This window comes from Algoriphagus ornithinivorans (assembly GCF_900115305.1).
GTDB lineage: Bacteria > Bacteroidota > Bacteroidia > Cytophagales > Cyclobacteriaceae > Algoriphagus > Algoriphagus ornithinivorans.
Window position 1 is genome coordinate 288,358 of sequence record NZ_FOVW01000003.1, and the last position, 57,671, is coordinate 346,028.

Here is a 57,671-nt window from a genome sequence, read left to right on the forward strand (position 1 = left end):
AGAAATTGAGGCAAATGATCAGAACAATTGTGGAATATGACATGGCAGAAATAAAAGGCTTTGACATCAGAAACGGTAAAAAATTGCTTCAACTGCTTTATATTATTTCACAACAGGTACCCTTCAAACCTAACTTAAGTTCGCTTGCCGAGAAGACCGCCATACATCGAAATTCACTTTCACTATATCTTAGCTATTTAGCAGAAGCACGCCTAATTGATCTCCAATATCCCGCAGGAATCAGTATATCAACGCTTCAGAAGCCTGAAAAAATTTTTTTAAACAACACCAACTATCTCTATGCCTTGGCTGAAATTAAACCTGAAAAAGGGACAGTTAGGGAAATATTTTTTCAAAGTCAGGTAAAAGTAAATCATCGATTAAATTATTCACCTTCAGTTGATTTTTTGGTAAATCAAGAATATCATTTTGAAGTCGGTGGAAAAAGTAAAACTCGAAATCAACTGCTCAGTGATAAACATTTTCTGGTAAAAGACGATTTGGAATTCCCGGCAGGAAAAAGTCTACCTCTCTGGATTTTTGGCTTTATGTATTGATTTTCAATTTCTTTTTCTATTTTGTCATAATGAAACAATAAACCATAAATTCCCTTACCTATGAAAACCAACAGAAGAGATTTTTTTAAGAAAGTTGGCGCCGGAACACTCGCTGCTTCCATCCCATTCGCTTCACAAGCACATGCACTTTCTTCCGCCCCGAAAGCGGCTTCGGATGATCAGTTTCTCCAAATTGGAGATAATATAGCAATCGCCAATACCGACTCAGGAAAAGTACGAGGCTATATCCTGAAGGGAGTATTTACCTACTTGGGGATACCCTATGGAGCAGACACTGCTGGAAAAAACCGATTTATGGCTCCCAAAAAACCTGAGCCCTGGACTGATGTCAAACCTACTATTTGGTGGGGAAACACCGCTCCTCAGATTATGGATAATCGCTATGCAAATGTCCACTACTCTTTTGCGGATCATTGGAACTATGACGATGTCAGCGAAGACTGTTTGCGCCTAAATGTATGGTCCAATGGAATCGCTGATGGGAAAAAGCGCCCAGTGATGGTTTGGCTTCACGGAGGTGGATTTACCAATGGAAATGGAATTGAGCAGGATGGCTACCATGGGGAAAATTTCGCCAAAAACGGAGATATCGTCTTCGTATCTATTAATCACCGGTTGGGACCAATTGGGTTCACAGATTTATCCAGTGTAGGAGGCGATAAATATAAAGACTCAGGAAATGTTGGCATGTTGGATATCATTGCGGCTTTGAACTGGGTAAAAACAAATATTTCCAATTTTGGTGGGGACCCTGGAAATGTCACCATCATGGGGCAATCCGGAGGAGGTGCGAAAGTAACCTGCACCATGGCCATGCCAGCTTCCGAAGGTATGGTACATAAAGGCGTTGCGCTCAGTGGCAGCATGCTTCAAGCTAATGACAAAGAATATGCGCAGACTTTGGGTCGCTATGTCATGGAGGAGGCAAAACTAACGCCTGCTACGCTGGATCAAATTCAGGAAATCTCGTGGAGAGAATATTTAGATATCGCAAATCGTGCTTTAGTTCGAATGCGGAAAGATAACCCTCAGCCCGGCTTCCGAGGCGGCTTTGGTCCTGTTGCTGACGGAGTGCATATTCCGAAAGGTGAGTTCTTTTCAGAAACTTCAGGCCATGCAGCCAACATGCCTTTGATGGTTTGTACCACATTCCATGAATGGAACCCAACCCGAACCAATGCCGAACTGGAAAAAATAGATAAAGCCGGGGTAGTGGAGCAGCTAAAAGGTAGATTTGGTGAACAATCTGATGCTATTTATGCTGCTTATGCAAAGGATTTTCCAAATGCATCTCCGGCAGATCTTTGGGCCATGATCCTATCCAACCGTCAGGGTGCTATCAACACTTCTACTGCGAAATCCTCCCAATCTGCGCCTGTCTATTTAGCCTGGTTTGGCTGGGAACCCAATCTTTATGATGGACGCATGAAGGCATTTCACTGCATAGATATCTGTTTCTGGTATCAGAATACCGACCGCATGTACACGCATACTGGAGGAGGAGCCAGACCAAGAGCCTTGTCTGATAAGATGTCTTCTGCTTTGCTAGCCTTTATGAAAACAGGGAACCCAAATGGAGGAGGCCTTCCAAATTGGCCGGCATATCAGGTTGCAAATGGAGAAACCATGATTCTTGATGATACCTGTCAAGTGAAAAATAAGCCGGATGCCAATGGATTAGCAGCTTTTATGGCCTAATTTAAATTTGCTCCAATACCAACCCGAACTGGACTTGGATTTCGTTCTGAACCTTCACAGTACCAAAAAACTTAACAGGCGGATTAATTGAGAAGTCTGAAAAAGTAACTGTTTGCTTTCCGCTGAGTGTGGTTTTTCCGTTTTGCTTGATTTGTAATTGACAGGAAATCGGAAATCTTCTACACACACCTGCAAGAGTAATTTCAACATTCCCTTTGAGACTTTCAGAGGGGGTGTTGGGATTAGTTCGAACAAGATCTAAAAACCTTACTCTTATTTCAGGATGTTCTTCTGCTCTGACAGTTTCATGAAAATCTTTGGTCATCAACTTGTTGTAGCAATTGAAATTGGTTGAATTCAACACAATTTCTCCAGACCAGTGAGCAATGTGCTTTTCGGGAGAAAGCGTTTCAATTAATATATCATTCCCCTGATAACCTAAAGCTGCACATTCGAATTGATTGACATTGGTTTTACCTAAAATTTCAACCACACTTTCCTTAGATACCTTCCAATGTGTGATATCTTCTTTTTCTTTTAGGCTGAAACCAAAAGAAATGAATAAAATAAGAAGGGAAGTGAATATCTTTTTCATCTGTTTACAATTTGTTTTTTAAAGGTCAGATGGAATCTCGCGTACTTGAAAGTCATACCAGTGTGTGAGGGCTCCGACTTGCTCAATTTCATAGCTGTAAAACTTTAAAATCGGCCCCGTTTCCAGGGCCGATTGGGGTGGTTTAGTTTCTGGATTAGAAACTAATAGCAGCTTCCAAGTTCACACCTTTGAAGCGACCTTCAAAGTATTTGCTATCCGGAGCAAAACCGTCCTTATACTCTTGATTTACATATTCTAATTTTAGAAGCACATTCTTAGTCATAAACCAACCTCCACCTAAATTCAATCTAGTAATCTTGGTATCAGGAGCAGTGCTATTTGCATTACCATTCACTGAGTTCCATCTGAGCCCAAGGTAAAACTGCTCAGTGGTTCCAAATCTGTAGAGTGTTTCTGCAGCTACTTGAGTGAATTGACCATCTCCTTGGTCTGGAGAGTTGTTAACCACTTCATAGATCCCGAAGAATTCCAAGCCTCTATACTTGATGAAAGGGTTGAACTGCATTGCGGTCATTTGCTTGAATCTTGGATTAAATCTTCCCTCGAAATCACTTGCATTTCCCTCTAAAGCCTGCATAACTCCGTAGTATCTAGAACCGGCTCTGTCCCCACCGTACAGCCAAGTACCTGTGGTAGTACCATTATTCAAGTACCAAGAACCTGTTAATCTTAGTCGTAAATCATCACTCAATTGCTTATCAAAACCCAATTTTCCGTAGAAAGAAGCCTTATTGTCAGAGTTATCATTGACAATCACATTTTGATTGAGTTTACCATTGGTAAGACCAATGACTCCGATAAACCCATTATTTTGAATGGTTATTTCTCCGAAAGCCTCAGTGGAAAATGAGTCCATTATATAGTTTCCGATGAAAGGATTGTAAATCACTCGGGCATTATCAGATCTTCTAAAGTGAGCATCCCCATAGTTGAACTCATCCAGACCAACAGTTATGGTTGCGACACTCATAAAACCTTCCATAAAACCAGGTCTGATGAAATCCAATTTATCGATTTGAAGATGACCACCTTTTACCCAAGCTTCGTTATGGTGCTTAGAAGAAAGATAGGTTCTCAAATGTAATCTCATACCATCAGCTAATTGGGTGTTGATGTTTAGGTTGGCAGAAGGAAGGTTGAAATTAGAACCCAATTCCACCAAATTATTGAGATTGTTGTAGTTATTAATGGTCTGAAATTGGAGTGCAAAATCACCTCCAACGAAAACTCTTACCTTATCAAAGGTACCTTTCGCTTCTTTTGGAGTTTCAAATACATTTAGACCTTCTTTATCATTGGATCTAAAATATTGTAACTCGGTTTTTTCTTGTGCATTTGTTGCCAAAGGGCTCAGCGCCATGAGAACTATCGCCAATGTGCCAAACCAGGTTAAGTGCTTTTTCATAATCAATTGAGATAAGGGTTAATTTTTTTGTTCGTAAATCGCTTTGTAAGAAATCTGTAAATCGTTACCGGTTTTGATGGTGTTGAATACAGCAGTCGGTGGACTAAGTTTGAATTGAGTAAAGGTGATCGGAAGATTACCGGAGAAAAGGACAGAATTTCCATTTACCTGGTAATTGACCTTCATTTTTACAGTCTGACTAACTCCTGCTATACTGAGTTTTCCGGTGGCCATCAGGTAGTTGCTCTGAATTTCGTCCAGACTGATTAATTGAAAATCAACTGACTGAAACTGCTCTGCTTTAAGAGCTTCATAAGCATTTTTATCCATAGAGCTCTTTCCGCTTTTCAGGGATTTCACAGGAACTTTTATCGTCAAACTTTGAATTCCTTCCAGCTTTCCACTCAATAGGTTTATGGATGCCTGGCCTTGTAAAGGACCTTCGGTTACCATATCCCAATCATGAATTGTAGAAGTGCCGGAAACTTTTACCTCTGCTGAATTTTTGATTGTAAACAACTGTTGCTGAGCGTATCCAACTTGTATTTGGAGTACTCCCACGATCAGCGTCAACAGTATGTATTTTGTAAGCCTTTCCATCGCATTAAAGGGTTAGTGAACTTGTTTGTTGATCCAAAAGTAGGTTCAGCGATTGGATTAAAACTTGACGAGAATTGGCTAAAAAGATGACTTTTATCAGCTTTTAAAGAATCTATAATAAAATAGCTAAGTTATTCTTTATACTGTTTGAGATATATTTTGTGTCTATAACGGTATTTTATTTTAAAAAAATCAGCAGGACAGTATTTTTATCTTACTTCAACGATTTCTCCTCTTAATAATTTCGTGAACTCAGCTAAAAGTTTTTGGCTTTAGAATGATGAAAATAATATCGGCTTTCAATTAAGAGCAAACCAACTTCTCGGTTAAAATCAAGGAAATGATCAGAGAATCTTGCTTTACATAACAACTAGGCCCATGATAATCCACTTGATTTTTTAATATCACCTTCAAGCTCGATTTCAACCGGTTGCATTAAATTTTCCTGATACATTCCTCAAAATTCTGCTTAAAAGCGATTTCTTTTCCCATAAATTAGGCGCTCTTATTCAGACAACTATGACAGATTTTAAAAACTATAAAGTACCCTATTCGATATCCTCAGATTATTCTGAAAAAGTGGCCTATTTCTCCATGGAATTTGCCATTCACCAACCTTTAAAAATCTATTCAGGTGGCTTGGGATTCCTTTCAGGCTCACATCTCAGAAGTGCCTATGAACTGGGGCAAAACTTAATCGGGATCGGAATCCTTTGGAAATACGGCTATTACGATCAGACGAGGCATCATGACCAAACACTTAAGCCGGAGTGGTACGAGAAGACCTACAGCTTCTTGGAGGATACAGGGATCAAGTTTCAGGTAACGGTTCATGATGTGCCAGTTTGGGTCAAGGCTTTCTACTTGGCTCCGGATACTTTCAAGTCTGCCCCATTATTTCTTTTGAGCACAGATCTTCCTGAAAATGACTATCTCAGTCAGACCATCACTCATAAATTATATGACTCCGACACGGCTGCCAAGATTGCGCAGTGTTTGCTATTAGGTATAGGCGGAGCCAAATTGTTGGATATTCTCAATTTCAATCCGGATGTATACCATTTGAATGAAGCCCACGGGGTAAGTGCAGTTTTTCATCTTATGAGAAAATTTGGCAGCAAAAAGGAAGTTCAAAAACGTCTGGTCTTCACCACACATACCCCAGAGGAGGCCGGAAATGAAAAACACGATATTCATCTACTGAATAAAATGAGCTTTTTCAACGGATACTCTGTGGATGAAGTGAAAAAGCTGACCGGGATGGAAGGTGATGTTTTCAATCACTCCTTGGCAGCGCTTCGATTCGCCAGAAAAGCCAATGGAGTCTCCGAACTCCATGGAAAAGTCAGTAGGCAAATGTGGAAATCCTACAAAAACATTCCGGAAATCACCCACATCACCAATTCCCAAAACTTCAAATACTGGGCGGATAAGCAACTCTATCATTACATGGAGCAGGATGATGTGGCTCTTTTTGAAGACAGAAAACAGTTTTTGAAGAAAAGAGCATTCGATATCGTAGCGGATCAGACGGGTAAACTCATGAACCCGAAAGTACTGACTATCGTTTGGGCCAGAAGATTTGCAAGCTATAAGAGAGCCGAATTGATCACCAGAGATATCCGCCGATTTGATGCATTGATGCGCAATTCGAAATATCCAATTCAGATAATCTGGGCAGGTAAACCTTATCCATTAGATTACAATGCCATTTCTGTCTTCAACCAACTGGTTCATTTGAGCAAGCAATATTCTAATATGGCGGTGTGCACAGGCTATGAGTTGACTCTGAGCAAGCGTCTCAAGCAGGCATCTGATATTTGGCTGAACAATCCACGAGTGCCGAGAGAAGCTTCCGGCACTTCCGGAATGACCGCATCCATGAATGGAGGGGTAAATCTTTCCACTTTTGACGGATGGATATGTGAATTTGCAGAGCATGGAAAAAACAGCTTCATCGTTCCTCCATCTAACTATGCATCCATGCATGTGGAAGAACAAGACGAATACGATTTGAATAAGCTCTATGAGGTGCTGGAAAAAGAAATTCTTCCGCTTTATTACGATAATCCAGAAGGCTGGAGAGCTTTAGTTCAAAAAGGCATGAAAGATGTCATCGGCTTTTTTGAAAGTAATAGAATGGCGAAAGAATACTATGATTTAATGTACAAATCCTGATTCAAAAGATATTTAGACCATTCTGTAAAGCTCAAATCGGATAATTCGATTTGAGCTTTTATTTTGCCTCTATATTGTATGTAATGATGAAAAAAGCCCTACTCCTTCTGATCCTTTTACCAATTTTCACTTACGCTCAAGATGTAATGCCTCCACTTTTGCCCTGGAAAGGAAAATCGGAAGCCCTCATGGTAGCAAAAGGTCATCCTTGGATCACACCGGGGGAAGCAAGCGACTTGAAAGAATCTCCAACTTATGAGGAAACCTACCTTTGGATCAAAAAAATAGCTGACTCCAGTCCTTATATCCAACTCAAAAGCCTGGGCAAAAGTGAACAGGGAAGAGATATTTGGATACTCATCGCTTCCAAAAATCAATTTTTTGACGGAGAAAGGTTAAAAAAGGAAGAGAAACCACTGATATTTTTCCACGGGGGAATCCATGCCGGAGAGATCGATGGAAAAGATGCCGGCATGATGTTGCTTCGGGATATCATCCACGGTGAAAAAGGTCACTTATTGGATCAGGCCAATATTCTTTTTATCCCCATTCTCAATGTGGATGGGCATGAAAGAAGAAGCCCCTATGGCCGTGTCAATCAAAGAGGGCCGGTAGAAATGGGATGGAGAACCAATGCCAAAAACCTCAACCTCAATCGGGATTTTACCAAAATCGAAACTGCTGGAGTTAAGGCCGTCATAGAAGTGATCAATGAATATGAGCCGGATTTATATGTGGACGTGCATGTCACTGATGGAGCAGACTATCAATATGACATCACTTACGGTTTCGTAAAGACAGGAGGATATTCTCCTGCTATCAGTCAGTTTTTAGCTAATACATTTCAGAAAGAAGTCGATGCTGCTTTGAGTAGCAAGGGGCATATTCCAGGTCCTCTTCTATTCGCTGCCAATGGGGATGATTTTTCCTCCGGAAATGTAGCCTTTTCCTTTAGCCCCAGATTTTCTCATACCTATGGAGATGCTCGTCATCTTCCTTCTATATTAATAGAAAATCATTCTCTGAAGCCATTCAGACAACGGGTTTTGGGAACATATGTATTTATGGAACAAGCGATTTTGACCATGGCTAAGCATTTTGACGCAGTTAAAAAAGCGGTTGCATTAGATCAAAATCAAGCAAAGGAATCCCTTGATGTGAAATTCAAATTTAGGGAGAACCCAGCCGACACCATGCAATTCAAAGGGATAGCATCCAGAAAAGAAAAATCTACCCTAACTGGATCCGAATATGTGGTATGGGAGGGTAAGGCTATCACTCAGGAAGTCCCTACCCTTTTGATGGACGTACCTGTGCAAACCGTCCCTATTCCCAAAGCTTATTGGATTTCCTCAGAGTGGTCAGAGGTCATTGAAAAATTGCAGCTACACGGGATTGAAATGGAAATCTTGAGTGAGCCAAAAGATATCAGGCTAGAATACTCCAAAGTAATGGACTTTAAAATGGGCAGCCAGCCCTATGAAGGCTTAATGAGAGTACAGGAATTTTCTTCAGAAAAAATCTACCGAACGCAAACTTTCCTTCCAGGCTCCATAAGAGTCAAAACTGACCAAGCTTTGGGAGAACTGGCAGTAATTTTATTGGAAGAGGAATCCGTGGACAGCTTTTTTCAATGGGGATATTTCAATTCCGTATTCAGCCAAACTGAATATATAGAATCCTACATCATGGAGCCTTTGATTATTCAAATGCTAGCAAAAGATCCAAAGCTCAAAACTGAATTTGAGACAAAAAAATCAGAAGACCCTGACTTCGCTAAAAATGCGAGAAGAATCTATCGCTGGTTTTATGAAAAGACCCCTTATTTTGATCAAAACTGGAAAGTGATTCCAGTGGGAAGAGAATGGTAAATGATATGAAATGCCAATTAGGAAAAAACTCACACAACTTGTCCCGAACTTGTTTCGGGAGGGGGATAATTATTCTGGGCATTCCTCCCGAAAGTCATCGGGATGACCTCTAAAAAACAAATTTTAACCAGATGAAAATAGAGCATATAGCCATTTGGGTAGAGAATCTGGAGAGTATGAAAAATTGGTATTGCCATTACCTGAGCCTTGAAGCAGGAGAGCTTTATATCAATCCAAAAAAAGGTTTCAGTTCATATTTTCTGAAATTCCCCAATGGTGCAAGACTGGAGCTGATGAATAGACAAGATCTGGAAAGCAGAGCAGAAGGATCAAAAATATATTCAGGCTATGCCCATATAGCAATTTCTTTGGGCTCCAAAGAAAAGGTGGATGAAATGACCCGATTCTTCAAATCTGAGGGCATTCCGATTTTGGATGGACCCAGAACTACAGGCGATGGATATTATGAGTCTGTAATATCAGATCCTGAAGGAAATTTATTGGAATTGACAGTTTAATTCAGGAAAATATCCAATTCTGGAAACCAGACAGGGAGTCCTCAGGTTATTGGAGTAGTTCTGGTACTTCAGGCTATAATTGAGTACCTTCGCCGTTTAAAATTGCCCATCGATTTATGAGTCAATCCACTGCTTCTCAGGAAGAATTTATTGAAATTTTTGGTGCCCGAGAGCATAATCTGAAAAATCTGGATGTCAGAATTCCCCGCAACCAACTGGTGGTGGTGACAGGTCTGAGCGGAAGCGGAAAAAGCTCCCTCGCTTTTGACACCATTTATTCGGAAGGACAAAGAAGATATTTGGAGAGCTTTTCAGCTTATGCCCGCTCTTTTTTGGGTGGGATGGAAAGACCGGATGTGGATAAGATTAATGGGCTTTCACCGGTAATTGCCATTGAGCAAAAAACCACCTCAAAAAATCCTCGATCCACAGTAGGTACTGTTACTGAAATCTATGACTTCATGCGATTGCTTTTTGCAAGAGCAGGAGAAGCTTTTTCCTATGAAACCGGGAAAAAGATGGTGAGACAAACCGAAGACCAGATTATCGAGCAACTTTTTTCAAAGTTTGGAGGAAAAAAACTCTACATCCTTGCTCCGGTAGTCAAAGGAAGGAAAGGGCATTACAGAGAGCTTTTCGAGCAAATCAGAAAAATGGGATTCTCCAAAGTTCGGGTTGATGGCGTGGTGATGGAGATGGTTCCCAAAATGCAGGTGGACCGTTATAAAATTCACGACATAGAAATTGTCATCGACCGTATTGTAGCTGATGAGTCCGATAGATTTAGAATCACTCAATCCCTCAAATCTGCCTTGCAACATGGCAAAGGGGTGATCATGATTCGGGATGAGGAGGGAGAAATCCATCATTTCTCCAAGTACTTGATGGATCCGGAAACAGGCCTTTCTTACGATGAGCCTGCCCCTAACACTTTTTCATTCAATAGTCCATATGGAGCCTGTCCTACCTGTAATGGATTGGGGATTACTGAGGAAATTACCAAAGAAAGCATCATTCCCGATCCCAGTCTGAGTATTACCAGAGGGGGAATTGCTCCTTTGGGCGAATACAGAGACATCTGGATATTTAAGAAAATTGAGGCGATCCTGAAGCATTACAAATGCAGCATGAGTACGCCTATAAATAAGCTGCCTGAAAATGTGGTGGATGTCTTGCTCTACGGAGATAAGGTTGAAGTAGCTGTAGACTCGGTGAAATATCCGGGAACAAAGTGGCATACCACCTTTGAGGGAATTGTCAACTTCCTACAAAAGTATCAGGAAGGCAGTTCTGAAAAAATTCAGGACTGGGTTTCAGAGTTTACCATCACTCAGACCTGTCCGGATTGTAATGGATATCGCCTGAAGAGGGAAGCACTACACTTCAAAATCGACGATACGCACATCGGAGAATTAGCTCATAAAGATATCCGAGCTTTAGGCGATTGGTTTGAAGGCGTGGAAAGCCGCATGACTGAAAAGCAGCAGATCATCGGTCAGGAAGTGTTGAAAGAAATCAGAAAGAGGATAGGTTTTCTTCTAGATATTGGCCTGGATTATTTGACGCTCAACCGACCATTGAGAACTCTTTCTGGTGGAGAGGCTCAGCGAATCCGTTTGGCAACCCAGATAGGTACTCAGCTTGTGGGAGTGCTTTACATTTTGGATGAACCCAGCATTGGTTTGCACCAGCGGGACAATGTCAAATTGATCAAAGCACTACAAAGCCTAAGAGATCTTGGAAATTCGGTGCTGGTGGTGGAGCATGATAAAGACATGATGCTCGAATCCGATTTTGTGTTGGATATGGGACCGGGAGCAGGAAGACATGGCGGACATATTGTTGCCTCAGGAAAGCCCGAGGAAATTCTGAAGCAGGGAGGAGTAACTGCCGATTATCTGAAAGGGAAACTTGGGCTACCGATTCCTAAAGAGCGCAAAAAAGGAAAAGGCGAAAGCTTAATTCTCAAAGGTGCAAGTGGAAACAATCTGAAGAATGTAGATTTAGAAATTCCACTGGGCACTCTGACTTTGATCACTGGCGTTTCGGGATCAGGGAAAAGTACTTTGATTCATGAGACATTGTATCCCATTTTGAGGCAACATATTTATGGATCCAAAAAAGATCCCATGCCTTATGAAAGCTTCAAAGGCTTGGAGCATCTGGATAAAGTAATTGAGGTGGATCAGTCTCCGATTGGCAGAACACCAAGATCAAACCCCGCCACATACACGGGAGTATTTTCAGATATCAGGACACTTTTCACAGAACTCCCAGAGGCTAAAATCAGAGGTTATAAACCTGGAAGATTTTCCTTCAATGTCAAAGGAGGAAGATGTGAGGACTGTGAAGGTGCCGGAATGAAATTGATTGAGATGGACTTCTTGCCTGATGTCCATATCCCATGCGAAACTTGCAAAGGAAAGCGCTACAATCGGGAAACTTTGGAAGTACGATTCAAAGGGAAATCCATTTCCGATGTATTGGATATGACAGTTGAGCAGGCAGTGGAATTTTTCCATAACCAACCAAAAATCCTAAGAAAGATCAAGACTTTGAATGATGTGGGTTTAGGCTATATCACACTTGGACAGCACGCTACTACGCTATCCGGAGGTGAGGCGCAGCGGGTGAAGCTGGCAACTGAGCTTTCCAAAAAAGACACTGGAAAAACCTTCTATATTCTGGATGAACCCACGACAGGACTGCACTTTCAGGATATTGAAATGCTGATGAAAGTTTTGCAAAAGCTGGTAGATAAAGGCAATACAGTTTTGATTATTGAACACAATCTGGATGTCATCAAAGTAGCTGATTATGTGGTGGATTTGGGACCTGAAGGAGGAAACAAAGGGGGGACGATAATCGCAAAAGGCACACCTGAGCAGATTGCCAAGAATTCAAAAAGCCATACAGGCAAGTTTCTTAAAATTGAATTAAATAGCTGATTCAGGGCCAAATCAGTGCTATATTCCTTTTATCACAATCCACTGATTCCTTTTCATAGCTTCAGTATATTTGAGGTTCTATGAATAGAATTCGTTTATATTGGTTGCTACAAATTCTGGGCTGGGGAAGCATTGCCTTTGTCCAGATACTTTTTGCATCCCTTTCCTCCACCGGAATCAATCAGGTTCAGGTTTGGGGCTTTATTGTTCTTGCGGTATTTTATCTGCTATCAACCCATTTTATTCGCTACATAATCAAGACCTACGATTGGTTCAAGTTGAGCATTCCTCAACTTTTACTTCAGTCGGTCCTGGCCATGTTGGCTTTGAGTTTAGTCAATGTGGTTGTACAGATTCTAATCAACATTGCTTTTGGAATTTTAAACCCACAGAATGACTTTCAGCTTCTGGTTATTTCAGCCAACCTGTTTATAGCTTTTCTTTTTTATGCCATGTGGTTTTTGCTTTATTTCCTTTTTCACTTTCTGGATAACTACAACAATACCCTAAAATATGAGGCGAAAATCAATCAAATCCGCCTCAACCATCTGAAAAGCCAACTCAATCCACATTTTATTTTCAACGCTTTGAACAGCGTGAGAGCTTTGGTGGATGAAGATCCGGACAAGGCAAAAAATGCGATTACGAGAATTTCGAATATACTTCGCTTCTCACTGATGATGGATAAAAAACAGACCATTGACTTTGAAGATGAGCTGAATACAGTGAAAGATTATCTCATCCTGGAATCCATCCGCTTTGAAGAAAGGCTGCAGGTAGAATATCAAATCGAAGATGAGGCCTTCAATTACAAAATCCCTCCGATGATGCTACAGACCATAGTGGAAAATGCCATCAAGCATGGAATTTCTAATTTGGTGAAAGGGGGTATTATTGAGATCAAATGCCGGGAAGGACTGGAGGATGATTTGTATATCCAAGTTAAAAACAGCGGCTATCTCAAAACTCCTCCGAGCTTAAAGCCCAAAGCCGATGGAGGCCATGGATTGAGTAATACGGTACAAAGGCTTAAGTTAATTTATGGGGATAAAGCCAGGTTCCGTATATTCAATTCCGGGAATCAATTTGTTATCACCGAAATCAAAATCCCCAAACAAAGAGTAACTTTAGAACAATAAACTGAAAAAATATGCGAGCCATAGTTATTGATGACGAAAGATTGGCAAGAAAAGAGCTGATCAACTTATTAAATCAGCTGGAAACCGTCGAAGTAGTCGGAGAAGCAGTGAATGTGGAAGATGCCAAGGAGAAGATAGATCAACTCAATCCCGATGTGATTTTCCTGGATATTCAAATGCCAGAGAAAACAGGTTTCGATTTGTTGGAGGAGCTGGACAATGTTCCTCACGTAATTTTCACCACAGCTTATGACGAATATGCACTGAAGGCATTCCAGGTAAATGCTTTGGATTATTTGCTGAAGCCTATCGAGCCAAAAAGATTGGAAGAAGCTATTCAGAGACTTTCAGGCAAGATTGAAAATCAAATCAAGCGCGAGGAAGAAGCTGCTTCAACTAACAATAAAAAATTGACCTTGGATGATCAGGTATTTGTCAAAGATGGAGACAGATGCTGGTTTGTTAGGTTGTCCAATGTAAGGCTATTCGAATCCGACGGAAACTACATCAAAGTCTACTTCGATAATTTCAAGCCAATGATCCATAAGTCCTTGAATGCCTTGGATGAAAGACTAGATGAGAAGTCTTTTTTCCGTGCCAGCAGAAAGCACATTATCAACTTAGGTTGGGTCGAAGGAATAGAACCTTGGTTTAATGGAGGCTTGGTTGTCACCCTAAAAGGAGGGGACAGAATTGAGGTAAGTCGCAGACAGGCAGCACGATTCAAGGAAATGATGAGCTTGTAACTTTCATAACCAAAAAAAAGCATTTGATTTCCCGAATTAAATTCTGTAATTAGTGGAAAAGTAATTTTATATCGCTTTTTTAACCCGATACATCCACTAAAACGCATTATCTGCCAAACCCATGAAAGAAGAGCGGATTTTAATAGTCGAAGACGACCCAAGTATTGCAGAGAATATTCAGGAAATCTTAGAACTCCTTGGCTATGTCAATATAGACATTGCCAACTCGGCCAATCAGTGTATCAAGGTCATCAAAAAATATCGTCCGGATTTGATATTTATGGATATCAAATTGAAGGGGGATAAAGATGGAATTGAACTGGGGGAAATTGTAAAGCAGATGGTGGATGCACCTTTGGTGTTTGTGACATCTTACTCAGATCCTACCATCATTGAGCGTGCAAAAAGAATTGCCCCTGCAGGCTTTATTGTAAAGCCTTTCAACACCAATGATATCCACGCTATCGTGGAAATCGTGCTTTATAATAAAAGAACCAAGCCTGCTACAGAGACAGCTGCCGTAGTTGCTCCAAAAGAAAGCCCTTATTTGGTTACCGATGCGGTATTTATCAAAGCAGACAATGCATTTGAGCGTGTACCTTACGATGAGATTTACTATGTGGAGGCAAATGGAAATATGGTGACTATTTTCACGAAAAACAGAGATTATAGCATCCGCAAATCCATGAAAGAAATTGAGGAAATTTTACCTTCCCAGTTTTTCCTTCGGGTTCAGAAGTCTTTCATCGTTCATTTGGGACAAATTGAAAGCTTTAATACCAAGGAAATTACACTGAAGCAAGGGGCGATTGTGCAAGTTGGAAGACAATATTACAATAGCTTCTTAGCCAAGTTGAATACAATTACGGAAAGTTAAGTTTACACCCACCGACCAATTTTTAAAAATCCTGCTTCCAACGAGGCAGGATTTTTTTTACACTTCAAGGGTTTTAAATCCCTTGGAGGGTTTATTATCATCAAGTAATAAATCGCAAAAAATTATAATAATCCAGGAAAATGATCCCATTCGGATTTGATAAAATCGGAAGCAAAATCAATGATATTATCAATATCCAAAGGTTAATTGGGGAAACAAATGATCTTATAATTCAGTATATTTAGCTATGGATTATCAAAAATATATCGAAATCAGAGCAGATAAGAGGTTTGGAAAGCCTTGTATTAAAGGGACCCGAATTTCTGTTTATGATGTACTAAACTGGTTATCCAATGGAATGTCAAAGGAGGAAATTCTTGCTGATTTTGAAGAGTTAAATGAAGAAATGATACATGCGTGTTTGGCTTTTGCAGCAGATAAAGAACATAAACTTCAGTTCAACAATTGAAACTACTTTTTGATCAGAACATATCATCTAAGATAGTTAGACTTTTAGAGGAAAAATTTCCAGGTTCCACACATGTTCTTTTTGAAGGGTTAGAGAATGCTCCAGACTTGAAAATCTTTAATTTTGCAAAGAAAAATGGATATGCAATTGTCACCTTCGATTCAGACTTTGTTGATTTGAGTCTAGTAAAAGACTCTCCACCCAAAATTATTTGGCTGAGATCTGGTAATTTGACAACCACTAATATTTCCAGACTTCTTTTAAACAATTCCAGTAACGTTCAACATTTTTTGGAATCCAAAGAAAAATCGATTTTGGAAATAAATCGATAAAATTCAGTGAACTAAAAACAACCACTCAGAAAGAATTTATTGTTCTAAGTAGAAGAATAAATAACAGGGAATAATCGGAAAAAATATTTTATAAAATGGGTATCCGATTACATTAAATTTAGATTTTTAGCAGGCAGTATTATTTTCGGTTCCGCCTTCTCATACCGCAAAATGAAAATTCGTGTTTTTAAACTGGAAGGAAGATTACTTGCAGAGTAATAAAACCTCCTCAAACAATCTTCAATTAGTATACTAAGCTTTCTTTTTTGTATAATTAAAGAACGGTCAGTTTTTAAAAGAGCTTCCCAATGTTTCCCATTCTTTCGCAGGAAAATGAATTGGCTATAAATGTTAATGCATGAAAAGACTTAGAATAAAAGAGAGTATTAAATTTTTTCTTGAACGCCAGTTTGTCAAAGGAGCTTACGTTCAATTGCTGTATGTAGCATTATTGATTGGATTGATATCACTGATTGGGGGGCTGCTTGTCTTGCCATCAGGAGAACCCACAGGGAATCTTGGAGAAGCAGTTTGGTGGGCCTTTTTACGATTGTCTGATCCTGGATATCTAGGAGATGATGAGGGCAACTGGAGACGCTTTATATCCACTATACTTACGGTGCTAGGATATGTGGTTTTCTTGGGTTCGATGGTGGCTATTATTACCACCTGGATGAATACCAAAATCCGAAGCCTGGAACAAGGTTTTACGCCGGTTGCAGCAAAGAATCACATTTTGATTTTAGGCTGGAACTCCAAGACAAGCTATACTGTAGGAGAAATTATCCAGTCTGTTGGCAGATTAAGAAGATTTTTGAAGTTTTATGGAGCCAGAAGACTGAACTTGATCATTCTTGCAGAAGATGTGACACCCGAGCATGTTCAGGAACTCCGAAGCAATCCTCTGATCGGAAAAGCTGCTGATGATATTGTGCTTCGCTCCGGGATACCCATTGACCCTGAAGACCTCAAACGAGTCGACAGTCTCAATGCGGCTGCTATCATTATTCCCAGTTCCTCCTATACAGATCAAGAACTAGTTACCCCTGATGTAGAAACTATTAAAACTTTATTATCGCTCAATGCCGCCGCAGAGGAGTCTTCCGGAAATCAAAATTTCCCTTATGTGGTGGCTGAAATCCAAGATGACAACAAAATAGACGCCGCCTATCGGGCCTACTCTGGACCGATGGAGGTAATTGGGAGCAACACCATTATCAGCAGGCTGATTGCTCAAAACATACGACTTCAAGGCTTATCTGTGGTATACAATGAGCTATTGAGTCATAGCGTACACAACAATCTTTATTGCAGAGAATACCCTGAAGTCAATGGGAAAACGATTCATGATCTCAGGTCTGCATTTCCAAAGGCTGTTATCTTAGGTCTTGTGAGATATAATGGTGTGGAGCCTACTCCCATGCTCAATGTAGCACCGGAATTTGTACTGGAAGAAAATGACAGGCTGGTGCTTATGGCCAGAAGTTCCTCGGATATTGAACTGAAAACCAACATAGCCAACAATCCAGAGCCCCCTATTCAGATCAAGGAAAAGTTAAAAGTAGAAGAGCAGTCAGGAGTTGTAAAAATCCTGATTTTAGGATGGAATTACCATATTCCAGCTTTGGTTCGGGAGCTGAGCACCTATGAAGATGAGTACTATGATATTACCATCGTGGCAGTTTATCCCAAAGAAAAAAGAGAGGCTAGACTGGAAAAAATAAAAAGCATTTCCGAGCGGATAAGAATTCAGCATTTAGAAGAAGACTTTGTCAACGATAACATCCTGCAAAAGCTTGATATTTCTGCATTCGATAATATTATCTTGGTCAGTAGTGGGAGAATTCTAGAAAAAGAAGAAGCCGATGCCCGAACCATTGTGGGCTATGTCTTGCTGGAAGAACTACTAGAAAAACTCGATAAAAAGCCCAATGTCTTATTAGAGCTTTCGGATCCGCACAATGAGACTTTATTGAGGAAATACAAGGCAGAAGTGATTATTAGCCCTTTAATCCTAAGCAATCTCTTAGCTGGTACTGCTTTGCAAAGAGAAGTAAACAGCATTTTTAAAGAGCTATTTACTGCGGGAGGAGCAGAAATCATTTTCAGAAGCATACAAGAATATGGCTTGAATCCTGGGCAGATTCCTTTTAGACAATTAGAAGACAAGGCATCTGAGTTTGGAGAAATTGCTCTGGGAATATATAAGCCCAATTCCTTGAAAAAGGAGCAGCAACTCATTCTCAACCCTGAAAAAAATAGAAATCTGGAGATCAGTACGGAGGTTCTATTGGTGGTTTTGACGACGGTTTATTGATTGAGCTTCAAAGCTATACCTATTGCTCTATTGGCAGATGGACAAAAAATCATGATTATGTTCATTAAAAACTAAGGAGAAAGGAAACGGTTTTTAAAATTTATTTTAACTTGTTTTATCGTTTATTTTTTTCCGATGAAAACAATTTTTATCAAGAGCGCTATCATTCAAAAAAAAGCGGCAGTTCTGTTGGAATTTGCTTTTGATCATGAGTTGAAAGAACTGGTCAAGACTATTCCAGGAGCAAAGTGGAAGACGGATTTAAAGGCTTGGGCAGTCCCCTACTCTGATGATATTATATCTAATCTTTTAAACTTATTTAAGGGTAAAGCTTGGCTGGACTATAGCAACTTTAAAAAATTGGTGGATCCGGAGGAATCTCAAAACATCAAGCTGGCGCCAAGCAGTGCGCACTCACTTGCTGAGCTCGAAAGATTTACGGACTGGATGCGTAATAGAAGATACTCTGAGTCTACCATTAAAAATTACACACAAAGTCTCAGTTTATTTTTCAGATTTACAGGGAACAAAAATCCGGAAGAAATTACTAATGCTGATTTGGAATTATTTCACAAAGATTATATCCTAAGTAGAAACTATTCTGCTGCCTTCCAATCCTTGGTCATCAATGCCGTGAAGTTATATTTTTCAAACAGGCTCAAACGAAAACTGGAACCGATCGAAATTGAAAGACCCAAAACTCCAAGATTATTGCCTCACGTCCTGAGCAAAGAAGAAGTAAAAGCCATCCTAGGAGCTCATCAAAATATCAAGCACCGTACGATGCTAAGTTTAATTTACGCTTGTGGTCTTAGAAGGTCCGAGCTTTTGAATCTAAAACCACAGGACATAGATTCAAAACGGGGCATGCTACGAATTAATCAAGGAAAAGGCAAGAAAGACCGTTTGGTGCCAATCAGTGAGAAAATTCTAGAATTGCTACGTGAGTGTTACAAATATGAAAAACCTAAAGTATATTTATTTGAAGGGCAAGTGGCTGGAGAAAAATATAGTGAAGGGAGTCTCCAAAAAGTTTTGAAATCAGCTTTAGATAAATCAGGTATCAAAAGGCCGGTTACCTTGCATTGGTTGCGTCACTCTTATGCCACTCACCTATTGGAAAGTGGGACTGACCTACGATATATTCAGGAATTACTCGGACATAATTCCAGTAAAACAACGGAGATCTATACGCATGTAAGTCAAAGGAGCCTTCAACAAATTCGAAGTCCTTTCGACAGCCTGTAAAAAAATAAAAGTTACCAAAGGTGCATATACTTGACCTCATCTGGCAAGTATATTTAAAAAAGGTACAGCAATAAATAAGTTAGCAGCAAATTTATAGAACGACAACACAGACAAGAATATGGCAAGAATTACAGAGACAAGAATAACATTAGCAGCCTTTATATATGGAATAGAGACTGACCTAAAAAACCTTATTAAAAAGTATATTACACCTTTTCAAGAAGACATTACTTTTTTTCGAGACATTGAACTTGTTTCTAAAGTCGTTGACAGATTTAACAAAGAAAATCCAGGTGTTGACTATAAAAGAAATATTGACGATATAATCGACTATATTGACTTTCACGACTCATTCGTAATTCTTAGAAAAAACAATGTTTTTCTTCCTAAACCAACATCGGATTATCTAAATGAAATTTTCAAGGAACTATCTGACTTGACACCAATTAGGAACAGAGTAATGCACACACGCCCATTGCTCGGTGGCGACTTTTCAACTGTATACGATTTCATCCAAAAACTAAAGCATAATTCACCAATTGATTGGAAGATAACCATTGAGACAAGAGAGATTATTGAAAAAGACCCGTCTTACTTATTGACACTTCGTATTCCAACAACATCTGTTTATGAAGAAAAAAGTAAAGTAATTCATAATCTACCTATTCCTGACTTTGATGATACAGGATTTATTGGAAGAACTAAAGATGTTGAAGAAATCAAAAAATTAATTTTCTCCAACAAAGTTGTTAGCATTCTTGGTGACGGTGGTATTGGAAAAACAGCTTTGGCTGTAAAAGTTGCTTATGATTTAGTTGATATGGGTGAAAAATGTCCATTTGAACTTATTATTTGGACTTCCGCAAAAACTACAATGTTGACTTCAAAAGGAATTGAAGAAATATACACCGCAATTACAGACTACACGGGTTTAATTTCTGTAATCACTGACAGCATTGATACCTCTATAAAAGAGAATAAACTTGATGCTATCGTTGAATATTTAGATTTGTTTAAAACACTTATAATTATTGACAATCTCGAAACTATACAAAGCGAAGAAGTTCGTGACTTCATTAGAAAAGCACAAACTAAATGCAATATTGTAATTACTTCAAGAATTGGTTTAGGTGAGTTAGAATACCCGAGAACTTTAAGCGGATTAACAGAAAATGAGTGTGCAAAACTCATTAGAGAAATAGCAAGAATAAGAAATAGTGACATTCTAATGAAGTTGCCACAAAATACACTTGCAGATATTGCATCCAAACTTTATTACAATCCATTAGCTTTAAAATGGTTCGTGAGCACAGTTGAAATGGGAATTTCACCGCAAGAAGTTCTTAATAATAAAGATGATTTACTTAATTTCTGTCTAACAAATGTTTATGAAAAGCTTTCTAATGGTGCAATTTCTGTTTTGAATTCAATTAGAGCATCAAGACGTAAACTAAGTAGTGCAGAGATATTATACCTATCTGATTATGATACTTTGGAAGCAAGGAAGTATTTAATTGAGCTCTTTAAAACTACTTTAATAAGTCGAGAAATAATGGACGCTTCAAATATTGAAGAAGTGTATTATTTCATACCTGATTTTGCAAAAGAATTTTTATCACATAAGCACCCTGTAGACCCTGAATACGTAAAGAGAATAACCAAAAAATCACGTGAACTAACATCAGGCATACACGAAATAAAGAAAGTCAATAGCTATAACGAGTTTTCTATTAATGCTCTGGCTTGTGAAACACCAAACCAAAGGATTGCAGCCAAGCTACTTTCTGAAGCATTAAGCTATTCAAGAGCTAACAATTACGAAAACGCATTTAGAAAAGTAAATGAAGCTAAAAGTGTTGACCCTAATTACTACGAAGTTTACAGAGTTGGAGCATTCTTGAAAGCATCGAGCGGTGATACTCTAAGTGCGGAAGAAGATTATCTCTCGGGGTTGGAGATTGCACCAAATAATCCCCGATTATTGTATTTCTATGCTCAATTTTTACTTTTCTATCTTGAAGACACAAAGAAAGCATTAGAATGTGCAGAGAAAGTTTTTGAGTTAAAACCTGAGCATCCATTTTCATCGTTTCTATTTGCTCGTTGCTACAATGTGATGAAGGAGTATAACAAAGCAATTCAAATTATAAGAAACCTTATTTCAAAAGCTAAGCTCGACCCACTTAATTTGAGAATGGCATATACTGAACTGATTTCACTTTACGCCAACAGTGGTCAGAGTTATCTTAAAGTTCAAAGCGACATAAATAGTGGTGTAAGCCACTTTAAAAAATCCTTTGAAGTATTTGAAGAATGTGTTAAACAAAATATTGTAGACACTAAAATGCTCAAGAACTTTTATGACGCTCTCTATACTTTCATAAGTATGTTGCCACCAACAGAAATTGATGCAAACCATCAGTATGTAAAAGAACTAATTGAGCGAAATCAAAAACAAATTGGATTGATAATTTCTAATAGACGAGTAATTTTAAAATATGCCGAGAAATTTGAAGATGACAGTTTGAACTATGTAATTGACTTTGAAATTTCAGAAGGAACAAAAATTGGGAATATTGTAAAAACACAAAATGACAGTTACGTTTTCATAGAATCGGACAACGATAGATTTTTTGCTCACATAACTTCTTTTCCTGACATCAGAACAACAACTGAATTAAAGAAAATCAAAGAAGGACAATTAGTAACATTTGAAGAAGGTTTTAACGACAAAGGAGTATGTGCTAAAAATGTGAAAATAATGACGACATAAAAAGAAAATCTGCTGCTAACAGCGGTTTGGCGTAATGGCGGGTTCAGTGCTTCGTATGACAGTTTTGTGGTAGGTTCAAGTGCAGTTCTTCGATTGAACTTTTGTGCTAAAAATCCGCCACTACGCCAAGCCGCAAAACGTTGTGCTTCATTATAATCAACCAAATCATGTATTGGAACCATTTGATAACAATAAGCAGAGAGTTTTAACTTACATTGAGAAAGAATTCGAATAGTTTTAATAAACCACAAAATTTTTCAACATGAAAACAAAACTACTTACACTTTTAACTTTTTTTTCCCTCCTATCAATAACTTTAACCCATGCGCAAGAAAGCACCTTAGAAAAGGACGTTAGGGAATTGCTTGATCAATACGGGAGTGCTGTGGGCAGTAAATCATTCTCAAAGATGGCAGACTGCTTCCACGACGATGCGATGATCCTACCGGAGGGGAAACCAATTGTTAAAGGCCGGGAAGAGATCATCGAAAGTTTCAAATGGTTTGAATCCCTTGACTTTGCTGAACAGTTCATCATTGAAGAAGTAATCACGGCAGGTGAATATAGTATCGCCCGAACTAGAAATATAGGAAGCTGGAAAGATCCAAAGACGGCTGAAAGTGGAAACTTTGAAGTGAAAGGATTGCTGATATTAAAACCCGATCAAAATGGGGATTTAAAGATTTACAGGTATATGTTCAATAATAATGGAAAATAAGTATTCCTGCCATAAATGTAATAGGCTACATTACTAGTTTAAGGTGAAAATAGCCTTACCGTTGTGCTTCATTACCAAAAACCGCTGCCCAATGATAAATTTTTTTAGAAAAATTAGACAAAACTTGCTTTCAGAAGGCAAAACTGGTAAGTATTTGAAATATGCAATCGGTGAAATTGTGCTTGTTGTTATTGGAATTTTAATAGCACTTCAGATTAATAATTGGAATCAGCAAAGAATATTAGAAAAGCAATCGCAACAAGTATTACTAAATCTAAGAGAGGAAATAAAGGAGAACAAAACTGAACTGGAAAGCGCTATTGAATTCTTGAAACAAAGAGTTGATAGACGAATTGAATATTTGAATAGTAGTGACCAGAATATTTCTGATTCTGAAAAGATAAAAAAGATTAGTACTATGGTCTTTTTCTATCTAGAAAGAATTGAACTACCCATAATTGAAAACGAACTCGGCCCTAATAAAAAGATTTTTCAATGGTCTGAACTTACAAAAAGTATGCAGAATCTTTCAGAATCCATTGGATATTATAATAAAGGAATAGAGTATCTAGAAAATGATGTGCATTCCAATATACTTCCTTATTTAGTTGATCAAGGAGTAATGACAGATATAATGGTTAGTAATGGAATATTAAATTCTAAGGACTATCTAAACGTAGATGTATATAACAGTGAGAATTTCAGGAATGTTATTGCCAGTAGTACAGTGATGACATCTGCCCTCTTAGAAGGCGCAAATAAAGTAATAAAGAACTATAACGAATTGCTTCTTATCATTAACCAAAGAATTGAATAAAAATTAAAAAACGAAAGCACAACAATGGCTATAAGTAATTGCTTGCCTGCCTGACGGCAGACAGGTTCTCGCCTACTTCTGAAAATCCTCTCGTCCCGATAGCTATCGGGATCAGCACGGTTTGTACCTGCCTCCTGGCAGGCTTGCAAATTTGAGTGCTAAACCACCTACCAGAGGCAGGCAGGCGGAACTACTCATAGCCGAGACGTTTAAAAGACACCTGCTAAAAATCGAAAATAAATGTTACAGGCAAATAAAGCACTAGACTTTTCAACCAAAGCTTTTTTTATGGCTATGGTAATTTTATTTATTTTAATGCAGGTAGCCTTTCATCCTTCCTATTTGCAATTTTTTCCTCTATTTCATGAATTTAGTTGGATACATCACATACATGGAGCTCTAATGGTATCTTGGATGGTGATGCTGATTATTCAACCCTATCTTATCATCAAAAACAACTTCAAGACTCATAGACTAATTGGTAAAATTTCATATTTCACCGCACCGTTAGTGTTTATTTCTATGATACTGATTACAAAGCTAAATTATCTCAAAATGGTCGATGTAATGCCGTTTAAAGATGCAGCAGCTTGGCAGTCATTAAACATTATTACTCCATTCAATTTTTTGCTTTTCTACTCGCTTGCCATTATTTATAAAAAAGATATCTTTAAACACAAGCGTTACATGATTGGCACAGCGTTTACAATTTTGGGAGCTATTTCTTCAAGATTATTGATTATCATTTTTGGACCGTCTCTTAAATTTAATGCCTTTTTTATCTCTGAATATTTTGGAATCAGTATAGTATTACTCCTTTTATTAAATGATTTAATAAAGAAAGTAAACCCTATACCCTTTTCTATTGTAGCATTCTTTTTGGGTATAAACATCATTAGTATTCATGCTCGTAATACAGAAGTATGGCAATCAATAGTACGATTTATTGCAGACAGTTTTTTTTGAAAAGAAACAAAACTTCGAATCGAATTTATATTTGAGAAAATTTTTTTACGAACAATAACAAAAAAGCCGAACGTACAACAGGTCTTACACGCAAGTGGATGTTCAGTGGTCAAATCAAGCTTTGTGCTTGGTTGACAAAATCGCCACCTTCGGGTAGCTGCAAAACCTTACGGTCAACATATTAATCCGAACCTACCATGAAAAATAATATTGTACTTTTTGCCTTAATCGGATTAATAAATACTTCTATATGCTTTGCTCATGTAAGCTTCCCCAAAAATAGGACAGTTTAAAAGACGACAAAGTCACTAACTTTAAACTGTATGAAAAAGTCAAGATTTACTGAAAGCCAGATCATCAAGGCAGTGAAAGAACATGAGTCCGGCAGGGATGTCAATGAACTTTGCCGGGAATTGGGGATCCACCGAGGTACTTTTTACACTTGGAAAAAGAAATATGGAGGCATGGAAGTTCAGGAGCTCAAAAGGCTCAAAGAGCTGGAGGAGGAAAACCGGAAACTCAAGCAGATGTATGCGGAGCTGGCCCTGGACAACAAGATTCTCAAAGATGTTCTAGGAAAAAAGTTCTGAGCCCTGCTGATAGAAAAGAGCGGGTAGATTATATTTTGGAAAGCTATCCGGTGGGTATCAGCAGGGCCTGCGGCCTGATTGAGTATTCTCGGTCCACATTTTATTACAAGCCAGTCAAGAATGATTTGAAAGTAGTGGATACAGTACGAGAATATGCAGATCGCTTTGGGCAATATGGCTTTTGGCTATTATACAAGCGAATGCGTAAAGAAGGAATCATCTGGAATCACAAACGGGTATATGGGATCTATAAACTACTCCAACTGAGCATGCGCAGAAAAGGAAAGCGAAGAGTCCCTGCAAGAGTCAAGGAACCCCTTGTTCAGCCGGAACTGGTCAATTCCAGCTGGTCGATGGATTTCATGTCTGACAGTCTGCTCTCAGGTCAGCGATTTAGAACGCTCAATATTTTGGATGACTTCAACCGAGAAGCCCTTCATATTGAGATAAGTGCCAGCCTGCCCTCACTCCGTGTGGTCAGGGTATTGGAAGAACTGAAAGAATGGAGAGGCTTGCCCAGTCAGATCAGAGTGGACAATGGTCCGGAATTCATCGCAGAACCACTCAGGACTTGGGCAGAAACAAACCAAGTAAAGCTATTATTTATCCAACCAGGGAAACCCATGCAAAACGCATTTGTAGAGAGATTCAACAAAACCTACAGGACCGAAGTATTGAACTACTATTCATTTATTTCACTCGAAGAGGTAAGAGATGTTACACGGGAATGGTTAGAGGATTATAACCATCATCGACCCCATGGAAGCCTAAATAATTGCTCCCCAGTGGAGTTTGCAAAGCAATGGGCGTTAACAGTGGATAACTTCTCTGAAGTTATCCACAATTAACACCCTTAATAGTAGTAATAGTCAACATCAAAAACCGATTTTGTCTATTTTAGAATTGTCCAAAAAAAGGGAAGCCTTCACTCAAGATATTCATATCAAAATCGGAGTTAAGGACAGTATTTATTCTGAAATTTTAAATGAAAATAGAAATCTAATTGTATCGCTTCCTAAAGATTATCAATCCTCAAACAAATTATATCCAACTCTTTTTCTTCTCGACGGGAACGAAACCTCACTTTTGAATACCATTGTGATAACCCGTTATCTCCGAGCAGATATAATAATCGTAGCAATTCTCAATACAGATCGTGACAGAGATATGATGCCATTGAGCACGCCAACCTACAAAGTGGATAATCCCGGAGCGGCCCATTTTCTTTCCTTTTTAGAAAAAGAACTTATACCGCATATCGATAAAGAATATCGCTCAAATAGACAAAGAACAATCCGAGGCACATCTCTCAGTGGGTTATTTGTCATGTATGCATTTTTAGAAAGGCCAGAATTATTTCAAAACTATATTGGAAATAGCGCCGGCTGGTATGCAGATATGGATCCTTTTTTCAGTGATCTAGCCGATAATGCGTTCAAAAACAAAGAACGTTTTCTTGGTAAGAAATTATTTGTGGCAAACTCATTGGTTGATTCCTATGATCCTAACAAAGAAGTTCACTTGGCCATGCTTGAATTTGCTGAAAAAGTTGAATTGGAATTAGGTGCTAACTTTTCATTCAAGTACGTTACTTATGATAATTATGGTCACGTACCCTATCCAAGTTTTTATGATGGGCTGAAATACGTTTTAGGAGATAATTAAGAAAAACTGCTCCTTACGATTTATAACTGCAATTAGTGCCAATTCTCCTTGGCCATATTTCATTCTGAATTAATATTTTTTGTGCTAAACAAAAATTGCCCAAATACTGCCGGCTATTGGAAATTGACTTGGATTTAGAATAAAAGAATTTCCTTATCTTGATGGAGTTAGGAGTAGGCAGTATAGGAAAAGACTTGTTAAATAAGGACTTCCTCAGACAGTCTCAATGCCAAACACTCTCAGACCAATTTTTAACCGAAACAAATTAATATTCTCCTCTATGTCATCGATAGAAAAGAAAATTATCCAGCAATCAATACTACTCGTTTGCTTACTTTTCACCACCACACTTGTATTTGGACAAGATCACATAAAAGCTGAAACTGCTATGAAAAGTGGCAGTCCCGCAGATGATTTGCCTCCATACATCAAACTGGTAAGCGGTTTTGGGGAACGCCCGGATTGGTCTCATGATGGCCGATTCATTCTCTTCTTAGATAAACCCATGGGGGAAGTATATGAAATGGAGTTGGCAACCGGAGTAGTACGCCCAAAAACCAGACATTTCAACCATTATGGCTTTACCCGGGCCATGTACTTATCCAATGGAGATATTCTCCTTGCAGGTCCTAAGGAGCTTTTTGACCCAACTAACGCAGAGGAAAGAGATATTGCGCGTGACATGACATGGCTGTATGTATTGGATAAAAGTGGTCAGAAGCCCCCAGTTCCTTTGAATACTCTCTGCGCAGAAGGCCCTGCTGTATCCCGAAATAGGTTGAGAATTGCTTGGACACATCGAGATCGCCAGTTGCCTGAACTTGGGAAAAACCGGGCTAAGCTATTGATGGCCGAAATAGTTTATGAAGATGGAATTCCCAAATTATCCAAGGAACGAGTAATTTTTGATTCAAAGCAATTGCCATTTTCTTTAGGCCATGCAAGCCTTGAAACCCAAAGTCTCGTTCCTCCACACGACACCCAAGTAACCTTTTCAGTCTATACCATCAATAATGGGAATAATACGGACGTCTATATGGTAGATAGTGAAACCGGAGAGTATAGAACCATCACCAATTCTCCCTGCTGCTATGATGAGCCGGAAGGAATATTCCCTGATGGTTTGCACACATTGGTTGAGCATGGTAACTCAGAAAAAAAAGCTTGGCCTTTACTGGATCTGTATAAATTGAAATTAGATGGATCAGGTGAAATGCAAAGATTAACCTATTTCACCAACTATAAGGGATACAAGGCCAATCAGGGAGTAATTTCCGATGACGGAAAGTATATGTGTTTTCAGATCGGAAAAGACAATACCGAGCCAGGTGTGGGTTTTGGATTTCTGATTATGGATTTGGAAGAAGCTGCAAAACACTTGGAGGGTTTCAGAACCTATGATCAATAATGATAGTAAAGTGAGATTGAAAACTGAATAATCTGATCCATAATTATTTTTAAAAAATAAATCAAATGAAGGCTAAATCTAATTAGCTGGAAGTTTACTATCACATAGAACTTCAAACCATCCTCCATTTACATAGACTTTCTTTCATGAACGGTTTAACAATTGAAGAAATAGCTGAGAGTGACATCCCAAAAGTCACTGAATTGATGATTAGACTCTGGCCTGAATGTAGCTATGAAGAGGAGTCCTTGAACTGTCAAAAAATTATCGATTCACATAATCAAACAATTTTTTCAGCTAAGCAGGGCTATAATCTTTTCGCATTTGTCCACCTTTCCCTGAGAACTGACCCTGTAGAAGGATGCAGTAACTCTCCCGTAGTTTATGTAGAAGGACTTTTTGTAGAGCCACCATTCAGAAAACAGGGAGTCGCCAAAGCTTTACTCAGAAAAGCGGAAGAATGGGGCAAGGATAACAATTGCAGCGAAATTGCCTCAGACGCGGAGATAAAGAATATTGAAAGCCTAGCTTTCCACAAATCCATTGGTTTTAAAGAGGTCAATAGAATCGTCTGTTTTTCAAAAAAAATCTCTTAACACACTAAAGGGGAAGACTAATTTCAGTCAAAAAAAAACTATTCTGATTAGTTAATTTGAGTATATTTTCCCCAACAAGTTCAATTTCATTAGAGAATCCAGCCTCTCTTTTTAGAAAATTTTTGAGCTAAATTGGAAAGTCTTCGTCATTGAATTTTCTTTTTTTTGGGCATGATACAGGATTATGATGTGATAAGCTGCAAAGGACTTCCTCTCTTTGAAAAAGCGCGGATCAAGGCTCCTTTCAGCTACGGTACTCAATTGGAAGAGCGCGCTTGTTTCTTCTATGTACTCGACGGAAGTTATGAAACCATTGATCCCTTTGGGACAGTTATCTTAGATTCAAAAGAGGCATTGATAAAGAGATGCGGACAACATATTTCAAAGTATATCAAGACACCCGAGAAAAGCCAATGTGAAGCGGTGGTCATTTACTTTTATCCTGAAATCATAAAAGAGGCCTACAAAAATGAAATCCCTGATTTCCTTACCGATTCAAAAAAAGCACTTCCTCCAATTCGATTCTCCTCCTCAGATTTGATCGATAGCTTTATCAGTAATCTTATGATCTATTTTGAAGAAAAAAATCTGATGGACGATGAGCTGGCAATAATAAAGCTAAAGGAAATAATTCTGCTTCTTTTAAAGACCGAGCAACAACCATCCGTGTTAAGATTCTTTTCGGATATTTTCTTCCCCAGTAAATTAAAATTCACCTCGATTATCGAAAACAATCTTTACTCAAGGGTAACCATAGATCAGCTGGCTTTCTTATGCGGTATGAGTGTTTCCAGTTTTAAGCGGGAGTTTAACAAACAATACCAAGAAAGTCCAGCCAAGTATTTGAAAAGGCGAAAACTTGCCCATGCTGCCAAACTTCTTACTACTTCATCTGATAGAATCAGTGACATAGCTTACGATTGTGGATTTGAAGATGTCACTACTTTTTCCAATGTTTTCCGAATGGAATTCAATATTTCACCTTCTGATTATCGAAAGAGCCAAAACACAAATTCTTTGAACTAAAGCGGAAAAAGAAGCCTATCCAGACCCCAGATATTTGTACTGTTCATTAAACATAAAAACACAGTACAATGGAAAAAACAATCGTAACAGTCACACTTCCAATACCTATGGATAAGGCATGGGAAGTAATCGGTGCAGTAGGAGGCGTGGATACTTGGTCTCCCATCATCAAAAGTTGTAGAATAGAGTCCACCCGTGAGGGAGGATTAAAACGCTACTGCAGTGCAGAACAAGGAGAGTTGATCGAAAAGATCTTGCTTTTGGATCATCAAAATCATGTGCTCAGCTACGCCATCACGGAGCAGCCTATCCTCCCAGTCAGTTCTTTAGTCAGTTCCATAGAAGTTTCCGGAGATGACTTTCAGGCGGTGATTAAAACCACCTCCACATTTGAAGTCAATGATGGCGCTAATCCTGTAGAAATTAAATCAATGATCGAACAGATATACACGGGAAGCTATGCAGGCATCGCTGCTTTGGTTACTCAGGCAGCTTAACGTCAAATTTCAATCTCTATCGACTCATTCTTCAAAAAGTCCCTTTCTAATGACTGAAATTCTGCTTTTGGGTTTAAAGCATGGAAGGGAAAACAGTAGATACGTCAATAAGTCACAAATCAAATTTTAAAAAACATGAAAATTCTAAGCATATTATCCACCTTATTTATTCTTTCCCTATCCTTTACTTTCGGGGCTACCGAAGAAAAAACCGGAGAGATCACCTTCAAAAAAGGAACACTCGTAGAAGTAGCACTTTTGACCATTCAACCTGGAAAAGAAATTCAGTTTTACGAAGAGTATTTCTCACAGGCCTTACCACTTGCTCCAAAATATGGCGCAAGGCCCATTGGTTCATTCATGGTAGAAAAAAGAGATCAAGGGAATAGTCCAGCACAAATGGTCATCTTCTTCGAATGGGAGAGTCTAGAAAAAAAGCGTGCTTTCGAGAAGGATTTTGATTTTCTCAAGATCGTTAATATCCGAAATGATGCATTGAGCTTCTTGAATACCGGGTACTTCCAGGTTGACAAAGACATCACTTATTCATTGAAAGAAAGCGGCACTTATGAGTTTGCAGCCTTATGGTTGGACCCTAATAATGCCCAAAAATTGGAGCAGTATTTTCAGGCTGTTTTGCCTTTGGTATCTGATCCAAAAATTCAGTTTGAATTGATCGCTCAGTTATCTAGCCTGGGTGTTGAGGACAAGAATTATCATCCAAACATCATTTTCTTTTCGGAGTGGAAAAAGGGATTGGAAGGCAGAAATGAGTTGGCAACAAGAAAGGCATTCAAAGACAATTTGCATCTTCGGGAAACTGCCAGCCCTTACAAAGATTTATTATTGATCAAGCCAATTCTGAATTAAATAGAAGCCTTTAGTAACTACTAGGCAAATCAAAAAAGAAAGCAAGGGATATCTTGCTTTCTTTTTCTTTTTATAGCCATTTCCAAATTGAGATTGATTAAATCACCAACTAATTATAAAAAGAGAAGACCGATTTTCAAGTTGGAAATACGCAAAGGACTAAGGCTGTCTTATGATTGCTAATTTGTGGAAAGAATGGATTTTATGATTAAAAGTGACTGAAGCTTTTAAGAATTCAATCAAAATGGAACTTTGCAAAGTGCCGTTTTTGGATAAGTTCGGCCATGGAATTCAAAGAATATCCAGCGATATTTAAGTGATATGAAACAGGAAGCATGACTGAATCACAATTAAACTAGCTTTAGACTACAAGATCATATGGAAAAAGAAGACCTCCTCAAGCTGAAAGATGAAGAACTATTGATCGAAAAAAAGAAGTATCGAAAAGCTCAACTATTCAATGCAGTGGCCATTGGTTTTTTGGTTGGAATCCTGATTTTTGGTTTCGGGGCTTGGGCTCTTTCTTCTGATAAAAAGCCGGGATTTTTGATACCCATGATTTTCCCGATAATCTTTATTTACCGATTGGTAAAAACCCCAAATAAAAATACAGCCTTGGAGGAGGTTTTGCGTGAGAGAAATCTCATTTAAGTAACTTCTATTTCTCCTTTGATAGGAATTGAAATTACAAAAAAGTTCAGGATAGAAACCTTAAGTAATAATGCAACAGAATCAATTAAAAAAAGTCCTCCAATTACTTTTTTACAGCTTTTTTTTCATCATTCTGATTGGGAGAATCTCAGGCTGGATTTGGGGTTTTGATAATGAATACGATGGTATGATTAATTTAGGGATGTTTGTATTAATTGGAACAGCTTATATTTCAGCTGCTATTGCTTGGGATTCTAATCTCTATAGATGGATATTCCTGATATGCGGAATCTATCTAATTGTGATGAATTTCTTGGATTTTGAGCTAAAATCAATTCTTGGGATTGTATGCATTTTAACTCCTTTGCTTTTGTCAAGATTTTCTTCAGAAAAGCCGAATCAATTCACTGAAAAATAAAAATCCACAGCCCTCCCATTATAATAGTGGAAGGATTCGAAAAACAAATGATAGATAACCTGCCTATTTGGATTGAACTTCTGTTTTTAGCCAGCTTTGGACTAACGGTCGCATTTTTTTTCTTTTCAAATGGCAAGCCCTTAAAATTGACTACTTTCATCCTTGTTTGGTCTCTGGCTCAATCGATTTTAGCATATCTGGGTTTTTATCAAGAAACTCAAGCCTTCCCTCCCCGATTCGGATTGGTAATTCTTCCATCGATAGTTTTTGTTGTCTATGGCTTACTTCCCAAGCAGCAAAAATGGATTGCTGAAAAAAGAGATAGCCTTATCAGCACCCTTTTACATTCCATTCGTATTCCGGTTGAGATAGTGCTTTTTGGGCTTTTTAACCATCAAATGGTACCAAAGTTGATGACTTTTGAAGGCCGAAATTTTGATATTTTAATAGGACTTTCTGCCCCTATCATGGGGTGGTTATTTTTTAAAAAGAAGGTGAATAAAAGTATGATGCTTGCCTGGAATATTATAGGCCTTTGTTTCGTCCTTTTTATCCTGGTCAATGGAATTCTCTCAGCGGAGCTCCCATTCCAACAATTTGGCTTTGAGCAACCCAATCGTGCTGTCAATTATTTTCCTTTTGTGCTTTTACCAGCCACAATTGTTCCTATAGTAATCTGGACTCACCTTTCAGACATCATCCAACTTGGGAGGAAATTTTAACTCCTGAAAGATTCATACCATAAAATACAAGTTTTTCTCAAGGGTTGTTATCAAAAAAAAGGCAGGTAAAACCCGCCTCTTTCATTTAACCAAACAATCAACCAAATTAACCCTTACGAGTTTTTCTTTAGGTCTTAAATGATAGGTGTCAATTCGCTATCAGACCTGTTAATTTCATCCTCAGAGATTTGGATCATCTCTGAACCTTTCGCTTCACCGATTGAAGTAGAAGTTGGTTTAGTATATTCAAATCGGGCAGTTTGCTGTGCAAGACTGGTTTCAGTTTTCGCTTTCCATACGATTGTCAGTGCCATTAGTAAACCCAGTGCCGCACAGACATTTTTTTGGGTAAATAGTATTGCTTTCATGGCAGTAAATAATTGGTTTGTTTCCGTATGGTACCTATATGCCAAAAACTGACCCAAACTAAAAAAAGGCCCTAATTCGCTTAATTTTAGGGTTTTACTTCCTGAGCCTGTACGGTTTCGTACAGCAATTCCCCAAGTGCGGACAAAATCCCGAACAAAATTTGGTTGCACCAACAAAACCCTTTTTTAGAATCTTTTAGAAAAATTATCGAGGCCTAACCCTTCCAAGAAAAATGTTCCTCAGAATTTGCAATTCCGAGGCCCTATCGTAGGATTTGCAATCCGAATAAAATCACCTCTTCAAAATTCAAACACAAACCCTTCTTCCGTCTGAACTTTGAACCCTGAACTTTCTCTTCCATACCTACGGCATGGAGAAGTCTCACCTATCTCTTTCTACCTAGCTCTAATCCCTACGGGATTTAAATTAACCCAAGCCGTATTTACAGAATACCTTGCCGAAGGCATACCTTCTTCAATGCTTCTCGGATCCACGATTTTATCGGGAGCAATTCCGAGAACCTATCGTAGGATTTGCAATCCGAATAAAATCACCTCTTCAAATTTTAATCACAAGTCATTCTTCCTTCTGAACTTTGAACCCCGAACCTTTTCTTCCATACCTACGGCATGGAAAAGCACAAAACATCTTTCATGACTCTACCAATCTATAATCCCTACAGGATTAAAATTAGCCTTATTCGCAAATCTAAAATAGGCGAAGCTCCAAAGGTAGTTGCCCCATATCTTGCCGAAGGCATATCTTCTATATCTTAAAAATTATCTTTTCAAATTTTTCACCAAAACGCATTAGGGCCATAGAATCCTTCAAAATCCACTTTCTCTCCCAGAAAAGCTAAAAACAAAAAGCCCCGCAAATCTTTGACTTACAGGGCTGTATCACTAATAATCTATTCTATAACAACTCATTCGCCAAGTTGGCCAATTCTGAGCGCTCTCCTTTCTCCAATTTGATGTGTGCATAGAGCGGATGATCTTTGACTCGATCTATCAAATAAGACAAGCCATTGGACTGAGAATCCAAATATGGAGTGTCAATCTGGTGGACATCCCCTGTAAATACAATCTTGGTGTTCTCTCCTGCTCTGGAGATAATAGTCTTAATCTCATGCGGAGTCAAATTCTGAGCTTCATCCACAATGAAGAAGATATTAGACAGGGATCTACCCCGTATGTAAGCCAGTGGCTGAATAACCAACTTTTCCTGATTGACCAATTCGGTAATTTTCTGAAATTCCTTATCTGTTTCCTTATACTGGTTTTGGATAAACTTCAGATTGTCCCAAAGTGGCTCCATGTAGGGATTCAACTTGGACTTGATATCTCCCGGCAAATACCCGATATCCTTATTCGATAGGGGAACAATAGGTCTAGCCAAGAATATTTGTTTATAATCTCTACGCTGCTCTAGAGCTCCTGCTAAAGCCAATAAGGTTTTACCCGTTCCCGCTACCCCCTGGATCGACACTAACCTGATATTCGGATTAGTAATCGCATCCAAAGCAAAAGTCTGTTCGGCATTTTTTGGTTTGATATTATAAGCCAGTTTTTTATCCACCCGCTCCAGGATATTCTCTTCCGGATTGTAATAGGCCAAAACTGAATTTTTATCACTTCTTAGGATATAATAAGCATTGGCTTTTCGCTTACGCGTGCCCAGGACTGTTTTAGCATCAATATATCCTGATTCATAAAGCTTGTTGATAGCCGCCGGATCCACATCATCCAACATATACTTCCCAGTATTTTCGAGCTCATTGATGTTCTTGATCTTACCGGTTTCATAGTCTTCTGCATGGATCTCCAAGGATTTCGCCTTGAGTCGAAGGTTTATATCTTTGGAAACCAAAATAACCTTTCGGTTTTTCTCATGCTCTTTCAAATAAAGGGCTGCATTGAGAATCTTATGGTCATTTTTCTCCTCTCCAAAAATCACGTTGGCATTGAGTTTATTCTCCGGATTCATCAATACCCGGAAATTTCCCTTCGTCTTTCCATTCAATGGAGTCCACTCGTGAATCATATGGTCTTGGGAAAGCTTATCCAACAAGCGTATAAACTCCCGCGCCTCGAAATTTTTGGTGTCATTGCCCTTTTTGAACTGATCCAGCTCTTCCAACACAGTAATCGGAATCACTACATCATGTTCGGCAAAATTCATAATGGAATTATGTGCGTACAGGATCACGGATGTGTCCAGCACAAAGATTTTCCGCTCTTTTTCAGCTTTGGCTCTAGGCATGTGCAGGATGTTATTAGTGGTAATAGGTATGATATAAGTTAGAAAAATATCGTTTCCATTCCCTACCTTTTAACAATAATTTATTTACCTGTCGAGTACCTACCTTGCTATTTAATTGACAATCAATCAAATAAAAAAAGGCAGAAAATTGAATTTCTGCCTTTCTCGTTTAAAACCAAGACTCTTAATCCAACAAGGCTGCAATATCCTCCTGATCCAGACTTTTCATAAAGCTTTCTTCCGTTGATATCAACTCTCCAGCCAATGCCAGCTTGCGATTTTGAAGAGCCATAATCTTTTCTTCTACTGAGCCTCTACTGATAAATTTGTAGATGATGACTTTATTTTCCTGTCCAATTCTATGCGCTCTGTCTATTGCCTGGGCCTCCACAGCTGGGTTCCACCATGGATCCAATAAGAATACATATTCCGCTTTGGTCAGGTTTAAGCCAACACCACCGGCTTTTAGTGAAATCAAAAAGACCTTTACATCCTCCTGCTCCTGGAATTTTTCTACCTGAGCTTGTCTATCCTTTGTGGAACCATCCAGATAGGAATAGGTAATTCCCTGCTCTTCCAAATATTCTCTGACAATGGAAAGATGTCTCACAAATTGGCTAAATACCAAAACTTTGTGCCCCTCCGAAATAGTGGACTGCAGCATATAGGTGATATCCTCCAATTTTCCAGACTCTCCTTTGTAATCCTCTCGCACCAGTTTCGGGTGATTGGCAATCTGCCTCAATTGAGTCAAGCCTCTCAACAAGGTAAATTGCTGTGCTCCTCTTCCAACCAGAGAACTCTCCCCAATGATCTTCTCCCGATAATAAGACTTTACTTCTTCGTAAACTTTCTCCTGCTCCTCTGTCATGGCAGAGTACTTCACATTGGTAATCTTCTCAGGAAGATCAGTAGCTACCTGAGATTTAAGTCTCCTCAAGATGAAAGGCTTGATCATGGAATGGAGCTTGATAGCTTTATCCTTATCATTCTGCTTTTCTATTGGTTGAAGAAACTGCTTTTTGAAAGAATTCTGATTCCCCAATAAGCCCGGATTCACAAAATTCATCTGAGACCAAAGATCCATCGTGCCATTTTCAACCGGAGTACCTGTCAAAATCAGCTTCTGCTTGGACTTCAATTTATTGACAGCATTCGCAATATTGGAACCGGGATTTTTGATGGCTTGAGACTCATCCAATATGATGTAGTTGAAGTAAAAATCCTTCAAAATATTGACATCCAATCGGGTAATGCCATAAGAGGTAAGTACCAAATCGTAATCCCTGAATTTCCAGGGATCTTTGATCCGCTGAGTTCCGGTGTAAACCAATATTTTCAGTTCGGGGGTAAACTTTCGAGCTTCCAATTCCCAGTTGTAAATCAAGGAAGTCGGCATGACTAACAAGGAACAGAAACCTGGATTCTCCTGCTTTTCATGGGCAAGCAAGGCCAAAGTTTGAACCGTTTTACCCAAACCCATATCATCCGCCAAACAGCCGCCGAAACGGAATTCATTCAAGAATCTTAACCAATTGTAACCTGCCTTCTGATAAGGTCTCAATTCACCTTCGAAGTAATCCGGCAATTCATAATCATCAATGGCCTCAAAATCACGCAGCTTTTCGAGCTTTCGAGTTAGCGTCAATTGTACCAGGTTTCCTTCCTCCAACTGCTTGGCCAAAGCCAAATGATGCTTGCGCATAATAATGGAATCCTGGGCAGTCCCTTCCTCCATAAAAGAAAACAACTCTGAATAATTGACAAACCAAGATGCAGGAATTACAGCGATCTCTCCATTGGGCAATTCAAAATCTGTCTTACCCTGCATGATCAGCTTTCGGACTTTGGCAAATGGCACCAAATAGATTCCAAACTTAATCTGCGCCTTAACATCAAACCAGTCAATGTTTTCATTAACCTCAATGTCGATATTTGCCCTTCCTAGGTGATATACCTTACCGGAGGCATTTTTACGCTGAATGATTTTAATTTTCTTTTCTTCCAGCGCATCTTCATTTTCCCCAATCCACTCAAAAGCTTTGGATTTGGGTAGGGCTACTTTTCCATCTCTGACTTCCAATCCCAAGTCTTTCAGGAATTTGCCAAATGCTTTTTCCTTCTGAAGACTACGTATCGTCTTTTTGAATAGAAATTCCCCGTCTTTTTCTATCAAGGATACTGAATTGCCCACAGAACTGTCTGTGCCTTTTTCCACTGGAAAATCTGTGTCTCCATATTGAAAACGGAGCTCAAATATGATTTTGTCCTCCTCTAGCTGCTCACCTTCCTCGCCAAAAAGATTGTTGCCTTGATTTCCCGGCAGCTCCTGTATTTTCAACAGAACCTCGGGTGTACCTCTGTCGATGGTGATTTCAAATCCTCTGGCATCTACATCGTATTGGGTTAGCATTGGAGCCATAAACTTCCTAAAATAGGTAGGCTCCATTTTCTTGTCTATGAGGATAAATTTTTTATTCAAAAATGGTTGAAGCTTCTTTCCATCAATATCTTTTTCAAAGTGAAAAAGCTGTGAATTCACAATCAACCAAGCTGGCTCTTTACAGATAAGGTAGCCTCCTTTATACTGCCACTCCAAGCGCTCCCCCTTAAACTTAATAGTAGGGTAGTAATGGGTATTATCTGGATTTTTATGAAAATGAAAGATTACAGTTGCCCGCTCAGCATTGACCTGAATCTCTTTCCAGGCAGGATTTCCATCACTTCCCATTTCAAAAAGTCTTTTGCCGATAAGTAGCGGCAATATCTTGGACCTCTGAATTTCCAACCTTGCCTCGACCAAGGCTTGAGTATTCTTATCCTCGGTTTTGGAATCAAATATCTTCGTTAAATAGTCCTTAGGACGAATGTTTTTCTTTTTGGGGATAAAGCTCTTGATGACTTCCTCCGGTTGCATGGCATCCATCATCTTGATCAGCTTGTAATCCTTTTCATCTAAGCCAGAGTCAAACTCCTTGGCATTCGCGGAACTGATGTTTTGAAAGGCATAAGAAAGCCTTCCTTTTTCGTCCAGTTGTACCACAAAGGATTCAAATAATAATCCTAGAAATTCATGATTAAAAATAGAATATACGATCTGAAAGGGCTTGTCAGAATCTACAATCATAAAATTATAAGATCAGGAATTGCCCGCTCAAACAGGGGATTTGAGCAAGACAAATACGGTGAGAGTTGAGTTTTTTTGAAATAATTAGCTTGTAAATTAATAAAAATACGGGCAGAAATGGATTGATATCGGCCTTTTTTAGAAAAATTGACATAAAAAAGCCCGTTTCTTTGAAAAAAACGGGCTTGAATTATACTTATTCTTGAATCTCAACTTTTTCATCAGGGATTTTTTCTTCCTCTTTTTCTGGAAAAAACCTGCTTTGGAATATCAATATAATAGCTACTCCTATGAAAATGGATGCATCAGCTATATTGAAAATCGGCCAAAGAGCGGTGTATTGACCACCCCAAAGAGGTAACCACTCCGGCAAATAGCCTTCCCAGATATCAAAATAAAACATATCTACCACCTGCCCATGAAACCAGGGAGTAGGTGCATCATAAGGTGCATTATTTAACCAAACACCATAAAATATAGAATCTACTAAATTACCTATTGCACCTCCTAATATCATAGCAATACATACTATAAATACAGGATGATTTTTCTTTTGAATTATATAATACAGATAATAACCAATTCCAAACATAGCTATCAAGCGGAAGCTGGTAAGAATCATTTTACCATATTCTGTACCCAACTCCATCCCAAAAGCCATTCCGGGATTAGTGGTATAATGGAGCTTAAACCAGTCTCCAAAAATCTGAATCTGTCCGGGAGTGCCAAAGTCCATTTGAAAATGAACGAGCATCTTTACCACCTGATCCACTACAATCACCAAAAAGGCAATCCCGAAGTATTTAATGTATTTGTTCATCGTTTCCTATTTGCTATTTAGGCTTTTTCCACCAAAACAGCCAATTCAAAATCATCCATATCCAGGACAGTCCCGGTACTTGCTTCTTTGCTGACTTCCAAACTCAAAGCCTGCGTTTCGGACTGAATGTAATCCCCAAATCCTCCTACAGATTTATTGACCAATTCATTGGTGTCCGCTACTTTGATTCGAATTTTATCCTGCACTTCCAGACCCATGTCTTTTCTGAGATTCTGAATTCGGTTGACCAAGTCTCTGGCTACTCCCTCTTGCTTCAATTCATCAGTCAAGGTTACGTCCAGAGCCACAGTCACTCCGGCATCAGAAGCTACGGACCAGCCCGGAATATCTTGAGAAGAAATCAAAACTTCCTCCAAAAGCAACTCAATGGTCTCTCCTTCTACTTCTATCGGGTATTTTCCATCTCGCTCAATTTGGGCAATTTCTTCCTGCCCCCAAGATTTGATTGCGGCAACGACGAATCTCATCTTTGGTCCCAGTTTTTTACCCAAAACAGGGAGATTAGGTTTTACATCTTTCACCAAAACTCCGGAAGCATCGTCGATAAACTCAATCTCTTTGATGTTTACCTCAGACTTGATCAGTTCAGCTACGTGCTCGATTTGAGCCTGAACTTTCTTATTCAATACAGGAATCAAAATTCTCTGTAGCGGCTGACGGACTTTCAGCTTTTCCTTCTTTCTCAAGGAGTGAACCAAGGAAGAAATCGTCTGAGCCAAATCCATGCTCTCCTCTAGATCTTTATTGATCAGAGATTGGTCTGCGGATACCCAATCAGTCAAGTGAACGGATTCTTTTCCGGCTTCACCTGCTTCATTCAGATTTTTGTACAACCAGTCAGAATAGAAAGGAGCGAAAGAGGACATCAGCTGCGTCAAGCTTAACAGACACTCATACAGAGTCTCATAAGCCGCTTGCTTGTCTTGATTCATATCGCCTCTCCAGAATCGTTTTCTGGCTAGTCTTACATACCAGTTGGATAGCTGATCCACAGTAAAGTTCATGATGGCACGGGTTGCCCTAGTGGCATCGTAATTATCCATCGCTTCCTCCACTTCTGTGATCAAAGATTGAAGTTTGGAGATAATCCATTGATCCAACTCTGCTCTTTGTGCCACAGGTACCGCTTTCGTTTTATCATAAACAAAAGCATCCAAATTGGCATAAAGAGCGAAGAAGTTATACGTATTCTGAAGAGTTCCGAAGAAGCGTCTTTGCACTTCGGTCACTCCGTCTAAGTTAAATTTGAGATTGTCCCATGGGTTGGCATTGCTCAGCATATACCATCTCAAGGCATCTGGTCCATATTCTTTCAAGGTCTTGAATGGATCCACAGCATTACCCAATCGCTTGGACATCTTATTGCCGTTTTTATCCAAAACAAGCCCGTTGGCAATTACATTTTTGAATGCCACAGAGTCGAAAAGCATGACAGCAATAGCATGCAAGGTAAAGAACCAGCCTCTTGTCTGATCCACCCCTTCAGCTATGTAATCGGCCGGATAATTTGCTTTGAAAATATCCTCATTTTCGAATGGATAATGCCACTGCGCGTATGGCATGGCTCCTGAATCAAACCAAACATCAATCAAGTCCGGTTCACGAAGCATTTTCTCTCCTTTTTCAGAAACCAAAATCACATCATCCACATAGGGACGGTGTAGATCCAGTTCTTTCCCTTCATAAGGAGACTTCTTCATAAATCCAGCTGCGATGGATTTTTCTATTTCTGCTTCCAATTCGGCGATAGAACCTATGCACTTTTCTTCACTTCCATCGGAAGTTCTCCAGATTGGAAGAGGTGTACCCCAGAATCGTGAACGACTTAAATTCCAGTCTACCAGATTCTCCAGCCAGTTCCCAAAACGACCTGTTCCGGTAGCTTCAGGCTTCCAGTTGATGGTCTTATTGAGCTCCACCATTTTGTCTTTGAAGGCCGTAGTTTTGATAAACCAGGATTCCAAAGGATAGTACAATACAGGCTTATCAGTTCTCCAGCAATGTGGATAACTGTGCTCATACTTCTCAACCTTAAAGGCTTTGTTTTCATTTTTCAGAATGATGGAAATAATCACGTCGGTATTTTTAAAATCCGCCGCGTTCTCATCATCCTCCGTGTAGTTTTTCACATAAAAATCATCCACTCCATACTCCTTATGAGCAGTGATTTCATGCTCCTTCATTTTTGCAGCTAGGTATTCTCCTACAACTGGAAGGAATTTTCCTCTTTTATCGACAACCGGGATATCATTACCCAATTCATCCTGAACGAAGATGCCTGGCACATTATTCTGTACCAAGGTTCTAAAGTCATCCGCACCAAATGCTTTCGCTAGGTGAACGATTCCTGTACCATCTTCCGTGGTCACATAATCCCCAGAAACTACCGTGAAGGCCGGATGAGGCAATGCCAAGGCTTCGATTGGGAATAATTGCTCATACTCCCATCCCAACATGTCTTTCCCTTTAAATTCCTCCACCACTTGGAAAGGAATCAATTTATCACCCGCTTGATAATCCTCCAGCTTCAGTTCTGCAGCTTTTGGATTCAAGTAAGCCCCCATTCTGGCCTTTGCCAAAATCACACTGACAGGCTCATGGGTGTAGGGATTAAAAGTTTTCACTTTGACATAATCCAGGTTTTCACCGATCGCCAAAGCGGAGTTGGATGGTAAAGTCCAAGGTGTAGTCGTCCAGGCAAGTACAAAAGTGTTTTCCTGTGCTTTCAGCTTAAACTGCGCCGTAATTGAGGTATCCTTTACATCCTTGTAAGTACCCGGCTGATTCAGTTCGTGGGAACTCAATCCCGTACCGGCCGCAGGTGAGTAAGGCTGTATGGTATAGCCTTTATACAAAAGCTCTTTATCATAAAGCTTTCTCAGCAAGCTCCAAAGCGTCTCAATGTACTTGCTGTCAAAGGTGATATAAGGATCATCCAGATCCACCCAATAACCGATTTTCTCAGTCAGGTCATCCCATTCATTTTTGAAACGCATGACCGTTTCACGGCACTTTTTATTGTATTCCTCTACGGAAATCTTCTTCCCAATATCTTCTTTGGTGATTCCCAGCTCCTTTTCTACTTGGAGTTCCACGGGCAATCCATGCGTATCCCAACCGCCTTTACGTTTTACCTGAAAACCTTTGAGCGTTTTGTATCGGCAAAAGATATCCTTCAGCGTTCGTGCCATCACATGGTGAATACCCGGGGTACCGTTTGCAGACGGAGGCCCTTCAAAAAATGTAAAAGTCTCGGCTCCCTCCCGGTTGGCGATTGATTTTTCGAAAATTTGATTCTTTTTCCAATACTCCAAGACTGACTCTCCTATTTGAGGGTAGTCAACCTGTTTGAATTCCTGATACGTTTTCACAGCCAATATTTGTCGAATGATTTGGATGTCGGGTCTTTTGGGCGTGCCCCCGCCGAAAAGGGCGGGGTCGGGCTATCCGCTCTTATCCTCCTGCTACGCAGGATGGATACCGCTTCTATCCCTCACGCGGGGCATCCCGCTCAAAACAAGCCACAAAGATAGCAGAAAAGCGCTTTTCTAAGAAGTAAAAAGTAAATACATCATGGACTCTAAAAAATAGGGGCTTTGCAATGAAAAAGTTTGACCCCTTTAGGGTCAGGATAGCAAGATCGGGCTGCTTCCTTTTCCACGGATTGTACCTGCCTACCGGCAAAGGCAAGCCCGTGGTTATTATAAGGTTAAATCCTTTCAGGATTGTTGTTACTCAAATCATCAATGATTGGGAGCGATCCTCTTAAATTCTTGAACGCCTAACTCTGCTCTGCAGAAACAACCAATCCAACCACGAAGTGGTTAAACCTCTCAATAGCCACCAGTGAAACTGGTGGTAAAAGAAAATCCATATACCCTGATGCATCCCAACTCTGAAAGAGTTGAACTCCATATACATAAAGTTTGACCCCTTCAGGGTCAGGATAGCAAGGTCGGGCTGCTTCCTTTTCCACGGGTTGCACCTGCCTACCGGCAAAGGCAGGCCCGTGGTTATTGAAAGGTTCAATCCTTTCAGGATTGTCAACTGTGCTGCTGCTCCGATTTCTTCAAAAGAGAAAAATCGAACAACTCCAGCTCGAATTTTCAAGATAAAAATCAGATAAGAAATCACCAACATATAACCAACCACGAAGTGGTTAAACCCCTCAATAGCCGCCAGTGAAACTGGTGGAAAAAGAAAGCCCATATGCCGTGGTGCATCCCAACTCTGAAGGAGTTGAACTCTGTACCCCATAAAGTTTGACCCCCTCAGGGTCAGGGTTCTAGATATCAGCCGGTTGCCTTGCCACGGGTTACACCTGCCTACCGGCAAAGGCAGGCCCGTGGTTATTGAAAGATTCAATCCTTTCAGGATTGTCAACTATGCTGCAGATCCGATTTCTTCAAAAGAGGAAAAATTGAACAACTCCAGCTCAAATTTTCAAAATAAAAATCAGATAAGAAATCACCTACATATAACCAACCACGAAGTGGTTAAACCTCTCAATAGCCACCAGTGAAACTGGTGGTAAAAGAAAGTCCATATACCATGGTGCATCCCAACTCTGAAGGAGTTGAACTAGTTACTCCCTAAAGTTCAATCCTTTCAGGATTTTTTCACAAAGCACTGACTTTTATCAGTTCCAAACACCAATTTGATCAAAGGATATGATCAGAATCATTCGTAACTTATAGGACATCAATCAAGGAAGACCATGAAAATCAATGCTAAAATCCTCCTGATGACTGACTTCTCGGAAGTTGCCGGTTTTGCCTTTGAATACACCAGACAACTGGCCACCAAGCTTCAGGCAAAAGTAGAGGTAATGCATATTCTCAGCACCCCTGTGGATTGGGTGAGGCTGGATAAGGATAAGGAAAAGTTTTATCCTGAAACACTGAATGCCATTGCCAATGCCAAATCCAATCTTTCATCAATAGTCCATGATTTAGAAAAGCAGGGCATTAATGCCTTTTCTTCATTAATCTACAGTTTTGGTTCGGAGACGGTTTTTGAGCATGTTCAAAATGCCGAACCGGACTTTGTGATAATGGGATCCGAAGGCAGAGGAGCAAAAAAACCCTTTTACCTTGGCTCTACTGCCCAAAAGGTACTTAGAAATATTAAAACTCCTATCCTGATTGTAAAAGAAGAACCAGCTCACAAGGAGATCAAAAAGATTGCATTTCTATCTACCTTGGAAAAAAGTCAAAAGCCTGTTTTTAAAAAACTTAAAAAACTGGCAGACTTATTAGGAGCACAGCTGGATTTAATTTTTATCAATACTCCCTATGATTTCCATGAAAGTGCTGAGATTGATGAAATGTTCAATGAGATGTTGGAGTCAGATAATACCACACAGCACTTCTTAATAAACTCCAGAGATGCCGAGAATGGAGTTATTTACTATGCAGAAAACAATCAACCAGATATTTTAACTTTAGCTAAAACAGAAAAATCAGGATTAACCAAATTCTTCAATCCAAGCCTAACAGAAAATCTAGCCAAAACACACAATTTTCCTATTCTTTCAATTTGCCTAGAGGAATGAATTGCCTCGTCAAGAAAAATCTGATTAAATGGTAGAATTAGAGAATAAAGTGATTAAAAAAATGAAACTTATTATTTTTGAAAATGTTATCTTATGAGATAACTTTGAATAGATGACTAGGAGTATTATTTTTCATAAAAATCATTTCATCGAATTTTATCAAAACCTAGATATCAAGGCAAAAAATAAAGTTCAATATGTTCTGGAACTTATCAAGCAGGTCGAAAGGGTACCTGAAAAGTTTCTAAAACATCTAGAAGGAACTAATGTCCTTTATGAAATAAGAATAGAGTATCAATCAAACATTTATAGAATTTTCTGTTGCTTTGACGAAGGTAAATTAGTTATCCTCTTTAATGGGTTTCAAAAAAAATCTCAAAAAACTCCCAAAAAGGAAATCGAAAAAGCTGAAAGACTGATGAAAGATTATTTTGAATTAAAAAAAATGAGAGATGAAGGACTATAGCAAAATCAAAACCTTCGATGAACTAATTGAATTAGAACATGGAAAGGTTGGCACTGAAAGCAGAAACAGATATGATGAAAATGCCCAAATGTTTATCATAAGTGAAATGCTAAAAGAAGCCAGAAAGGAGGCAAAACTTACACAAGAACAATTGGCTGAAAAGGCCGGAACGAAAAAAAGCTATATCTCTAAACTTGAAAATGGTAAGGGAAATATCCAATTGTCAACGTTGATTAGGATATTTGAGCAAGGGCTTAATAAAAGAATAGGTTTAACTTTCCTATAGTAATAAATGGGAAAGTTAAACCTTGGAATTCTACTTTATTTCTTCAACAATCTCGCGATGTAAAATCCGTCAAACCCGCTTTCCTGAGCCAATACTTTTTGATCTTCGATCAATTCGAAGTCTTTCCCTGCCTCAGAAGCCAGGAATTTTTCAACCTGCTTTTGATTTTCAGAAGGCAGGATACTGCAAGTCGCATAGACCATCTGACCTCCTTTTTTCAACATGGAGGAATAGCTTTGAATGATTTCCTGCTGGGTTTCCTGCACTTTGGCGATAGAGTCCAGACTCAGCTTCCATTTAGTATCCGGATTTCTTCTCAGCACTCCTAAACCCGAACAAGGCACATCCAATAACAAACGATCCGCTGACTCTTTCAATCTTTTGATAGTCTTGGAGCCTTCGATCACTTTCCTTTCTATAATAGAAACTCCGTCTCTTCGTGCTCTTAGCTTGGTTTGCTGCAGCTTCCACTCTTCCACATCCATGGAAAGCACCTTCCCCTTATTCTGCATCAGGGCTGCTAAATGGAGGGACTTCCCTCCAGCACCAGCACAGGCATCGATCACGCGCATTCCTGGTTCCACTGCCAAGGCCTGAGCTACCAACTGAGAAGAGGCATCCTGAACTTCAAAAAGGCCTTCTTTGAATGCCGGATTGCGGAAAACATTTTGTCTTTGCTCCAAAATCAAAGCATCTGGATATCCTTTCACAATGTAAGTTCGGATTCCATCTTCCGCCAATCGGTTTTTCAATTGCTCCCGGGTGATTTTCAAAGTATTTACCCGAAGCACTACTTCTGCCTCTTCATTCAAAGAGTGAATTTCCTGATCCCATTTCTCACCCAATTCCTTCTTCCCCAACTCATACAACCAATCAGGAATTGATTCCAAAATGGCTGGATTGTCCAAGTTCTCGTACTTAGCTTTGATTTTGTCAGGGTTTAATCCGGAAAATTCCTCCCAAGGTGGAAGTTCATTGCCTTGCATCAGCCAGTAAGTTCCAAACAAATCCCAGTAGCTTTCAGAAGGACTCAGATAATTGATCAGCCTCCACCAACGTACCATTTCATAGGTGGTTTCTGCGATAAAAGAACGATCTCTCGCTCCCCATTTGGGATTGGATTTAAGGGTACGCTCTATGACCTTGTCAGCGTATTGACCTTCTTGAAAAATAGATTCTAAAGCAGTATGTACTCCGCGTATGGTATTATTATGTAGTTTCATCAGAAAGAAATTCTGCACAAAGGTAGTTTTTCTTTCTCAGACTAGCCGAAAAGAAACTCAAAAGGGTTTGAAGGTCAATGAAATTCTGATGCCTTCCCGGGGAACTGCTGAACCAAAATAAAAATAATCCCCAGCGTAAACATCTCCTAAAACTGAAAACTGATTCGGTTGACCCATATGATTGCTTATCATAGGCTCCTTCTGAATGATTTGTTTTCTAAACTCAAGAAAATTCGCTCTAAGCCCTACATCAACCCAATTATTCAAAGCATAGGAGAAACTTATATCTAAGCCTGTTCTCCAATTTATCTCCTCCACAGGAATAAGAAATGGGCCGGCAACTATAGAAAGGCAATTCAGACATGGCCACCAAAACAGATAGCTATAATCTGGATAAAATTCCAATTTGGCATTTGCTCCTCTTTCCCTCATCGAAAAGAGATTGACATTCACAGAGGTCCTTTCTCCCAATGTGATGGATTTTTGAAGAAATAATCCAAATCCCACCAATTCATTTTGTAAGCCAACCAATACGGGATCTCTGGCGATTCCAACTATACTATAAGAATTACCATCTTCTGCGGGAGGCCCATAAATTGACCTGTTTGTATATCCTGTCTCCTGAGGCTCATAATAAGAATGATGAGAACCCATCAAGCCCAAAGACCAGCTTTTCCCCAATGGGATTCCTGCGAAAAACCTACCTCCCCCAAACCTTGCTTTTTCAGGAGCAATACTTTGGGTTTGCTTCAAAGCCTTCTCCCAATAAACTCCATCCAATTCAAACCAAATCCCTTTTTTCTCTTGGCAATAAGCACTTACAGAAATCAGGAAAAGCATAGAAAGCAACAGTAATTTTCTCATCATTCCTCAAGCATTTATATTATCGGACATCTTTCCCACAGTCAGGGATGTGCTTACCTTTACGGAGCTAATTCATTTTTCGCTACAATGATCAATTACAATAGTTTGGTAAAAAAATGGGCCCAATCCCTGGAGCTTTACGATTTCTCAGAAGCGCAAAACTTAGTGGAATGGCTATTTGAACATCATTTAGGCTTGAGAAGAGTGGATATGATGCATTTTTTAGAGGAAAAGGATCTGCCTCAGGCTCTTTTGTCAGATTTTGAACGTTTGAAAAAAGGAGAACCTATCCAGCAAATTTTAGAAAAGGCCCCTTTTTACGGGAGAGAATTCAAAGTAAGCAGAGATACGCTGATCCCTCGGAATGAAACCGAAGAGTTGGTGCATTTGATTATCAAAGAAAATCCCCAACCTCATTTAAGAATACTGGATATCGGTACAGGCACAGGCTGTATCCCTATATCTCTGGCTTTGGAAATGAATTCAGCGGAAGTGTATGGCTTGGATATTTCCGAAGGGGCTTTGCAAATCGCCAGAGAAAACGCTAAGGAATTCAAGACTGATGTCAAATTTTATCAAATAGATATCCTGAAGGAAGAAATCTCGGTAAATGAATTAGATATTTTGGTCAGCAATCCACCTTATATTCCTGAAAAAGGAAAAGCACTTATGCACAAAAATGTATTGGATTTTGAGCCAGAATTGGCGCTTTTCGTTCCGGATGAGGATCCGCTTTTATTTTACAGGGTCATTGCTGAGAAAGCCAAAAAATGCCTGAAAAAGGGGGGAAAGCTCTATTTTGAAATTCATGAAGATTACGGTCAGGAAGTACTGAACTTGCTGAAAAAGCAGGGCTACAGCAAGATTGAATTGATCCAAGACCTTAATGACAAGGATAGAATCGTGAAAGGTATTTTAGGATGAGGCCTTTTGACAAAAGTTTTTAATTAGAGCCAAGGTTTCGCCTTTTCGCTCAAACATGCCCATGTGCCCGGTATTTTCTAGTTCGAAATAATCAGTGAACAAGTAGCTTTGTTTTCTACTTGCCTCTAATTTAACCGAGCCGTCCTCTGTACCTGCAATCAATAATTTTGGACCATGAAAATGCTCCAAAACTTGGGTTCGGTCTTTTCTGTCCCGCATCGCTTCAGTAAATGCGATCAAACCCTCCAAAGTTGATTCCTTTGCCTGTTCTACCGCTGTCTCAATAGCTGTGGAAAGTTCTTTTCTTCTGTCCTCCGGAAAAAGCTGAGGCACAAATGAGGTTACAAATTTGTCAACTCCGTTTTTCTTTAAAAAGGTAATTGTCCGATTTCTCATTTGCTTTTTATCAGCATCATCTGCGAAAGCTGTACTATGAAATAGTCCAACAGCCTTTAATTTCTGCTGCATCAATTCTAAAAGTGCTAAGGTCACATAACCCCCCAAAGAATGGCCAATAACAATCGGTTCGAAAATTTCATTTTCTTCCATCCATTCCTCCAACATCACTGCAAGCTCCTCTAAGCTAAGATGGGATTTTTCCAAAGGACTATTTCCGAAGCCCGGCAAATCTGGACAAATAACTCTGTAATTTTTACTCAGCTCTTCTGCAAAATCTGCCCACATAGCTCCAATTTCACAGAACCCATGAATCAAAACCACAGGCTGACCCTGTCCTTTTTCAAAAAAATATACAGAAGACATAAATTATTTAGATGCTCTTGGCTACTTCGCTCATGCTTCTAACAGCATCGGCAATACCATCCGGGTCAAATCCGCAAGCTCTGTGCAATTCGATTTGCTCGCCATGCTCAACCACTTCGTCAGGGATACCCAGACGCTTCACCTGAGCCTGATACTCATGATCCATCATCCATTCTAGTACAGCCGAACCAAATCCACCCATCAAACAACCATCCTCTACGGTGATTACTTTCTTGAATTTCCCAAAAACCTCATGAAGTAATTCTTCATCCAAAGGTTTTACAAATCTCATATCATAATGAGCCGGATTTAATCCTTCAGCAGAAAGTGTCTCGCAAGCCTCCACTGCATAATTTCCAATATGTCCGATGGTCAAAATAGCAACCTCTTCACCTTCCTTCACTATTCTTCCCTGACCTAGTGGAATTTGCTGGAATGCTGTTCTCCACTCAGGCATGACACCATTTCCTCTTGGATATCTGATGGAATAAGGGCCATCATGAGAAAGGGAAGAGAACATCATATTTCTCAATTCCTCCTCATTCATAGGAGCAGCAACTACCATATTTGGAATACATCTGAAATACGCCAAATCATAAGCACCATGGTGGGTAGGTCCATCCGCTCCTGCGAATCCGGCTCTATCCAAACAGAAAACAACAGGAAGGTTTTGTAAGCATACATCATGGATCACCTGATCATAAGCACGCTGCATGAAGGTGGAGTAAATATTACAAAATGGCTTTAGTCCCTGGGTGGCTAAACCTGCAGAAAAAGTCACTGCATGTTGCTCTGCTATCCCTACATCAAATGCACGGTCGGGCATAGCCTTCATCATAATATTAAGAGAAGATCCGGAAGGCATAGCTGGAGTTACACCCATGATACGCTCATCCTGTTCAGCCAACTCTACAATTGTATGTCCGAAAACATCCTGATATTTTGGAGCCTGAGGCTTTGAAGGGGTCTTTTTATAAATTTCTCCGGATACTTTATCAAACAAGCCCGGTGCATGCCAGGTAGTCTGGTTACCTTTTTCGGCAGGCTCATAGCCTTTTCCTTTCACTGTTACACAGTGGAGAATTTTAGGGCCAGGGATATCCTTCAAGTCATTTAAGATTTCAACCAAATGGTTGACATCATGTCCGTCAACAGGACCGAAATAACGAAGATTGAGGGATTCAAATAAATTGCTTTGTTTCAGCACAGCTGATTTGATCGCTCCCTCAACTTTGGAAATGACTTCTTGAGCTGAGCTTCCAAATTTGCTGAACTTACCCAACAACTTCCATACTTCATCCTTTACCTTATTATAGGTGTGGGAAGTGGTAATATCCGTCAAGTAATCTTTTAAGGCACCGACATTAGGATCGATCGCCATGCAATTATCATTGAGTATTATCAGAATATTGGAATCTGAAACACCAGCATGATTCATCGCCTCGAATGCCATCCCTCCTGTCATAGATCCATCGCCAATAACGGCTACATGCTGAATGCCGGAACCTTTATACTTGGAAGCGATCGCCATCCCAAGCGCAGCGGAAATAGAAGTACTGGAGTGCCCTACCCCAAAAGTGTCATAAACACTCTCTTTTCTTTTAGGGAATCCGGAGATACCTCCGAAAATTCTATTAGTATGAAATTGATCTCTTCTTCCAGTCAGAATTTTGTGACCATACGCCTGATGACCTACGTCCCAAACCAATTGATCCTGAGGAGTATTCAATACATAATGTAAAGCCACTGTCATCTCAACCACACCCAAGCTTGCGCCAAAGTGCCCACCGTAAATAGACACGTTGTCTACGATGAAGTTTCTCAATTCATCACAGATTTGTACCAATTTCTCTTTAGGAAACTTTTTAAGGTCTGCTGGGCTGTTAATTTGAGCTAATAATTCTCCTGGTTCGATCAGCATGTATCTTTACATTTTAATGGTCTGGAATGGTAAACTTCCCTAGCTTAGGTTTGTTTTTTAGTTAGCATAGCAACTAAATCAAAGTCTCCATTCTCTGACCTGAATTTCAATTAATTTGTCTTAATTGAATATCTTTGGCCACAAGGTGGCAAAATTAACCAATAATTTAAATATCCCTTGAGTTTCGAAATCAAATTACCGCTCTTCGAAGGTCCTTTCGACCTCATGCTCTTCTTCATAGAGCGGGACGAATTGGATATTTACGATATTCCTATCTCCAAAATCACCAATGATTTTCTGGACTATATCCATCATCTGGAGCAAATGGAAATAGAGGTTGCCAGCGAATTTATTCTTTTTGCTGCCACCCTGATGAAGATTAAATCGAGAATGCTTCTTCCCCGACCGGAATTGAATGAGGACGGAGAGGAAATCGATCCAAGAGAAGAACTCATCAGAAATCTTCTGGAATATAAAAAATATAAATCAGTAGTCGAGGAATTAGCCTCTTTGGAGGAAGAAAGACTTTCGAAACAAAAGCGCGGAAATATCACTGCGGAACTAAAAGCGCTCAATAAGGTTGATGATGTAGACGCAGAAATGCAAGACTTGGATCTCTACAAGCTTTTGAAGGTTTTTCAAAAATGCATGGCAAAAATGGCCGCTCGTGTGGAAGATACTAAGCATACTGTAATCCAATATCCCTACACCATCGAGCAACAAAAAGATTTTATCTTGGAAAAAATCAGCTTCAAAAAACAAGTTCCTTTCACTGAATTCATATCCTACAAACCTGAAAAAATATTTGTTATCTACACATTTTTGGCAATTCTGGAATTACTACAACTTTCTTTAGTAACAATCGTCATTGGAGAGGGTTTTAATAACTTTTGGGTAGAAAAGACTGAGCCGGTCGCTACAGCCTAATATGAAGCTAGACAACAAAAAAATCTTTAAAACCCTCAACCCAAACAAAGTTTGGGTACCGATCTTAATCGGATTGGGCATTGTTTTCGGAATGTTCTATTTCGACCCAAGCGTTGATGCCCAAACCTTAAAAGGCGTATTCGATGCTTCTGCCCCCTACGTAATTCTGGCCATTTTGGTCATAGTTTTTAGAGATGCAGGATATGTCTACAGGATCAGAGAAATCACTCAAAGGGAGCTGACCTGGACAAGGTCCATTTATGTGATCATTCTTTGGGAATTTGCCTCTGCTGTGACCCCCTCAGTTGTCGGAGGTACCGCTGTAGCTATTTTTATCTTAAATAAAGAAGGAATCAAATTAGGTAGAGCCATTTCATTTGTGATGGTTACCGCCATTCTCGACAACCTCTTTTTTGTCATAGGAGCGCCTATCATTTTGTTCTTTGCTAAAGGCAATATTTTCCCCAACAGTCAGGTGCTGGAAAATCAATTGGAAAATAGCTTACAGGCTATTTTTTGGATCAGTTATGCACTTTATGCCGCCTACAGCTTAATCATGGCTTTGGCTCTTTTTTATAGACCACGAGTTTTCAAGTGGGTTTTGATCAAAATATTCTCCATAAAATGGCTGAGAAAATGGAAGCATGATGCCCAAGAATACGGAAATCAAATCATCGAAGCTTCCAAAGAATTAAGTGGTAAAAAATTAAATTATTGGCTTCCAGTCATTGCAGCCACCATATTTATCTGGAGCTCCCGCTATTTGATGCTGAATGCATTGATATCTGCTTATGTGCCATTGTCTGTTGAAAATAATGTAATCGTTTTCGCGAGACAGGTAATCATGTGGATCGTTATGATGATTTCACCTACTCCGGGTAGCTCCGGTACTGCGGAGTTTTTCTTCGGGCAGTTCTTCACCCAGTTTTTAGGCAACTACACCTTTGTAACCAGCATTTTTTGGAGGCTTCTTTCCTATTACCCATATTTGATTCTAGGAGCGATTTTCCTTCCAAGATGGATTCGCCAGGTTTTTTTCAAAAAGAAAACAACTAGCCAAGAATAAGATGATGAATGCCTTGACTCCTGAGCAAATTGCCTCCATCACCGGTGGTAAATTGCTTGGGAAAAATTTACCCCTTGAATTGACACGGGTCAGCATTGACTCCAGGCAAATTCTGAATCCCACACAGACGCTTTTTGTTGCTTTGAAAGGAGCCAAAGCGGACGGCGCAAAGTTTATCCCGCAATTAATAGAAGAAGGAGTACAGGTATTTTTGGTTTCTGAATCCTTTCAAATCCAGAATAAAGAGACCTGCTATATTGCTGTTAAGGACACAAGAAAGGCGCTACAGTCACTTGCCAAATATCAACGTGAACTTTTTGAAAAGCCTGTGGTCAGCATTACAGGTTCTAACGGAAAAACCATAGTCAAAGAATGGCTGGGACAGATTCTTAGTCAAAATTATGCTGTAGCAAAAAGTCCCAAAAGCTATAATTCTCAAGTAGGATTACCCTTATCCGTTTTTGAAATCCAGCCCTATCATCAGGTAGCCATTTTGGAAGTAGGCGTTTCCAAAAAAGGAGAAATGGAAGCTTTGCAAGCTATAGCCCAACCCAATTTGGGAGTCTTTACCAATATAGGAACTGCGCACGACGAGGGTTTCGAAAGCCGGGAAGAAAAAATTAAAGAAAAGCTTCAACTCTTTAAGGATTCGGCCCTTTTGGTATACAATAAAGATCAAAAAGAGCTGAGTAAAATCATTGAGGCAGCAATCGAAAATGAACGATTAATTGCTTGGTCCGATGAGCCTGGCGCTGATTATACACGAGCCATCAAATTTCAGGATGAGCTCACCAAAATCATTCTGATAAAATCCGATTTAAGTACTTTCACTTTTTACACCCGGTTCTCAGATCAGGCTTCCTTAGAAAATCTAACCCATACCATTGTATCTGCATTGAGTTTGGGCATGCTTTCAGATTCTATTCAAAAAGGAATCAATTTGCTGAGGCAGGTGGACATGAGACTGACGCTCAAACCAGGAATCAATGATTCTTTGATTATTGATGACACCTACAATAATGATTTGGCAGGACTTAGGGTGTCATTGGATTTTATGCGGCAACAGAGGCCCAAGAGAAGAAAAATTTTATTCTTATCTGAGTTTCAACAGCAAGGTCAACCCGAAAAAATCTATCCGGAAGTAGCCGAGCTGATCAACTCCCATTCTTTAGACTTGGTAGTGGCTGTAGGGGAAAATATCCATCCTTTGCAAGGGTTGATTCAAAGTGAATTCAAGGCTTTTTCAAGTACGCAGGAACTTTCGGAATGGGTTGGGTTAGAAAACTTTTCTGATGATCTCATATTGATCACCGGTGCTAGAGCTTATCATTTTGAGCAAATAGTTAACCAGCTTCAGCAGAGAATTCACGGAACGACTTTAGAAATTAACCTCAACGCACTCACACATAACTTTAATTTTTATAAAAGACGCATCAAACCAGAAACCAAGGTAATGGTCATGGTGAAGGCATTTGCTTATGGCGGAGGAGCTGTAGAAATAGCCAATCATCTTCAGACTTTAGGGGCTGATTATCTGGCTGTGGCATTCACTGATGAAGGAGTCATGCTGAGAAAGCAGGGAATCCAGCTTCCTATTATGGTATTGAACCCGGTACAGGAGTCATTCGAACTCTGTAAAACCTACGATTTAGAACCAGTTGTTTTTAGTTTGGAGTTCTTTACCAGTTTGGGAAATTGGTGCAAAAACAATCATACCCAGTTGAAAGTCCATTTAGACTTGGATACTGGAATGAGGAGATTAGGATTTGAAGAAGGGCACCTGGAAGCCTTGTGCAACTTAATCAAAACCTACCCGGAATTGATTATTCAGTCCCTTTATACTCATTTAGTGGGGGCAGATGAAGAAATTCACAGAGATTATTCCCAAGAGCAGCTGGATAGTTTCATCAGGATGAAGGATCAAATTCTTCCACACCTTTTGCAAAAGCCACTCCTCCATGCCTTAAACTCTGCAGGCATAGTAGCTTTCCCAGACTATCAATTGGATATGGTGAGGTTGGGAATTGGCCTTTATGGAGTTGAGGTGACCGGAAAACACGACAGAGAGCTCCAGGCTATCAGTACTTTGAAAACTACCATCTCTCAGGTCAAAAGGATAGAGCCGGGAGAAACTATAGGCTATTCTCGAAAAGGAAGATTGGAAAACGGAGGTAAAATTGCCACGCTATCCATTGGCTACGCAGACGGATATGACCGTAGATTCAGCAATGGCAAAGGCTATGTACTGATTCATGGAAAAAAAGCTCCTGTCATCGGGAACGTCTGCATGGATATGGTCATGGTGGATGTCACAGATATAGAAGTCAAGGCGGGAGATGAAGCCATTATTTATGGAAGTCAAATCTCTCTGAAGGACTTAGCTGACCGAATCGGGACTATCCCTTACGAACTGCTGACAAATATCAGTTCTCGTGTGAAGCGGGTATACTATCTTGACTAATAGGCTTTCACTTTCCGAAAATTTCCTAAATTCAGATAAGAAAGTAGACAGATAGGATTTCGATTCTATTTGAAAGAAAAAATAATCACATCACCCTTCCACCGAGACAAAGAAAAAACTCAGCCATGAAGCTCACCAAAAGAAAGCTTGCTCATATTGTTTTTGAGTCAAATGATAGACCTTCAAGAACTTTTGATGTGGTACTGCTTATTCTGATTTTTGGTTCTGTAATCGTGGCGGTTCTGGATTCTGTAACAGAATTAAAAGAAGAATACGGACGTCTTTTTTTTACGCTTGAATTAATCTTCACTTTTCTTTTTACCATTGAGTATGTTTTACGGGTTTGGTTGACCAGTAAGACGTTTAGATATGTTTCTTCCTTCTATGGCATCGTGGATCTTCTTGCCATTCTTCCTGTATATCTGAGCTTTTTTGTTGCCAATGTGCAATTACTGACTGTAGTGAGGGCTTTAAGACTTTTGAGAGTTATCAGAATATTAAAACTGGGAAGATACTTAGCTGAGGCAGACTTTATAAGGAGGTCTCTGAAAGCAAGCATGACTAAAATTCAGATTTTTTTATTCACTGTCCTGACTATTGTTTTGATCATGGGAACTCTCATGTATCTGATCGAGGGACCGGCAGCTGGTTTCACCAGTATTCCAAGAGCAATGTATTGGGCTATCGTTACGTTGACTACAGTTGGTTTCGGTGATATTACTCCTCAGACACCTCTGGGCCAATTTGTGGCATCCTTAATTATGCTCATGGGTTATGCTATAATTGCAGTTCCTACCGGAATTGTCAGCTCAGAAATGGCCAAGCAAAAAAGCCCTGAGTTTCATGCAACGTCCAAAACTTGCACCTATTGCGGACAGGATGGTTTGGATAAAGATGCCAAATTCTGCAAAAACTGCGGGCACCCTGTAGACATTAAGCCTTGATTATTTAATAAGGCCACCCCTTTTTCCATCCCAACTCCTGAGATGCATAAATCCCTCCTTTGCCTGAAAAGATATAGGCGATGAAGCAGTATTAGAAAGTGCTAAATACAAACAGGAGGTTTCTTTTATCCACAAAAATACCCTGTTCGGGGTATTTCTTTTTTTTGAAAATATTTTAATCTTTAGTGAAATGAATCCTTAGACACTAAACTGACAAGTACTGTCAACTAGTTTTTAATAATTCAACTCCTTTTTTACTTTTAATAAATTCATTTTTATGCGATTTAAACTGACTTTAGAACGAGCTGGCAGGCAGCGATTTATTCCGATCAATTATCAGTATGAGCTCTCCTCTGCAATTTATCGGGTCATCGAAAGAGGAAATGAGAACTTTTCAGCCTTTCTCCACGACGAGGG

The 57,671-nt window shown here is 39.4% G+C and carries 49 protein-coding genes (2 of these 49 only partly in view); 36 read left to right on the plus strand and 13 right to left on the minus strand.

Features of this window, described 5'->3' with window-relative positions:
- Positions 1-557, plus strand: the final stretch of a protein-coding gene (locus tag BM073_RS05555) for an ATP-binding protein (RefSeq protein WP_175557853.1). Its footprint begins 634 nt before the window's first position; the window shows 557 of its 1,191 coding nt (coding positions 635-1,191); the start codon falls outside the window, past its left edge; it ends in the stop codon at positions 555-557.
- Positions 558-617: 60 nt separating this feature from the next.
- The gene (locus tag BM073_RS05560) at positions 618-2,276 is read left to right on the plus strand and encodes a carboxylesterase/lipase family protein (RefSeq protein ID WP_091651607.1); all 1,659 of its coding nucleotides are present in this window, start codon (positions 618-620) and stop codon (positions 2,274-2,276) included.
- Between the two features lies 1 nt (position 2,277).
- Here BM073_RS05560 and BM073_RS05565 read toward each other — a convergent pair whose 3' ends face one another.
- The 3 genes from BM073_RS05565 to BM073_RS05575 form a co-directional block, all read right to left on the minus strand.
- Positions 2,278-2,871 (minus strand): YceI family protein, encoded by a 594-nt coding sequence (locus BM073_RS05565; RefSeq protein ID WP_091651610.1) that lies wholly within the window; start codon positions 2,869-2,871, stop codon positions 2,278-2,280.
- 154 nt (positions 2,872-3,025) lie between these two features.
- Positions 3,026-4,297: a hypothetical protein gene (locus tag BM073_RS05570; RefSeq protein ID WP_091651612.1), complete on the minus strand. Its 1,272-nt coding sequence runs from the start codon at positions 4,295-4,297 to the stop codon at positions 3,026-3,028.
- Positions 4,298-4,315: 18 nt separating this feature from the next.
- Positions 4,316-4,897 (minus strand): YceI family protein, encoded by a 582-nt coding sequence (locus BM073_RS05575; RefSeq protein WP_091651615.1) that lies wholly within the window; start codon positions 4,895-4,897, stop codon positions 4,316-4,318.
- Positions 4,898-5,416: 519 nt separating this feature from the next.
- Between BM073_RS05575 and glgP the strand changes: the two genes are divergently transcribed.
- From glgP to BM073_RS05700, 25 genes are all read left to right on the plus strand, one after another.
- On the plus strand, positions 5,417-7,075 hold the full coding sequence (gene glgP / locus BM073_RS05580; protein ID WP_091651617.1) for an alpha-glucan family phosphorylase: 1,659 nt from the start codon (positions 5,417-5,419) through the stop codon (positions 7,073-7,075).
- 83 nt (positions 7,076-7,158) lie between these two features.
- Positions 7,159-8,946 carry a M14 family metallopeptidase gene (locus BM073_RS05585; protein ID WP_091651620.1) on the plus strand — a complete coding sequence of 596 codons (1,788 nt, stop codon included), beginning with the start codon at positions 7,159-7,161 and terminating at the stop codon, positions 8,944-8,946.
- A 131-nt stretch (positions 8,947-9,077) separates the two neighbouring features.
- Positions 9,078-9,464 (plus strand): VOC family protein, encoded by a 387-nt coding sequence (locus BM073_RS05590; protein ID WP_091651622.1) that lies wholly within the window; start codon positions 9,078-9,080, stop codon positions 9,462-9,464.
- 116 nt (positions 9,465-9,580) lie between these two features.
- Complete coding sequence (uvrA, locus tag BM073_RS05595; protein ID WP_091651624.1) at positions 9,581-12,412, plus strand: excinuclease ABC subunit UvrA; 2,832 nt, start codon at positions 9,581-9,583, stop codon at positions 12,410-12,412.
- 80 nt (positions 12,413-12,492) lie between these two features.
- Positions 12,493-13,551 carry a sensor histidine kinase gene (locus BM073_RS05600; RefSeq protein WP_091651627.1) on the plus strand — a complete coding sequence of 353 codons (1,059 nt, stop codon included), beginning with the start codon at positions 12,493-12,495 and terminating at the stop codon, positions 13,549-13,551.
- 11 nt (positions 13,552-13,562) lie between these two features.
- On the plus strand, positions 13,563-14,297 hold the full coding sequence (locus tag BM073_RS05605) for a LytR/AlgR family response regulator transcription factor (RefSeq protein ID WP_091651629.1): 735 nt from the start codon (positions 13,563-13,565) through the stop codon (positions 14,295-14,297).
- Between the two features lie 121 nt (positions 14,298-14,418).
- On the plus strand, positions 14,419-15,174 hold the full coding sequence (locus tag BM073_RS05610) for a LytR/AlgR family response regulator transcription factor (protein WP_091651632.1): 756 nt from the start codon (positions 14,419-14,421) through the stop codon (positions 15,172-15,174).
- A 247-nt stretch (positions 15,175-15,421) separates the two neighbouring features.
- Entirely contained in the window at positions 15,422-15,643 is a 222-nt protein-coding gene (locus tag BM073_RS05615; RefSeq protein WP_091651635.1) for a DUF433 domain-containing protein, read from the plus strand.
- Positions 15,640-15,975, plus strand: a complete 336-nt coding sequence (locus BM073_RS05620) for a DUF5615 family PIN-like protein (RefSeq protein WP_091651638.1) — start codon at positions 15,640-15,642, stop codon at positions 15,973-15,975. The genes BM073_RS05615 and BM073_RS05620 overlap by 4 nt, the downstream gene beginning before the upstream one ends.
- A 358-nt stretch (positions 15,976-16,333) precedes the next feature.
- A complete protein-coding gene (locus BM073_RS05625; protein WP_091651644.1) occupies positions 16,334-18,292 on the plus strand; it encodes a CASTOR/POLLUX-related putative ion channel in 1,959 nt (652 codons plus the stop codon).
- Between the two features lie 135 nt (positions 18,293-18,427).
- A complete protein-coding gene (xerA, locus tag BM073_RS05630) occupies positions 18,428-19,540 on the plus strand; it encodes a site-specific tyrosine recombinase/integron integrase (protein ID WP_091651648.1) in 1,113 nt (370 codons plus the stop codon).
- A gap of 118 nt (positions 19,541-19,658) precedes the next feature.
- A complete protein-coding gene (locus BM073_RS05635) occupies positions 19,659-22,313 on the plus strand; it encodes an NB-ARC domain-containing protein (protein ID WP_091651650.1) in 2,655 nt (884 codons plus the stop codon).
- A 262-nt stretch (positions 22,314-22,575) separates the two neighbouring features.
- Positions 22,576-23,031, plus strand: coding sequence for a YybH family protein (locus tag BM073_RS05640; protein WP_091651653.1), 456 nt, complete (start codon positions 22,576-22,578; stop codon positions 23,029-23,031).
- 91 nt (positions 23,032-23,122) lie between these two features.
- Positions 23,123-23,848: a DUF6090 family protein gene (locus BM073_RS05645; RefSeq protein ID WP_091651655.1), complete on the plus strand. Its 726-nt coding sequence runs from the start codon at positions 23,123-23,125 to the stop codon at positions 23,846-23,848.
- 240 nt (positions 23,849-24,088) lie between these two features.
- The gene (locus BM073_RS05650; RefSeq protein ID WP_091651657.1) at positions 24,089-24,814 is read left to right on the plus strand and encodes a hypothetical protein; all 726 of its coding nucleotides are present in this window, start codon (positions 24,089-24,091) and stop codon (positions 24,812-24,814) included.
- 323 nt (positions 24,815-25,137) lie between these two features.
- Positions 25,138-26,252, plus strand: a protein-coding gene (locus BM073_RS05655) for an IS3 family transposase (RefSeq protein WP_091651660.1) whose coding sequence is annotated in 2 segments (ribosomal slippage) — positions 25,138-25,390 and positions 25,390-26,252 — 1,116 coding nt in all. Because the reading frame shifts where the segments join, the coding sequence is not laid out codon by codon here.
- A 40-nt stretch (positions 26,253-26,292) separates the two neighbouring features.
- Positions 26,293-27,069, plus strand: a complete 777-nt coding sequence (locus BM073_RS05660) for an alpha/beta hydrolase (RefSeq protein WP_175557854.1) — start codon at positions 26,293-26,295, stop codon at positions 27,067-27,069.
- A gap of 280 nt (positions 27,070-27,349) precedes the next feature.
- Positions 27,350-28,477 carry a TolB-like translocation protein gene (locus BM073_RS05665; protein ID WP_091651667.1) on the plus strand — a complete coding sequence of 376 codons (1,128 nt, stop codon included), beginning with the start codon at positions 27,350-27,352 and terminating at the stop codon, positions 28,475-28,477.
- Positions 28,478-28,623: 146 nt separating this feature from the next.
- Entirely contained in the window at positions 28,624-29,073 is a 450-nt protein-coding gene (gene aac(6') / locus BM073_RS05670) for an aminoglycoside 6'-N-acetyltransferase (protein WP_091651670.1), read from the plus strand.
- Between the two features lie 171 nt (positions 29,074-29,244).
- The gene (locus BM073_RS05675; protein ID WP_091651673.1) at positions 29,245-30,099 is read left to right on the plus strand and encodes a helix-turn-helix domain-containing protein; all 855 of its coding nucleotides are present in this window, start codon (positions 29,245-29,247) and stop codon (positions 30,097-30,099) included.
- Between the two features lie 68 nt (positions 30,100-30,167).
- Positions 30,168-30,596 carry an SRPBCC family protein gene (locus BM073_RS05680; protein WP_091651675.1) on the plus strand — a complete coding sequence of 143 codons (429 nt, stop codon included), beginning with the start codon at positions 30,168-30,170 and terminating at the stop codon, positions 30,594-30,596.
- A 135-nt stretch (positions 30,597-30,731) separates the two neighbouring features.
- Positions 30,732-31,466: an NIPSNAP family protein gene (locus tag BM073_RS05685; protein ID WP_091651678.1), complete on the plus strand. Its 735-nt coding sequence runs from the start codon at positions 30,732-30,734 to the stop codon at positions 31,464-31,466.
- Between the two features lie 378 nt (positions 31,467-31,844).
- The gene (locus tag BM073_RS05690; RefSeq protein WP_091651681.1) at positions 31,845-32,117 is read left to right on the plus strand and encodes a hypothetical protein; all 273 of its coding nucleotides are present in this window, start codon (positions 31,845-31,847) and stop codon (positions 32,115-32,117) included.
- A 70-nt stretch (positions 32,118-32,187) separates the two neighbouring features.
- Complete coding sequence (locus BM073_RS05695) at positions 32,188-32,535, plus strand: hypothetical protein (protein ID WP_091651686.1); 348 nt, start codon at positions 32,188-32,190, stop codon at positions 32,533-32,535.
- A gap of 47 nt (positions 32,536-32,582) precedes the next feature.
- Positions 32,583-33,257, plus strand: a complete 675-nt coding sequence (locus BM073_RS05700) for a DUF8737 domain-containing protein (RefSeq protein WP_139217448.1) — start codon at positions 32,583-32,585, stop codon at positions 33,255-33,257.
- A gap of 134 nt (positions 33,258-33,391) precedes the next feature.
- Here the strand turns inward: BM073_RS05700 and BM073_RS17935 are convergent, their stop codons facing one another.
- The 6 genes from BM073_RS17935 to BM073_RS05735 form a co-directional block, all read right to left on the minus strand.
- Positions 33,392-33,625, minus strand: a complete 234-nt coding sequence (locus BM073_RS17935; RefSeq protein ID WP_139217449.1) for a hypothetical protein — start codon at positions 33,623-33,625, stop codon at positions 33,392-33,394.
- A gap of 916 nt (positions 33,626-34,541) precedes the next feature.
- A complete protein-coding gene (locus BM073_RS05710; protein WP_091651694.1) occupies positions 34,542-35,888 on the minus strand; it encodes a PhoH family protein in 1,347 nt (448 codons plus the stop codon).
- A 184-nt stretch (positions 35,889-36,072) separates the two neighbouring features.
- Positions 36,073-39,015 (minus strand): DEAD/DEAH box helicase, encoded by a 2,943-nt coding sequence (locus BM073_RS05715; protein ID WP_091651697.1) that lies wholly within the window; start codon positions 39,013-39,015, stop codon positions 36,073-36,075.
- Between the two features lie 196 nt (positions 39,016-39,211).
- On the minus strand, positions 39,212-39,835 hold the full coding sequence (locus tag BM073_RS05720; protein WP_091651700.1) for a lipoprotein signal peptidase: 624 nt from the start codon (positions 39,833-39,835) through the stop codon (positions 39,212-39,214).
- A 17-nt stretch (positions 39,836-39,852) separates the two neighbouring features.
- Positions 39,853-43,227 (minus strand): isoleucine--tRNA ligase, encoded by a 3,375-nt coding sequence (ileS, locus tag BM073_RS05725; protein WP_091652023.1) that lies wholly within the window; start codon positions 43,225-43,227, stop codon positions 39,853-39,855.
- Positions 43,228-43,621: 394 nt separating this feature from the next.
- Positions 43,622-44,113 carry a hypothetical protein gene (locus BM073_RS05735; protein WP_139217450.1) on the minus strand — a complete coding sequence of 164 codons (492 nt, stop codon included), beginning with the start codon at positions 44,111-44,113 and terminating at the stop codon, positions 43,622-43,624.
- 460 nt (positions 44,114-44,573) lie between these two features.
- Between BM073_RS05735 and BM073_RS05740 the strand changes: the two genes are divergently transcribed.
- From BM073_RS05740 to BM073_RS05750, 3 genes are all read left to right on the plus strand, one after another.
- Positions 44,574-45,410: a universal stress protein gene (locus BM073_RS05740; RefSeq protein ID WP_091651709.1), complete on the plus strand. Its 837-nt coding sequence runs from the start codon at positions 44,574-44,576 to the stop codon at positions 45,408-45,410.
- A gap of 112 nt (positions 45,411-45,522) precedes the next feature.
- Positions 45,523-45,876 carry a type II toxin-antitoxin system RelE/ParE family toxin gene (locus BM073_RS05745; protein WP_091651712.1) on the plus strand — a complete coding sequence of 118 codons (354 nt, stop codon included), beginning with the start codon at positions 45,523-45,525 and terminating at the stop codon, positions 45,874-45,876.
- Positions 45,863-46,162 carry a type II toxin-antitoxin system RelB family anti-toxin gene (locus BM073_RS05750; protein ID WP_091651715.1) on the plus strand — a complete coding sequence of 100 codons (300 nt, stop codon included), beginning with the start codon at positions 45,863-45,865 and terminating at the stop codon, positions 46,160-46,162. Before BM073_RS05745 ends, BM073_RS05750 begins: the two co-directional genes overlap by 14 nt.
- Before the next feature lie 35 nt (positions 46,163-46,197).
- Here the strand turns inward: BM073_RS05750 and BM073_RS05755 are convergent, their stop codons facing one another.
- Both BM073_RS05755 and BM073_RS05760 read right to left on the minus strand, forming a co-directional pair.
- Positions 46,198-47,385: an RsmB/NOP family class I SAM-dependent RNA methyltransferase gene (locus BM073_RS05755; protein ID WP_091651717.1), complete on the minus strand. Its 1,188-nt coding sequence runs from the start codon at positions 47,383-47,385 to the stop codon at positions 46,198-46,200.
- Positions 47,386-47,442: 57 nt separating this feature from the next.
- A complete protein-coding gene (locus BM073_RS05760; protein WP_139217451.1) occupies positions 47,443-48,252 on the minus strand; it encodes a hypothetical protein in 810 nt (269 codons plus the stop codon).
- 84 nt (positions 48,253-48,336) lie between these two features.
- Between BM073_RS05760 and prmC the strand changes: the two genes are divergently transcribed.
- Positions 48,337-49,173, plus strand: a complete 837-nt coding sequence (prmC, locus tag BM073_RS05765) for a peptide chain release factor N(5)-glutamine methyltransferase (protein ID WP_091651725.1) — start codon at positions 48,337-48,339, stop codon at positions 49,171-49,173.
- On the opposite strand, the gene BM073_RS05770 is transcribed toward prmC, so the two are convergent.
- Entirely contained in the window at positions 49,165-49,935 is a 771-nt protein-coding gene (locus BM073_RS05770) for an alpha/beta fold hydrolase (RefSeq protein WP_091651728.1), read from the minus strand. The genes prmC and BM073_RS05770 overlap by 9 nt on opposite strands.
- A gap of 7 nt (positions 49,936-49,942) precedes the next feature.
- On the minus strand, positions 49,943-51,856 hold the full coding sequence (gene dxs, locus BM073_RS05775; RefSeq protein ID WP_091651731.1) for a 1-deoxy-D-xylulose-5-phosphate synthase: 1,914 nt from the start codon (positions 51,854-51,856) through the stop codon (positions 49,943-49,945).
- Positions 51,857-52,033: 177 nt separating this feature from the next.
- Here dxs and BM073_RS05780 point away from each other — a divergent pair, with 177 nt between their 5' ends.
- From BM073_RS05780 to cas6, 5 genes are all read left to right on the plus strand, one after another.
- Positions 52,034-52,783 (plus strand): segregation and condensation protein A, encoded by a 750-nt coding sequence (locus BM073_RS05780; protein ID WP_091651734.1) that lies wholly within the window; start codon positions 52,034-52,036, stop codon positions 52,781-52,783.
- A gap of 1 nt (position 52,784) precedes the next feature.
- Entirely contained in the window at positions 52,785-53,849 is a 1,065-nt protein-coding gene (locus tag BM073_RS05785; protein ID WP_091651737.1) for a lysylphosphatidylglycerol synthase transmembrane domain-containing protein, read from the plus strand.
- Position 53,850: 1 nt separating this feature from the next.
- A complete protein-coding gene (locus BM073_RS05790) occupies positions 53,851-56,310 on the plus strand; it encodes a bifunctional UDP-N-acetylmuramoyl-tripeptide:D-alanyl-D-alanine ligase/alanine racemase (protein ID WP_091651740.1) in 2,460 nt (819 codons plus the stop codon).
- Positions 56,311-56,435: 125 nt separating this feature from the next.
- Positions 56,436-57,254, plus strand: a complete 819-nt coding sequence (locus BM073_RS05795; protein WP_091651741.1) for an ion transporter — start codon at positions 56,436-56,438, stop codon at positions 57,252-57,254.
- A 277-nt stretch (positions 57,255-57,531) separates the two neighbouring features.
- Positions 57,532-57,671: the 5' end (the start) of a CRISPR-associated endoribonuclease Cas6 gene (gene cas6 / locus BM073_RS05800; RefSeq protein WP_091651744.1), read on the plus strand. It continues 658 nt past the right edge of the window; only the first 140 of its 798 coding nucleotides appear in the window; the start codon lies at positions 57,532-57,534; its stop codon lies beyond the right edge, outside the window.

What these genes read in the sequence shown, in the direction of transcription:
- BM073_RS05605 (WP_091651629.1), top strand. Translation starts at nt 13,563, where the DNA reads ATGCGAGCCATAGTTATTGATGACGAAAGATTGGCAAGAAAAGAGCTG.
- BM073_RS05685 (WP_091651678.1), top strand. Translation starts at nt 30,732, where the DNA reads ATGAAAATTCTAAGCATATTATCCACCTTATTTATTCTTTCCCTATCC.
- BM073_RS05665 (WP_091651667.1), top strand. Translation starts at nt 27,350, where the DNA reads ATGTCATCGATAGAAAAGAAAATTATCCAGCAATCAATACTACTCGTT.
- BM073_RS05610 (WP_091651632.1), top strand. Translation starts at nt 14,419, where the DNA reads ATGAAAGAAGAGCGGATTTTAATAGTCGAAGACGACCCAAGTATTGCA.
- glgP (WP_091651617.1), top strand. Translation starts at nt 5,417, where the DNA reads ATGACAGATTTTAAAAACTATAAAGTACCCTATTCGATATCCTCAGAT.
- BM073_RS05675 (WP_091651673.1), top strand. Translation starts at nt 29,245, where the DNA reads ATGATACAGGATTATGATGTGATAAGCTGCAAAGGACTTCCTCTCTTT.
- BM073_RS05565 (WP_091651610.1), bottom strand. Translation starts at nt 2,871, where the DNA reads ATGAAAAAGATATTCACTTCCCTTCTTATTTTATTCATTTCTTTTGGT.
- BM073_RS05570 (WP_091651612.1), bottom strand. Translation starts at nt 4,297, where the DNA reads ATGAAAAAGCACTTAACCTGGTTTGGCACATTGGCGATAGTTCTCATG.
- BM073_RS05755 (WP_091651717.1), bottom strand. Translation starts at nt 47,385, where the DNA reads ATGAAACTACATAATAATACCATACGCGGAGTACATACTGCTTTAGAA.
- BM073_RS05635 (WP_091651650.1), top strand. Translation starts at nt 19,659, where the DNA reads ATGGCAAGAATTACAGAGACAAGAATAACATTAGCAGCCTTTATATAT.
- BM073_RS05560 (WP_091651607.1), top strand. Translation starts at nt 618, where the DNA reads ATGAAAACCAACAGAAGAGATTTTTTTAAGAAAGTTGGCGCCGGAACA.
- xerA (WP_091651648.1), top strand. Translation starts at nt 18,428, where the DNA reads ATGAAAACAATTTTTATCAAGAGCGCTATCATTCAAAAAAAAGCGGCA.
- BM073_RS05715 (WP_091651697.1), bottom strand. Translation starts at nt 39,015, where the DNA reads ATGATTGTAGATTCTGACAAGCCCTTTCAGATCGTATATTCTATTTTT.
- BM073_RS05650 (WP_091651657.1), top strand. Translation starts at nt 24,089, where the DNA reads ATGTTACAGGCAAATAAAGCACTAGACTTTTCAACCAAAGCTTTTTTT.
- BM073_RS05700 (WP_139217448.1), top strand. Translation starts at nt 32,583, where the DNA reads ATGATAGATAACCTGCCTATTTGGATTGAACTTCTGTTTTTAGCCAGC.
- BM073_RS05750 (WP_091651715.1), top strand. Translation starts at nt 45,863, where the DNA reads ATGAAGGACTATAGCAAAATCAAAACCTTCGATGAACTAATTGAATTA.
- BM073_RS05790 (WP_091651740.1), top strand. Translation starts at nt 53,851, where the DNA reads ATGATGAATGCCTTGACTCCTGAGCAAATTGCCTCCATCACCGGTGGT.
- uvrA (WP_091651624.1), top strand. Translation starts at nt 9,581, where the DNA reads ATGAGTCAATCCACTGCTTCTCAGGAAGAATTTATTGAAATTTTTGGT.
- BM073_RS05735 (WP_139217450.1), bottom strand. Translation starts at nt 44,113, where the DNA reads ATGGGGTACAGAGTTCAACTCCTTCAGAGTTGGGATGCACCACGGCAT.
- BM073_RS05625 (WP_091651644.1), top strand. Translation starts at nt 16,334, where the DNA reads ATGAAAAGACTTAGAATAAAAGAGAGTATTAAATTTTTTCTTGAACGC.
- BM073_RS05745 (WP_091651712.1), top strand. Translation starts at nt 45,523, where the DNA reads ATGACTAGGAGTATTATTTTTCATAAAAATCATTTCATCGAATTTTAT.
- dxs (WP_091651731.1), bottom strand. Translation starts at nt 51,856, where the DNA reads ATGCTGATCGAACCAGGAGAATTATTAGCTCAAATTAACAGCCCAGCA.
- BM073_RS05695 (WP_091651686.1), top strand. Translation starts at nt 32,188, where the DNA reads ATGCAACAGAATCAATTAAAAAAAGTCCTCCAATTACTTTTTTACAGC.
- BM073_RS05575 (WP_091651615.1), bottom strand. Translation starts at nt 4,897, where the DNA reads ATGGAAAGGCTTACAAAATACATACTGTTGACGCTGATCGTGGGAGTA.
- BM073_RS05615 (WP_091651635.1), top strand. Translation starts at nt 15,422, where the DNA reads ATGGATTATCAAAAATATATCGAAATCAGAGCAGATAAGAGGTTTGGA.
- BM073_RS05740 (WP_091651709.1), top strand. Translation starts at nt 44,574, where the DNA reads ATGAAAATCAATGCTAAAATCCTCCTGATGACTGACTTCTCGGAAGTT.
- BM073_RS05785 (WP_091651737.1), top strand. Translation starts at nt 52,785, where the DNA reads ATGAAGCTAGACAACAAAAAAATCTTTAAAACCCTCAACCCAAACAAA.
- BM073_RS05640 (WP_091651653.1), top strand. Translation starts at nt 22,576, where the DNA reads ATGAAAACAAAACTACTTACACTTTTAACTTTTTTTTCCCTCCTATCA.
- BM073_RS05680 (WP_091651675.1), top strand. Translation starts at nt 30,168, where the DNA reads ATGGAAAAAACAATCGTAACAGTCACACTTCCAATACCTATGGATAAG.
- BM073_RS05795 (WP_091651741.1), top strand. Translation starts at nt 56,436, where the DNA reads ATGAAGCTCACCAAAAGAAAGCTTGCTCATATTGTTTTTGAGTCAAAT.
- BM073_RS05710 (WP_091651694.1), bottom strand. Translation starts at nt 35,888, where the DNA reads ATGCCTAGAGCCAAAGCTGAAAAAGAGCGGAAAATCTTTGTGCTGGAC.
- BM073_RS05760 (WP_139217451.1), bottom strand. Translation starts at nt 48,252, where the DNA reads ATGATGAGAAAATTACTGTTGCTTTCTATGCTTTTCCTGATTTCTGTA.
- BM073_RS05645 (WP_091651655.1), top strand. Translation starts at nt 23,123, where the DNA reads ATGATAAATTTTTTTAGAAAAATTAGACAAAACTTGCTTTCAGAAGGC.
- BM073_RS17935 (WP_139217449.1), bottom strand. Translation starts at nt 33,625, where the DNA reads ATGAAAGCAATACTATTTACCCAAAAAAATGTCTGTGCGGCACTGGGT.
- BM073_RS05600 (WP_091651627.1), top strand. Translation starts at nt 12,493, where the DNA reads ATGAATAGAATTCGTTTATATTGGTTGCTACAAATTCTGGGCTGGGGA.
- prmC (WP_091651725.1), top strand. Translation starts at nt 48,337, where the DNA reads ATGATCAATTACAATAGTTTGGTAAAAAAATGGGCCCAATCCCTGGAG.
- BM073_RS05585 (WP_091651620.1), top strand. Translation starts at nt 7,159, where the DNA reads ATGATGAAAAAAGCCCTACTCCTTCTGATCCTTTTACCAATTTTCACT.
- BM073_RS05720 (WP_091651700.1), bottom strand. Translation starts at nt 39,835, where the DNA reads ATGAACAAATACATTAAATACTTCGGGATTGCCTTTTTGGTGATTGTA.
- BM073_RS05690 (WP_091651681.1), top strand. Translation starts at nt 31,845, where the DNA reads ATGGAAAAAGAAGACCTCCTCAAGCTGAAAGATGAAGAACTATTGATC.
- BM073_RS05590 (WP_091651622.1), top strand. Translation starts at nt 9,078, where the DNA reads ATGAAAATAGAGCATATAGCCATTTGGGTAGAGAATCTGGAGAGTATG.
- BM073_RS05770 (WP_091651728.1), bottom strand. Translation starts at nt 49,935, where the DNA reads ATGTCTTCTGTATATTTTTTTGAAAAAGGACAGGGTCAGCCTGTGGTT.